This is a genomic window from Hydrogenophaga sp. GW456-12-10-14-TSB4 (assembly GCF_059424305.1).
Genome location: NZ_JBWKZH010000008.1, coordinates 54,602 through 108,233 on the forward strand (window position 1 = coordinate 54,602; position 53,632 = coordinate 108,233).

At 69.4% G+C, this 53,632-nt stretch carries 54 protein-coding genes (2 of these 54 cut by a window edge); 19 read left to right on the forward strand and 35 right to left on the reverse strand.

Features of this window, described 5'->3' with window-relative positions:
- Positions 1 to 846, forward strand: partial view of an SPOR domain-containing protein gene (locus AC07ZS_RS06425; RefSeq protein ID WP_494797750.1) — the 3' portion only. 216 nt of this gene lie to the left of the window's left edge; 846 of the gene's 1,062 nt are visible here — the last part of the coding sequence; its start codon lies beyond the left edge, outside the window; the stop codon is at positions 844 to 846.
- Between the two features lie 14 nt (positions 847 to 860).
- On the opposite strand, the gene AC07ZS_RS06430 is transcribed toward AC07ZS_RS06425, so the two are convergent.
- Together AC07ZS_RS06430 and AC07ZS_RS06435 are read right to left on the reverse strand one after the other, a co-directional pair.
- Positions 861 to 2,045 (reverse strand): DSD1 family PLP-dependent enzyme, encoded by a 1,185-nt coding sequence (locus AC07ZS_RS06430; RefSeq protein WP_494797751.1) that lies wholly within the window; start codon positions 2,043 to 2,045, stop codon positions 861 to 863.
- Positions 2,029 to 2,670 (reverse strand): histidine phosphatase family protein, encoded by a 642-nt coding sequence (locus tag AC07ZS_RS06435; protein ID WP_494797752.1) that lies wholly within the window; start codon positions 2,668 to 2,670, stop codon positions 2,029 to 2,031. Before AC07ZS_RS06435 ends, AC07ZS_RS06430 begins: the two co-directional genes overlap by 17 nt.
- Positions 2,671 to 2,776: 106 nt before the next feature.
- Between AC07ZS_RS06435 and AC07ZS_RS06440 the strand changes: the two genes are divergently transcribed.
- Complete coding sequence (locus AC07ZS_RS06440) at positions 2,777 to 5,149, forward strand: hybrid sensor histidine kinase/response regulator (protein ID WP_494797753.1); 2,373 nt, start codon at positions 2,777 to 2,779, stop codon at positions 5,147 to 5,149.
- Positions 5,150 to 5,156: 7 nt separating this feature from the next.
- On the opposite strand, the gene AC07ZS_RS06445 is transcribed toward AC07ZS_RS06440, so the two are convergent.
- Genes AC07ZS_RS06445 through AC07ZS_RS06455 form a run of 3 tightly spaced genes read right to left on the reverse strand, consistent with a single transcriptional unit; the run spans position 5,157 to position 7,702 of the window.
- Complete coding sequence (locus AC07ZS_RS06445; protein WP_494797754.1) at positions 5,157 to 5,861, reverse strand: hypothetical protein; 705 nt, start codon at positions 5,859 to 5,861, stop codon at positions 5,157 to 5,159.
- Positions 5,862 to 5,903: 42 nt separating this feature from the next.
- Positions 5,904 to 6,833 carry a tRNA 2-thiocytidine(32) synthetase TtcA gene (gene ttcA / locus AC07ZS_RS06450; RefSeq protein ID WP_494797755.1) on the reverse strand — a complete coding sequence of 310 codons (930 nt, stop codon included), beginning with the start codon at positions 6,831 to 6,833 and terminating at the stop codon, positions 5,904 to 5,906.
- Complete coding sequence (locus tag AC07ZS_RS06455; protein ID WP_494797756.1) at positions 6,830 to 7,702, reverse strand: IclR family transcriptional regulator; 873 nt, start codon at positions 7,700 to 7,702, stop codon at positions 6,830 to 6,832. The genes ttcA and AC07ZS_RS06455 overlap by 4 nt, the downstream gene beginning before the upstream one ends.
- A 141-nt stretch (positions 7,703 to 7,843) precedes the next feature.
- Here AC07ZS_RS06455 and AC07ZS_RS06460 point away from each other — a divergent pair, with 141 nt between their 5' ends.
- Positions 7,844 to 8,875, forward strand: coding sequence for a TRAP transporter substrate-binding protein (locus AC07ZS_RS06460; RefSeq protein WP_494797757.1), 1,032 nt, complete (start codon positions 7,844 to 7,846; stop codon positions 8,873 to 8,875).
- 3 nt (positions 8,876 to 8,878) lie between these two features.
- Complete coding sequence (locus AC07ZS_RS06465; RefSeq protein ID WP_494797758.1) at positions 8,879 to 9,556, forward strand: hypothetical protein; 678 nt, start codon at positions 8,879 to 8,881, stop codon at positions 9,554 to 9,556.
- Here AC07ZS_RS06465 and AC07ZS_RS06470 read toward each other — a convergent pair.
- A complete protein-coding gene (locus AC07ZS_RS06470; RefSeq protein WP_494797759.1) occupies positions 9,553 to 10,455 on the reverse strand; it encodes a LysR family transcriptional regulator in 903 nt (300 codons plus the stop codon). The two genes, AC07ZS_RS06465 and AC07ZS_RS06470, sit on opposite strands and share 4 nt — an antisense overlap.
- An 85-nt stretch (positions 10,456 to 10,540) precedes the next feature.
- On the opposite strand from AC07ZS_RS06470, the gene AC07ZS_RS06475 reads away from it, so the two are divergent.
- Together AC07ZS_RS06475 and AC07ZS_RS06480 are read left to right on the forward strand one after the other, a co-directional pair.
- The gene (locus AC07ZS_RS06475) at positions 10,541 to 10,891 is read left to right on the forward strand and encodes a protocatechuate 4,5-dioxygenase subunit alpha (RefSeq protein WP_494797760.1); all 351 of its coding nucleotides are present in this window, start codon (positions 10,541 to 10,543) and stop codon (positions 10,889 to 10,891) included.
- Between the two features lie 20 nt (positions 10,892 to 10,911).
- Entirely contained in the window at positions 10,912 to 11,757 is an 846-nt protein-coding gene (locus AC07ZS_RS06480; RefSeq protein WP_494797761.1) for a class III extradiol dioxygenase family protein, read from the forward strand.
- 7 nt (positions 11,758 to 11,764) lie between these two features.
- On the opposite strand, the gene AC07ZS_RS06485 is transcribed toward AC07ZS_RS06480, so the two are convergent.
- The 7 genes from AC07ZS_RS06485 to AC07ZS_RS06515 are packed head-to-tail and all read right to left on the reverse strand — an operon-like array spanning position 11,765 to position 17,020.
- Positions 11,765 to 12,265 carry an ureidoglycolate lyase gene (locus AC07ZS_RS06485; protein WP_494797762.1) on the reverse strand — a complete coding sequence of 167 codons (501 nt, stop codon included), beginning with the start codon at positions 12,263 to 12,265 and terminating at the stop codon, positions 11,765 to 11,767.
- Positions 12,262 to 12,567 (reverse strand): hypothetical protein, encoded by a 306-nt coding sequence (locus AC07ZS_RS06490; protein ID WP_494797763.1) that lies wholly within the window; start codon positions 12,565 to 12,567, stop codon positions 12,262 to 12,264. The genes AC07ZS_RS06485 and AC07ZS_RS06490 overlap by 4 nt, the downstream gene beginning before the upstream one ends.
- Positions 12,564 to 13,010, reverse strand: coding sequence for a MaoC family dehydratase (locus AC07ZS_RS06495; RefSeq protein WP_494797764.1), 447 nt, complete (start codon positions 13,008 to 13,010; stop codon positions 12,564 to 12,566). The genes AC07ZS_RS06490 and AC07ZS_RS06495 overlap by 4 nt, the downstream gene beginning before the upstream one ends.
- A gap of 2 nt (positions 13,011 to 13,012) precedes the next feature.
- Complete coding sequence (locus AC07ZS_RS06500) at positions 13,013 to 13,414, reverse strand: MaoC/PaaZ C-terminal domain-containing protein (RefSeq protein WP_494797765.1); 402 nt, start codon at positions 13,412 to 13,414, stop codon at positions 13,013 to 13,015.
- A gap of 19 nt (positions 13,415 to 13,433) precedes the next feature.
- Complete coding sequence (locus tag AC07ZS_RS06505; protein WP_494797766.1) at positions 13,434 to 14,597, reverse strand: acyl-CoA dehydrogenase family protein; 1,164 nt, start codon at positions 14,595 to 14,597, stop codon at positions 13,434 to 13,436.
- A gap of 24 nt (positions 14,598 to 14,621) precedes the next feature.
- Positions 14,622 to 15,821, reverse strand: a complete 1,200-nt coding sequence (locus AC07ZS_RS06510; protein ID WP_494797767.1) for a CaiB/BaiF CoA transferase family protein — start codon at positions 15,819 to 15,821, stop codon at positions 14,622 to 14,624.
- 11 nt (positions 15,822 to 15,832) lie between these two features.
- Entirely contained in the window at positions 15,833 to 17,020 is a 1,188-nt protein-coding gene (locus AC07ZS_RS06515; RefSeq protein ID WP_494797768.1) for a CaiB/BaiF CoA transferase family protein, read from the reverse strand.
- Positions 17,021 to 17,292: 272 nt separating this feature from the next.
- On the opposite strand from AC07ZS_RS06515, the gene AC07ZS_RS06520 reads away from it, so the two are divergent.
- Genes AC07ZS_RS06520 through AC07ZS_RS06530 form a run of 3 tightly spaced genes read left to right on the forward strand, consistent with a single transcriptional unit; the run spans position 17,293 to position 20,435 of the window.
- Positions 17,293 to 18,234 (forward strand): dihydrodipicolinate synthase family protein, encoded by a 942-nt coding sequence (locus tag AC07ZS_RS06520; protein ID WP_494797769.1) that lies wholly within the window; start codon positions 17,293 to 17,295, stop codon positions 18,232 to 18,234.
- Between the two features lie 7 nt (positions 18,235 to 18,241).
- Positions 18,242 to 19,657: a dihydropyrimidinase gene (gene hydA / locus AC07ZS_RS06525; RefSeq protein ID WP_494797770.1), complete on the forward strand. Its 1,416-nt coding sequence runs from the start codon at positions 18,242 to 18,244 to the stop codon at positions 19,655 to 19,657.
- A 1-nt stretch (position 19,658) separates the two neighbouring features.
- Positions 19,659 to 20,435: an HpcH/HpaI aldolase family protein gene (locus tag AC07ZS_RS06530; RefSeq protein WP_494797771.1), complete on the forward strand. Its 777-nt coding sequence runs from the start codon at positions 19,659 to 19,661 to the stop codon at positions 20,433 to 20,435.
- 6 nt (positions 20,436 to 20,441) lie between these two features.
- Here AC07ZS_RS06530 and AC07ZS_RS06535 read toward each other — a convergent pair whose 3' ends face one another.
- Genes AC07ZS_RS06535 through AC07ZS_RS06555 form a run of 5 tightly spaced genes read right to left on the reverse strand, consistent with a single transcriptional unit; the run spans position 20,442 to position 24,570 of the window.
- Entirely contained in the window at positions 20,442 to 21,260 is an 819-nt protein-coding gene (locus AC07ZS_RS06535; protein WP_494797772.1) for a phytanoyl-CoA dioxygenase family protein, read from the reverse strand.
- A gap of 25 nt (positions 21,261 to 21,285) precedes the next feature.
- The gene (locus AC07ZS_RS06540; protein ID WP_494797773.1) at positions 21,286 to 22,035 is read right to left on the reverse strand and encodes an amino acid ABC transporter ATP-binding protein; all 750 of its coding nucleotides are present in this window, start codon (positions 22,033 to 22,035) and stop codon (positions 21,286 to 21,288) included.
- The gene (locus AC07ZS_RS06545; RefSeq protein WP_494797774.1) at positions 22,032 to 22,970 is read right to left on the reverse strand and encodes a dihydrodipicolinate synthase family protein; all 939 of its coding nucleotides are present in this window, start codon (positions 22,968 to 22,970) and stop codon (positions 22,032 to 22,034) included. The genes AC07ZS_RS06540 and AC07ZS_RS06545 overlap by 4 nt, the downstream gene beginning before the upstream one ends.
- A 29-nt stretch (positions 22,971 to 22,999) precedes the next feature.
- Entirely contained in the window at positions 23,000 to 23,677 is a 678-nt protein-coding gene (locus tag AC07ZS_RS06550; protein ID WP_494797775.1) for an amino acid ABC transporter permease, read from the reverse strand.
- Between the two features lie 35 nt (positions 23,678 to 23,712).
- Positions 23,713 to 24,570 carry an ABC transporter substrate-binding protein gene (locus tag AC07ZS_RS06555; protein WP_494797776.1) on the reverse strand — a complete coding sequence of 286 codons (858 nt, stop codon included), beginning with the start codon at positions 24,568 to 24,570 and terminating at the stop codon, positions 23,713 to 23,715.
- A gap of 249 nt (positions 24,571 to 24,819) precedes the next feature.
- Between AC07ZS_RS06555 and AC07ZS_RS06560 the strand changes: the two genes are divergently transcribed.
- The gene (locus AC07ZS_RS06560) at positions 24,820 to 25,797 is read left to right on the forward strand and encodes a LysR family transcriptional regulator (RefSeq protein ID WP_494797777.1); all 978 of its coding nucleotides are present in this window, start codon (positions 24,820 to 24,822) and stop codon (positions 25,795 to 25,797) included.
- A 12-nt stretch (positions 25,798 to 25,809) separates the two neighbouring features.
- Here AC07ZS_RS06560 and AC07ZS_RS06565 read toward each other — a convergent pair whose 3' ends face one another.
- Positions 25,810 to 26,520, reverse strand: a complete 711-nt coding sequence (locus AC07ZS_RS06565) for a response regulator transcription factor (RefSeq protein ID WP_494797778.1) — start codon at positions 26,518 to 26,520, stop codon at positions 25,810 to 25,812.
- 84 nt (positions 26,521 to 26,604) lie between these two features.
- Here AC07ZS_RS06565 and AC07ZS_RS06570 point away from each other — a divergent pair, with 84 nt between their 5' ends.
- The 3 genes from AC07ZS_RS06570 (at position 26,605) to AC07ZS_RS06580 (ending at position 32,047) form a co-directional block, all read left to right on the forward strand.
- Positions 26,605 to 28,533 (forward strand): sensor histidine kinase, encoded by a 1,929-nt coding sequence (locus AC07ZS_RS06570; protein WP_494797779.1) that lies wholly within the window; start codon positions 26,605 to 26,607, stop codon positions 28,531 to 28,533.
- Positions 28,534 to 28,652: 119 nt separating this feature from the next.
- Entirely contained in the window at positions 28,653 to 31,208 is a 2,556-nt protein-coding gene (locus AC07ZS_RS06575) for an autotransporter outer membrane beta-barrel domain-containing protein (protein WP_494797780.1), read from the forward strand.
- Positions 31,196 to 32,047, forward strand: a complete 852-nt coding sequence (locus tag AC07ZS_RS06580; RefSeq protein ID WP_494797781.1) for an alpha/beta hydrolase family protein — start codon at positions 31,196 to 31,198, stop codon at positions 32,045 to 32,047. Before AC07ZS_RS06575 ends, AC07ZS_RS06580 begins: the two co-directional genes overlap by 13 nt.
- A 31-nt stretch (positions 32,048 to 32,078) precedes the next feature.
- Here AC07ZS_RS06580 and AC07ZS_RS06585 read toward each other — a convergent pair whose 3' ends face one another.
- Both AC07ZS_RS06585 and AC07ZS_RS06590 read right to left on the reverse strand, forming a co-directional pair.
- Positions 32,079 to 32,453 (reverse strand): dihydroneopterin aldolase, encoded by a 375-nt coding sequence (locus tag AC07ZS_RS06585; RefSeq protein ID WP_494797782.1) that lies wholly within the window; start codon positions 32,451 to 32,453, stop codon positions 32,079 to 32,081.
- A 17-nt stretch (positions 32,454 to 32,470) separates the two neighbouring features.
- Positions 32,471 to 33,259, reverse strand: a complete 789-nt coding sequence (locus tag AC07ZS_RS06590; RefSeq protein WP_494797783.1) for an SDR family oxidoreductase — start codon at positions 33,257 to 33,259, stop codon at positions 32,471 to 32,473.
- Between the two features lie 28 nt (positions 33,260 to 33,287).
- Here AC07ZS_RS06590 and AC07ZS_RS06595 point away from each other — a divergent pair, with 28 nt between their 5' ends.
- The 4 genes from AC07ZS_RS06595 to AC07ZS_RS06610 are packed head-to-tail and all read left to right on the forward strand — an operon-like array spanning position 33,288 to position 36,099.
- Positions 33,288 to 34,403: a class I SAM-dependent methyltransferase gene (locus AC07ZS_RS06595; protein WP_494797784.1), complete on the forward strand. Its 1,116-nt coding sequence runs from the start codon at positions 33,288 to 33,290 to the stop codon at positions 34,401 to 34,403.
- A 2-nt stretch (positions 34,404 to 34,405) separates the two neighbouring features.
- Positions 34,406 to 34,600: a DUF2905 domain-containing protein gene (locus AC07ZS_RS06600; protein ID WP_494797785.1), complete on the forward strand. Its 195-nt coding sequence runs from the start codon at positions 34,406 to 34,408 to the stop codon at positions 34,598 to 34,600.
- 11 nt (positions 34,601 to 34,611) lie between these two features.
- Positions 34,612 to 35,058: a thioredoxin TrxC gene (trxC, locus tag AC07ZS_RS06605; RefSeq protein WP_494797786.1), complete on the forward strand. Its 447-nt coding sequence runs from the start codon at positions 34,612 to 34,614 to the stop codon at positions 35,056 to 35,058.
- A gap of 51 nt (positions 35,059 to 35,109) precedes the next feature.
- The gene (locus AC07ZS_RS06610) at positions 35,110 to 36,099 is read left to right on the forward strand and encodes a glucokinase (protein ID WP_494797787.1); all 990 of its coding nucleotides are present in this window, start codon (positions 35,110 to 35,112) and stop codon (positions 36,097 to 36,099) included.
- Here the strand turns inward: AC07ZS_RS06610 and AC07ZS_RS06615 are convergent.
- The 11 genes from AC07ZS_RS06615 to AC07ZS_RS06665 form a co-directional block, all read right to left on the reverse strand.
- Positions 36,090 to 36,995, reverse strand: coding sequence for a mechanosensitive ion channel family protein (locus AC07ZS_RS06615; protein WP_494797788.1), 906 nt, complete (start codon positions 36,993 to 36,995; stop codon positions 36,090 to 36,092). The genes AC07ZS_RS06610 and AC07ZS_RS06615 overlap by 10 nt on opposite strands.
- A 105-nt stretch (positions 36,996 to 37,100) precedes the next feature.
- Complete coding sequence (gene otsA, locus AC07ZS_RS06620) at positions 37,101 to 38,483, reverse strand: alpha,alpha-trehalose-phosphate synthase (UDP-forming) (protein ID WP_494797789.1); 1,383 nt, start codon at positions 38,481 to 38,483, stop codon at positions 37,101 to 37,103.
- Positions 38,483 to 40,297 carry a glycoside hydrolase family 15 protein gene (locus tag AC07ZS_RS06625; protein ID WP_494797790.1) on the reverse strand — a complete coding sequence of 605 codons (1,815 nt, stop codon included), beginning with the start codon at positions 40,295 to 40,297 and terminating at the stop codon, positions 38,483 to 38,485. The genes otsA and AC07ZS_RS06625 overlap by 1 nt, the downstream gene beginning before the upstream one ends.
- Positions 40,294 to 41,037, reverse strand: a complete 744-nt coding sequence (gene otsB / locus AC07ZS_RS06630) for a trehalose-phosphatase (RefSeq protein WP_494797791.1) — start codon at positions 41,035 to 41,037, stop codon at positions 40,294 to 40,296. The genes AC07ZS_RS06625 and otsB overlap by 4 nt, the downstream gene beginning before the upstream one ends.
- A gap of 104 nt (positions 41,038 to 41,141) precedes the next feature.
- Positions 41,142 to 42,419, reverse strand: a complete 1,278-nt coding sequence (locus tag AC07ZS_RS06635) for a multifunctional CCA addition/repair protein (RefSeq protein WP_494797792.1) — start codon at positions 42,417 to 42,419, stop codon at positions 41,142 to 41,144.
- Between the two features lie 41 nt (positions 42,420 to 42,460).
- Complete coding sequence (locus AC07ZS_RS06640) at positions 42,461 to 42,967, reverse strand: DinB family protein (RefSeq protein ID WP_494797793.1); 507 nt, start codon at positions 42,965 to 42,967, stop codon at positions 42,461 to 42,463.
- Between the two features lie 7 nt (positions 42,968 to 42,974).
- On the reverse strand, positions 42,975 to 43,664 hold the full coding sequence (locus AC07ZS_RS06645; RefSeq protein ID WP_494797794.1) for a glutathione S-transferase family protein: 690 nt from the start codon (positions 43,662 to 43,664) through the stop codon (positions 42,975 to 42,977).
- A gap of 108 nt (positions 43,665 to 43,772) precedes the next feature.
- Entirely contained in the window at positions 43,773 to 46,337 is a 2,565-nt protein-coding gene (locus AC07ZS_RS06650) for an ATP-binding response regulator (RefSeq protein WP_494797795.1), read from the reverse strand.
- Between the two features lie 272 nt (positions 46,338 to 46,609).
- A complete protein-coding gene (locus AC07ZS_RS06655; protein ID WP_494797796.1) occupies positions 46,610 to 46,936 on the reverse strand; it encodes a metal-sensitive transcriptional regulator in 327 nt (108 codons plus the stop codon).
- A 94-nt stretch (positions 46,937 to 47,030) separates the two neighbouring features.
- The gene (locus AC07ZS_RS06660; protein ID WP_494797797.1) at positions 47,031 to 47,984 is read right to left on the reverse strand and encodes a complex I NDUFA9 subunit family protein; all 954 of its coding nucleotides are present in this window, start codon (positions 47,982 to 47,984) and stop codon (positions 47,031 to 47,033) included.
- Between the two features lie 7 nt (positions 47,985 to 47,991).
- A complete protein-coding gene (locus AC07ZS_RS06665; RefSeq protein ID WP_494797798.1) occupies positions 47,992 to 49,923 on the reverse strand; it encodes a lytic transglycosylase domain-containing protein in 1,932 nt (643 codons plus the stop codon).
- Between the two features lie 117 nt (positions 49,924 to 50,040).
- On the opposite strand from AC07ZS_RS06665, the gene AC07ZS_RS06670 reads away from it, so the two are divergent.
- Complete coding sequence (locus AC07ZS_RS06670; protein WP_494797799.1) at positions 50,041 to 50,691, forward strand: 5-formyltetrahydrofolate cyclo-ligase; 651 nt, start codon at positions 50,041 to 50,043, stop codon at positions 50,689 to 50,691.
- Between the two features lie 4 nt (positions 50,692 to 50,695).
- Here AC07ZS_RS06670 and AC07ZS_RS06675 read toward each other — a convergent pair whose 3' ends face one another.
- A complete protein-coding gene (locus tag AC07ZS_RS06675) occupies positions 50,696 to 51,613 on the reverse strand; it encodes a DMT family transporter (RefSeq protein WP_494797800.1) in 918 nt (305 codons plus the stop codon).
- Between the two features lie 5 nt (positions 51,614 to 51,618).
- Positions 51,619 to 52,647 (reverse strand): LysR substrate-binding domain-containing protein, encoded by a 1,029-nt coding sequence (locus tag AC07ZS_RS06680; RefSeq protein ID WP_494797801.1) that lies wholly within the window; start codon positions 52,645 to 52,647, stop codon positions 51,619 to 51,621.
- Positions 52,648 to 52,773: 126 nt separating this feature from the next.
- Here AC07ZS_RS06680 and AC07ZS_RS06685 point away from each other — a divergent pair, with 126 nt between their 5' ends.
- Positions 52,774 to 53,280, forward strand: coding sequence for a DUF2917 domain-containing protein (locus AC07ZS_RS06685; protein ID WP_494797802.1), 507 nt, complete (start codon positions 52,774 to 52,776; stop codon positions 53,278 to 53,280).
- 26 nt (positions 53,281 to 53,306) lie between these two features.
- Here AC07ZS_RS06685 and AC07ZS_RS06690 read toward each other — a convergent pair whose 3' ends face one another.
- Positions 53,307 to 53,632: the 3' portion of a TfoX/Sxy family protein gene (locus AC07ZS_RS06690; protein ID WP_494797803.1), read on the reverse strand. Its footprint extends 31 nt past the window's final position; only the last 326 of its 357 coding nucleotides appear in the window; the start codon falls outside the window, past its right edge; the stop codon is at positions 53,307 to 53,309.

Here is a 53,632-nt window from a genome sequence, read left to right on the forward strand (position 1 = left end):
TACCTGGCTTGCGCCCAGGGGCTGGCGCTGCTGGTGCTGGTGGTGGCCCGGCGCTTTCTGCAGTGGCCCACGTCGGTCGAGTGGGGCGTGCTGCTGACGCTGCTGTTGCTGAGCATCGCGATTCCCGGCGCCTACGGCAACGCCCTGCTGCACGCCGACACCCGCCGCCGCATGACGCGCGCGGTGCGCGAGGCCCGCACCGTGCGCGAGGCCTGTGCCGCGCTGGAGAAGCGGGCGAGCTCGAAGCGGCGGCTCTGGGGGCTGGTGGTCGTCAACCTGCTGTTGGCCGGCGCGCTGGCGGCGGTCTGGCTGGGCGGGTCGAAGGCGGGCCTGCCGGCGGCGCCCGAGGCCCGGGTCATCGAGCCGCCGGCGCTGGCGGCCGTGGTGCCGGCCGCAGCCGAATCGCCGCCCCCTGCGCCGGAGCCGGTGCCCGAGCCCGCACCGGTGATCGTGACGCCGCCGGTGCTGCCGGCACCCCCAGTCGCGGAGGCTCCACCGGTCGCACCCGCCGTGGTGACCGAGCCCGAGCCGCCTGCACCTGCACCGCCCCCCGCCAAGGCGGTGGCCGTCTCCAAGGTGGTGGCCCCCAAGGCGCCGGTGGCGCCGCCCACGCCGCCACAGGCCCATGGCATCAACGTCGGGCTGTTCGCCGACCCCGGCAACGCGGACAAGGCCCACGCGCGCCTGGTCGAGGCGGGTTTCCCGGCCATCCAGCAGAAGGTCGAATCGCCCAAGGGCGAGCTCACCCGGGTGCGCGTGGGGCCGTTTGCCAGCCGCGCGCAGGCCGACGAAGCCGCGGCGCGCATCCGCGCCCTGGGGCTGGACGCGATGGTGTTCGCGCCCTGAGCCGGCGCGGGCGCTCAGCCCAGCGCGCCGCGCGTGTCCACCGGGATCAAGCGCTCCACCTTGCCGCCGGAGAGGCCGCCGCGCACGCCGAACATGAGGTCGTGCAGGTTGACCGTGGGGTCGCAGTGGCCGGGCACCAGCCAGACGGTATCGCCCAGGTTGGGCAGCGCCTGGCCCGCGTGGGCGGGGCGCAGGATGCCGTGCTCGTCCCCGCCGTTGGCGAACACCAGGCCCGGCGGGCTCCACACCGCCGGCAGACCGCTGTCGATGGCGTGGCTCTTGTGGCCGGCGTCGCACACCGCGTGCTGGGCGCTGCGGCTCATCACCTGGGCCTTGAGGAACAGCGCATGCTCGAACACCGGGGCCTGCGGCGCGCTTTCGTTGCGCGCGTAGTCGGCGTCCATGAACAGGTAGGAGCCCACCTGCAGCTCGCCCCAGACGCGGCTGGCCGTTTCCAGCGCGAAGGTGCCGGTGCCCGCGCCGGTGATCAGCGGCACCGTGAAGCCGGCCGCCTGCAGCCGTTCGCGCGTGAGCGCGGCGGCCCAGGCCGCTTCGCCGATGGCCTTGGCGCGCTCGGCCGGGTCGCGCCGGTGCTGCGCACCCCCGTGGTAGGCCTGCAGCCCGGCGAAGCGCAGCACCGGGTGCTGGGCGATCAGCCGGGCCAGGTCCACGGCCGGTTCGCCGGGCGGCACGCCGCAGCGGCCCTGGCCGACATCGATTTCCACAAACACGTCGATGCGGTTCTCGCCGCCCACGCTGGCGGCCTCCAGCGCCTGTGCCAGCCGCAGCACGCCGGCCGCGCTGTCCACGGCGATCGCAAACCGCGTGTCGGGCAGCGTGCGCACCGCCTGTGCCAGCCGCTGCAGCTTGGGCAGGGCGATCACTTCGTTGCTGATGTAGATGTCGGTCACGCCGCCGCGGGCCAGCGCCAGGGCCTCGTCCGTCTTCTGCACGCAGACGCCCACCGCGCCGTGGGCCATCTGCAGCCGGGCGAGGTCGGCGCTCTTGTGCATCTTGGCGTGCGGCCGCAGCCGCAGGCTGTGGGCCCTGGCGTAGGCGGCCATGTGCGCGAGGTTGCGCTCCATGGCGTCGAGGTCGACCACCAGGGCCGGCGTGTCGAGTTGCGACACGTCCTGGCCGATCAGCTCTCTGGCGTTCTGCCAGCGCGAAGGGCGCGCAAGTTCAGGCAGCGCGTTCATCGAGTGGGGCTCCGGACTGCAGGTGGTGGGTGTCGGCCCAGCCGACCAGGCTCAGCCCCTCGGGCGACCACAGCAGGCGGTTGATCGCGGTGTTGGGCAGCTCCCAGCTGCGCGGGGCGGTGAGCTCCAGGCGCGTGGCGGCGCGGTACAGGATGTCGAGCACGCCGCCGTGCGCCACCATCAGCACCTGCTCCCCGGGGTGGCGCGAGGCCAGGTCGAGCACGGTCGGGATCACGCGGCGCTGCAGCTGCTCCAGCGACTCGCCGCCGGCCGGCGCGAAATCGGGCATGCGCTTGCGCCAGGCCAGTGCCTCGGTCGGCCAGCGCTGTTCGAGCTCGGCCCAGGTCTGGCCCTCGAAGCGCCCGAAGTGGCGCTCGCGCAGGCCCTTGTGGGGCGTCACGCTGAGGTTCTTGACGCGGGCCACCGCCTGCGCGGTTTCAAAGGCGCGGCCGAGGTCGCTGGCGTAGACGGCGGCAATCGGTTCGTCGCGCAGCGCTTCGGCCAGCTGGGCGGCCTGCCAGCGGCCGCGCTCGTTGAGGGCGATGTCGGTGTGGCCCTGGATGCGGGTGTCGCGGTTCCAGGCGGTTTCTCCATGGCGCACGGCCAGGATGCGGGTGACTTGCAAAGCGGGTCCTTGAACGCGGGGCGAAAGACTGCAACTGTACCGGGAGCGCCACTGTCCGGGGGGCTGCGGCGGTGTGAAAACCGGGGTTTGCGACACAATCCGAAACATGACGACGTCGCCGTCTCCGTCCGACGGGGATTTTTCCTCGCTCTTCAATTTCCTGCCGATCGGGGCCTACCGCAGCTCGCCCGAGGGCCGGATGCTGCGCGCCAACCAGGCGCTGGTGGCGCTCAACGGCTATGCCTCGGAAGGGGAGCTGCTGGCGGCGGTGAACGACATCGCGCTCGAGTGGTACGTCGACCCCGTGCGCCGGGCCGAGTTCAAGTGCCAGCTGGAGCGCGACGGCTTCGTGCGCGGCTTCGTCTCCGAAATCCACCGCCACCGCACGCGCGAGCGCGTCTGGATCAGCGAGAACGCGCACGCGGTGCGCGACGCGGCCGGGGTGCTGCGGTACTACGAAGGCACGGTGGAGGACGTCTCCGACCGCATGCGCGACCAGAAAACCCTGCGCGAGAACGAAGAGCAGCTGCGCCTGATCACCTCCCAGGTGCCCGGCGCCGTGTTCGCCGTGCACGTGCGCAACGACGGCGGGCGCGAGTACCGCTTCCTGAGCGCCGGCATCCGCGACATCTACGGCTTCGAGGCCGACGATCTCATGCGCAACCCCGCCTTGCTCGGGCGTTACTTCCACCCGGAAGATCAGGCCATGCTGGAGCGCGACCGGCAGGCCATCCTGGCCGGGCAATCCCATCTGGAGACCGAGTTCCGGGTCGTGCTGCCCGACGGCACCGTCAAATGGATCTGCAATCGCTCGTGCGCCGTGTCGGCCGACGCCACCGGCTTCCTCCGCGTGGGGGTGCTGTTCGACATCACCGACCGCAAGGAGGCCGAGGCCGCGCTGCACGCCAGCGAGGCGCTCTGGAAGCTGGCGCTGGAGAGCGCGGGCGACGGTGTCTGGGACTGGAACCTGACCACCGGCGAAGAGTTCTTCTCGCCCGGCATCAAGGCGATGTTCGGCTACGACAACGAGGACATCGCCAACTTTTCGGCCGAGCTCGATGCGCGCACCCACCCCGACGATGTGCCGCAGATGCTGGCCGACCGGCGGGCCCACTTCGAGGGCCACGCCCCGGTGTACCGCAACGAGCACCGCATCCGCTGCAAGGACGGCCGCTGGAAATGGGTGCTGTCGCGCGGCATGGTGCTCTCGCGCGACGACACCGGACGGCCCGTGCGCATGGTCGGCACGCACACCGACATCACCGAACACAAGCAGGCCGAAGCGCAGCACCGCGCGCTCGAAGTGCAACTGCGCGAATCCCAGAAGATGGAGGCCATCGGCACCCTGGCCGGCGGCGTGGCGCACGACTTCAACAACCTGCTCGCCGCCATCCTCGGCAACCTCGTGCTGGCGCGCGAGGACCTCGGCGAGCAGCACCCGGCGCAGGAGAGCCTGACCGAGATCAACCGCGCGGCCATCCGCGCGCGCCAGCTGGTGCAGCAGATCCTCACCTTCAGCCGGCGCCAGACGCAGGAAATGGTGCGCCAGCCGCTCACCCCGCTGGTGGAGGAGGCCCTGGGCCTGATGCGCTCGCTGCTGCCCGCCGGCCTGAAGCTGGTGGCGCGCCTGCCCGCCGCCGGGTTGCCGGTGCTGGCCGATGCGACCCAGATGCAGCAGGTGCTGATGAACCTGTGCACCAACGCCTGGCAGGCCCTGGAGGGCGGCTCGGGCGACATCACCGTGGCGCTGCGCGAGGTCCGGCTGGACGCCTCGCAGGGCCTGCAGCTGGGCGGCCTGGCCGGCGGCGCCTACGCCTGCCTGAGCGTGGCCGACAACGGGCCGGGCATGGACGAGGCCACGCAGCAGCGCATCTTCGAGCCCTTCTTCACCACCAAGGCCCCGGGCGCGGGCACCGGCCTGGGGCTGGCGGTGGTGCACGGCATCGTCAAGGCGCACCGGGGTGTGATCGCGCTGCACAGCCGCCCGGGCGAGGGCGCCCGTTTCGATGTCTACCTGCCCCTGGCTTCGGGCGCCGAAGGAGCGGAGGCCGAGGCGCCGGTCGCGGCCTCGCCCGCGACGGCCGCCGCGCCAGTGGCGCCGGGCAAGCACGTGCTCTACATCGACGACTACGAGGCCCTGGTGTTCCTGGTCGGGCGCCTGCTGCGCAAGCAGGGCTACCGCGCCAGCACCTTCGAGTCGGGCGAGGCGGCGCTGGCCTGGCTGCGCGAGCACCCCGACGACCCGGTGGACCTCGTCGTGACCGACCAGAACATGCCGGGCCTCTCGGGGGTGGAGGTGGCGCGTGAGCTGCGCGGGCTGCGCCCGGGTTTGCGCGTGGCCATCGTCTCGGGGCACGTCAACGACAAGCTGATCGCCGAAGCGACCGACGCCGGCGTGTGCGAGGTGATGGGCAAGCAGGACAGCATGGACGCCCTGGGCGAAGCCATCCGCGAGCTGCTCGAGCGCGCGACCGGCTGAGGGCCGCTCAGCGCGGCACTTCGATGTTGACCTGGCGCGGGCCTTCCGGGGGCGCAGGGAAGTCGCGCAGCGCCGCGTCCAGCATGGCCGCCCACAGGCCGTTCGTGCTGTTCCAGCGGCCGTCGTGCGCGGCACGGGTCTCGTAGACCACCTTGCCGCTGGCGGCGTGGCGGATCACCAGCGACACCTCGCGCTTGTAATACGGCGACTCCATGCGCGGGTACATCGGCATCCAGATGATCTGGCCGCGCCCGGTCACCACGTAGTCGCGCCCCGGCATCGCGTAGCCAAAGCCTGGGCCGAAACCGCCGCCCCAATAACCGCCCCAGTAGCCGTCGTACGGGCTCTCCCAGGGCGCGCGCGGCAGGCGCAGCGTGCTGGCCTCCACCTGCACCAGCCAGGGCGACGACGTGCCCTCGGCCGCGCGGGTCCAGCCCACTTTCACCAAGGCTTGCTGGGCCAGGCGCTCCAGCTCGTCCTGGCCGGTCGCGATCTTGCCCTCGCGCTGCGACGGCAGGCGCTCGAAGCGGTAGATCTGCGGCGCCTGCGGCACCGTCACCGGCGTGCCGGGCTTGGCCGCCTGGTCGGCCCAGCGCGAGAAACTCTGCACCTGGTTGTCCACCAGGTACACGCTGGCGCAGCCGCCGAGCACCGCCAGCGCGGTGCCGACGGCCAACACCTTGAAGGCGCGCAAGAAGGTGTGAATGGTCATGAAGCCTCCTGAATGGCCCTGGCGGTCGCCCGAGCAGAAGGCTCAGTGCGCCGCGGCAATCGGTATGACTGCGGCAGGCGCCGAACCGTTCCCTTGGGAGGCCAGCCAGTCCGCGTCCGGGGGCACCGCGCGTGCCGGCGCGGGCAGGGGCTCCTCGTCGAAGGCCTTGTCGCCGTCCTCGCTGGCCTCGCCGGTGGCGCGGATGGTTTCAAAAGGAAACAGCGCGCGGTCCATCAGGTGGCTGGGCACCACGTTCTGCAGGGCGGTGAACATGTTCTCGATCCGGCCGGGGAAGCGCTTCTCCCAGTCCTTGAGCATCAGGCCCACCTGCTTGCGCTGCAGGTTCTCCTGGCTGCCGCAGAGCGTGCAGGGAATGATGGGGAACTCGCGCAGCTCGGCCCAGCGGCTGAGGTCCTTCTCGGCCACGTAGGCCATGGGGCGGATCACCACGTGCTGGCCGTCGTCGCTCACCAGCTTCGGGGGCATGCCCTTGAGCTTGGCGCCGAAGAACATGTTGAGCAGCAGCGTCTGAAGGATGTCGTCGCGGTGGTGGCCGAGCGCGATCTTGGTCGCGCCGAGCTCGCCGGCCACGCGGTAGAGGATGCCCCGGCGCAGGCGGCTGCACAGGCTGCACATCGTCTTGCCTTCGGGGATCACGCGCTTGACGATGGAGTACGTGTCCTGGTTCTCGATGTGGAACTTCACGCCCAGCTTCGTGAGGTAGGCGGGCAGGATGTCGGCCGGGAAGCCCGGCTGCTTCTGGTCGAGGTTGACCACGATCAGCTCGAAGCGGATCGGCGCGCGCGCCTGCAGCTTCTGCAGGATGTCGAGCATGCCGTAGCTGTCCTTGCCGCCCGAGAGGCAGACCATCACGCGGTCGCCTTCCTCGATCATGTTGTAGTCCACGATCGCGCGGCCGACCTCGCGGCACAGACGTTTCTCGAGTTTGTGGTTTTCCAGTTCGGTGTTCATCGGCGGTTCTCTGGCGGGAGGCGTGATTGTGCGCCATCGCTCGCGCGGCTGCGCGCGGGCGCCTCGCTCACATTGCCCCAGGTGCCCACGTTGGCGGCCTTCAGCAGGGGCGAGGCGGGGCCGGCGGCCGCCAGCTCGTCGGCGGCGGCCTGCAGCAGCGGGCCGAACCCCAGCATGCGCTGGCGCGTGAGGCGCGAAGACGGGCCGGCGATCACGATCACGCCCGTGGCCGGTTCCTTCGGCCGCGCCACCGGCGCCGCCATCGAGCTCATGCCCGGCGCGTAGACGTCCTGGATCAGGCTGAAGCCGCGCGCGCGGTGCTCGTCGAGCATGGCGAGCAGGGCCTTGATGCTGGTCGGCGCGTTGGGCCCATGGTGCAGCGGCTCGCCCATGCCCTGGCGCGTGACGCAGGCGATGGCGGCGTCCTCCGTCAGCGTCATCAGCCAGGCATGCCCGGCCGCGCTGCAGGACAGCCGCAGGTCGATGCCCATGTCGGGGTCGTACTTGAGGCCGCTGCGCGCGCCCTGCGCCTTGGCCACCAGCGTGAGCCGTTCCCCGTCCACGATGGCCAGGCGCACCAGTTCCTCGGTGGCCTCGGCCAGGCGGTTGATCACCGGCTGCGCGATGTCGACCACGCCCGAGCGGCTCAGGAAACTCAGGCCCATGGAGGCCAGCTTGGTGGTCAGCGCGTAGTCGCCCCGCTGCGGCAGCTGGCGCACGTAGCCGAAGCGGATCAGCTCGTGCAGCGTGCGGTGGCAGCCGCTGCGCAGCTGGTTCAGGTCGGTGGCGATCTGCACCAGCGGCGCGCCGTCGGGGCAGTGCGCCAGGTACTCCAGGATGGCCAGGGATTTTTCGAGGGAACCGCTCATCCGTGCGCTCCGGGTCGGTGGGTGGGAAAGATCGAATGATGACATCTTTCAATTTTTGAAAGAAATAAAAAAGTTGAAAGCCTTTCAATAAATGTGCATGATGCGCGCTCCACCACACACCCAAACAGGAGACAAGGGCCCATGAAGCACACCACGATCAACCCTTGGCGGCGCGCCTTCGTGAGCCTGGCCGCCGGCGCCGCGCTGTTCGGCGCGGTGGCCGCGCAGGCGCAAGACGTGAAGGAGCGCACCCTGCGCTTCGCCTTCAGCCTGGCCCAGGACCATCCCCTGGGCACCGGCGCCAAAAAATTCGCCGACGCCGTGGCGCAGAAGAGCGGCGGCAAGATGAAGGTGGCGCTGTTCCCGGGCGCGGTGCTCGGCAGCGACCCGCAGAACCTCTCGGCCATCCGGGGCGGCACGCTGGACTTCACTTCCATGGCCACCGGCCTGGTGGCCTCCATCGACAAGCAGCAGATGGTGTTCGACCTGCCCTTCCTGTTCAACAACGCGCAGGAGGCCTATGCCATCGCCGACGGCCCCGTCGGCCGCCGGCTGATGGACGACCTCGCGCCGCACGGCGTGATCGGCCTGGGCGTGTGGGACCTGGGCTTTCGCCACCTCACGAACAGCCGCCGCCCGATCGCGCGCCAGGAAGACATCCAGGGCCTGAAGATCCGGGTGATCGCCTCGCCCATCTTCATCGACCTGTTCACCACCCTGGGAGCCAACCCGGTGCCCATGACCTTCGGCGAGCTCTACGGCGCGCTGGAGTCGCGCACCGTGGACGGCCAGGACAACCCGCTGGGCGTGATCGAGTCGGCCAAGTTCGCCGAGGTGCAGAAATTCCTCTCGCTCTCGCGCCACGTCTACACCGGCATGCCGCTGCTCATGAGCAAGAAGACCTGGGACGGCATGTCGGAGACCGAGCGCCGCATCATCCGCGAGTCGGCCGAGGAAGCGAAGAAGCTGCAGCGCGAGGCCACGCAGGCCAAGGAGGCGCAGGCCATCGACGGGTTGAAGAAAACCATGCAGGTCAACGAGGTCGCGGCGCCCGAGCTCGCGCGCCTGCGCCAGAAGGTGCAGCCGGTGGTGGACAAGTTTTCGCGCGAAGTCGGCGAGGCCACCTACAAACAGGTGGCCGAGGAACTGGCCCGGATGCGCGCGGGGAAGTGAGGCATGGCCTTGCTGGGCGGTGCCGCGCTGGCCATGTGGTGGGAGATCGGCGCGGCCGAGTTCGACGAGTTCGCGCACTGGCATGCCCACGAGCACTTCCCGGAGCGCCTGGGCATCCCCGGCTTCCGGCGCGCTTCGCGCTGGCGGCAGGCCGGCGGGGGCGACGGCGTGTTCGTGATGTACGAGCTGGAGGACCGCGAGGTCCTGGCCTCGGCGGCCTACCTGCAGCGGCTCAACGCCCCGTCGCCCTGGTCGGTGCAGATGATGCCGCACCACCGCCACATGGTGCGCAGCCAGTGCGAGGTGCTGGCCTCGTGCGGCGGTGTCACCGCCACCCATGCGCTGACGGTGCGCCTGTCGCCCCGGGGGCCTGAAGCTGCCGAAGGCCTGCGCGCGGCGCTCGCCGCGCGCATCGCTGCCTGGCCTGGTTGCGCCGGCCTTACCGGTGCGCACCTGCTGCGCCACCGCGCGCCTGCGATCGCACCCACCACCGAGCAGAAGATCCGCGGCGGTGACGCCGTGGCCGACTGGGTGCTGCTGCTGACAGCCTACGACGCCACCGCACTGGCCGCGCTCGCGCAGGGCGAGCTGTCGCCCGAGGCGCTGGCGGCGATGGGCGCGAGCGAGATCACGCAGGGCCGGTACGAACTGGCCTACGCGGCCGTGCCGGGCGACATCTAACGCAGCGGCCGGGCCACGGCCTCGATCTGCGCGCGCAGCCACCGGTGGGCCGGGTCCTGCTGGTGGCGCAGGTGCCAGATCAGGTACATCGGCATGCCGGGGCAGGGCACGGGCACCTTGACGCTGGCCAGGCCCTGCATCAGCGGCGAGCGCTGCAACAGCCCTGGCGCGGTGGCCAGCAGCCGGCTGCCCCGCAGGAAGGGCGGCAGGCCGGCGAAGCCCGGGACCATCACGGCGAAGCGGCGCTGCACGCCCTTGGCGGCCAGGTGCTGGTCCAGGTCCAGCGCCCGCCGCGGTTCGTAGACCACGGTGGCGTGGTCGGCTGCCAGGTACTCCGCCCTGGTGGTCGGCGCCTCGCGCGCCGCCGGGTCGTAGAACACCCGGTAGCGGTCCTCGAACAGGCGCTTCTGCACGATGTCGCTGCCCTCGGGCGGGCGCGGGCTGATGGCGACCTGGCAATGCCCGTCGCGCAGCATCGCCAGCGAAGGGATGTCCGACGGGATGACGCGCAGCGCCACGCCCGGCGCCTGCTCGCGCAGTCGGGCCGCCAGCGCGGGCAGCAGCACGTCGCGCTGGAAGTCGTTGGCCGCGAGGGTCAGGGTGGTGTGCCAGTCGGCCGGCGAGAAACTGCCCGAGCGCGCGAAACGCTCCAGTTCATCCAGCAGCCGTCGGGCCTCCACCGCGAGGGCTTCGGCGCGCGCGGTGGCCGCGATGCCGCGCCCGCGCTTGACGAACAGCGCATCGCCAGTGATGCCGCGCAGCTTGTCCAGCAGGTGGCTCACCGCCGACTGCGTGACCCCCAGGCGCTGCGCGGCCCCGGTGATGGAGCCGGTCTCCACCACCGTCACCAGCAGGCGCAGCAGTCGGGCATCCAGATCCGACCAATCGAATTTGCTCATGATTCCTATGATCATCCATCGGTTTATCTTTGGCAATGGACGGGGAACACTGCAGGCATTCCAACGCCTTCCCCAGGAGATCCCCATGAGCGCACCGCTGCCCGAGATTCCCGGCACCACGCCTTTCGACGGCCGGCAGGCCCGCAAGGGCTACGCCCTGAACAAGATGTGCTTCTCGTTCAACGAGGAGCGCAACCGCACGGCCTTCCTGGCCGATGAAGAGGCCTACATGCGCCGCTTCGGGCTGACCGAACCGCAGGCCGCGGCCATCCGCGCCCGCAACGTGCTGCAGCTGATCGAGGCCGGCGGCAACGCCTACTACCTGGCCAAGTTCGCCGGCATCTTCAAGCTCGACATGCAGGACATCGGCGCTCAGCAGACCGGCCTGAGCAAAGCCGAATTCCAGGCCCGCCTGCTGGCGGCCAACCATTCCTGAACCCTCCCGGAGCACACACCATGGCACGCATCATCGGCGGTCTCGGCACCTCGCACATCCCCGCCATCGGCGGGGCGATCCACAAGGGCCTGCAGCAGGAGCCGTACTGGAAACCCTTCTTCGACGGCTTTCCGCCCATCCGGGCCTGGCTCGGCGAGCAGCGGTCCGACGTGGTCGTCATGTTCTACAACGACCACGGGCTCAACTTCTTCCTCGACAAGATGCCGACCTTCGCCATCGGCGCGGCGGCCGAATACCACAACGCCGATGAAGGCTGGGGCATTCCCACCCTGCCACCGTTGCGGGGCGAGCCCGGGCTGTCCTGGCACCTCATCGAGGCCCTGGTCGAGAAGGAATTCGACGTCGTGAGCTGCCAGGAGATGCTGGTCGATCACGCCTGCACGCTGCCGCTCAAGCTGTTCTGGCCGGAAGGCGAGTGCCCCGTGACGGTGGTGCCGGTCTGCATCAACACCGTGCAGTTCCCGCTGCCCAAGGCCAGCCGCGTCTACGCCCTGGGCCGGGCCGTGGGCGAGGCGATCCGTTCGTGGGACAGCGACAAGAAGGTCGCGGTGATCGCCTCGGGCGGCCTGTCGCACCAGCTCGACGGCGAGCGCGCCGGCTTCATCAACAAGGCCTTCGACCTGCAGTTCCTCGACAGCCTGCAGAGCAACCCGCAGTGGGCGACGCAGTTCAGCATCCACGAGATCGTGGAGAAGGCGGGCACGCAGGGCGTGGAGCTGCTGCAGTGGCTGGCCATGCGCGCCGCGCTCACGGCCGCCGGCGCGGGCGTGCGGCCCTTGCACCGCAATTACCACATCCCGATCTCCAACACGGCGACCGCTGTGCTGGCGCTGGAGGCGGTCTGAGGGGGCCTCAGACCGGGCCGGGCCAGCGCACCTCGATCGCCTCGTCCAGCGGCGACTCTTCCAGGTTGTGGCCTTCGCCTCCGCGATCGACCACCAGGAAGTCGCTGATCATGTCCAGCGCCAGCAACGGGTGGTGCCAGACGTTGCGGTCATAGTTCACCCCCTGCCAGCCCTTGCTGATGAAGGCCTGCAGCGGCCCGGGCGTCCCGCCCGCGTCGGGCGCGACCACCACGATGTAGCGCTGCGCCGCCAGGGGAATGAAGGCCTGGGAGCCGAGCGGGTGGCGCTCCATCAGCTGCAGCCGAACGGGTTGCGCGCGGGGCTGGGCGCGGAACAGGTTGACGATGGGCCGGCCGCCTTCGGCCAGGGTGTCGATCTGTGCCAGGTCGTGAAAGCGCCGCGTGGTACCGCCGTTGATGTCGAACTGGCGCGCGCCCTCCAGCTCGATCACCTGGCCGAACGGCGCGAAGGCCTTCTTCGTGAGGGCGCGCGCCCGCAGGATCTTCATGCCGCCACCGGTGTCAGCGGTGCGAGCCGCTGGCGCATGAAGTTGCTGACGTGGGGCGTGAACTCCATGAAGCCCTTGACGGCGTGGAACTCGGGCGTGTCGTACACCCAGTCGCCGGCCACCTCGTAGATGGCGGCGTACTTCGGGCCGTCTTCGAGCGAGACGAAGCGGCGCGCGGAGAACCAGCCCGGGCAGGCCAGCAGCGCGGGAATGTGCACCGCCTCGTACCAGCGGTTGAAGGCATCCTCGTGCTCGGGCGCGATGTCCACGCGCACGATGTGCAGCACCGGGCCGGCGCTCATGGCGCCGCCTCCACGCGCGGCTTCACGCGCGGGAACTTCAGCGTCGCCTCGGCCTTGAGCACTTCCTTGCCTTCTTCGTTGGCTGCGCTGGCCTGCCAGGTGACGGTGCGCGTCTCGGCGTTCATCTCGTGGATCCAGACGCGGAACGCGATCGTGTCGCCGTAGAACACCGGGCCGGTGAACCAGAAACGGTCCTCGATCGACACGCCCAGCGTGCCCGCGAGTTCGGCCGTGAGCACGTTGGTGCAGATGCCCGCCACCATGATGCCGGGCGCGAGGCGGCGGCCGAAGCGCGTGGTTTCGGCGTAGGCATCGTCCACGTGCACCGGGCCGAAGTCGCCGGTGGCGGCGATGTAGAGCGCCCCGTCGGCTTCGGTGATGGTCTTGCTGACCGACACCTCGTCGCCGACGTGCAGGCTGTCGAAGGGTTTGAGGTCGTACATGCTCAGCCTGCCTTGACGGGGACCAGCGTCGCGCTGCCCTGGGCCACGGTGTCGCCGCCGGCGACGGCGCAGCGCACGCTGCAGGTGATGCGGCCGGTGTCGGCGGCCGTCACCTCGACGCGCGACTCCACCGTCTGACCCACCTGCACCGGTGCGCTGAAGTCGATGGCCAGGCCCGCCAGGCGCCAGCCCGGGCCGGTCAGGCGGTTGAGCGCGGTGGTGGCCAGGGCCACGCCGTTGAGTTCAAAAGCGAGCATGTGCTCGAAGCCGGCCGCGCGCGCGGCGCGCTGGTCGACGTACAACGGCGCGAGGTTGCCGCTGATGCCGGTGTACATGGCCTGCTCGGCCACGGTGAGGGTCTTGCGAAACGACATCGTGTCGCCGGTCTTGAGGGAAGTGGTCATGGTGTTTTGAAGGAGAGGTTTACAGCTGCAGTCCGCGTTTCATGACGCTGCGCGCGATCAACATGCGGTGGATTTCCGACGTGCCGTCGTAGATGCGGGTCACGCGGCAGTCGCGGTAGATGCGCTCCATCGGCAGCTCCTTGGTGAAGCCCATGCCGCCGAACACCTGGATGCCCCGATCGGCCACGCGGCCGATCATCTCGGAGGCGTAGAGCTTGACCATGGAGACCTTGTCACGGCAGTCGATGCCCTGGTCGAGCTCCCATGCGGTGTTGAGCACCATCATGCGGGCGGCGAAGATCTCGGTGGCCGAGTCGGCGATCATCTGCTGCACCATCTGGAAGTCACCGATGGGCTGGCCGAACTGCTTGCGGTCGTTGGCGTGGTGGCGCATCAGTTCCAGCACGCGCTGGCCCATGCCGACGGCGCGCGCGCCGATGTGCGCCAGGCGGATGCCCGAGACGCTGTTCATGATCAGCTTGAAGCCTTCGCCCACCTCGCCCATCACCGCGTCGGCCGGGATGCGGCAGTTCTCGAACACCAGCTCGGCGTGGCCGTAGCCGCGGTGGCCCATCATGGGTTGCACGCTGGTCACCTCGAAGCCGGGCGTGCCCTTGTCCACCAGGAACAGCGAGATGCCGCCGCGCGCGCGCTTGTCCTTGTCGTGCACGGCCATCACGATCACGTAGTCGGCGATGTCGCCGTCGCTGATGAAGTGCTTGCGGCCGTTGAGCACCCAGTGGTCGCCGTCGAGCGTGGCGGTGGTGCTGATGGCGGCCGCGTCGGAGCCGGCGCCGGGCTCGGTGATGGCCATGGCGCAGATCTTCTCGCCGCTCACCGTGGGCAGCAGGTACTTCTCGCGCTGCGCGCCTTTGCAGGCCAGCAGCATGGGATAGACCTGGCCGAAGATGCGGCGGATCAAGGCGTCCGAGGTCTTGCCCAGCTCTTCTTCCACCAGGCACATGGCGACGTGGCTCAGGCCGCCGCCGCCCGTGTCTTCGGGCATGTTCATCGCGAACAGACCGAGCTCCTGCGCCTGCTGGCGCACGCGCTGCAAGGCCTCGGGCGGCACGTGGCCCAGCTTCTCGGTGTCGGCTTCGAGCGGCTGCACTTCCTGGGTCACGAAGCGGCGCACGGTGTCCAGCAGCAGCTGGATGTCGGAGGGAACGTTGTAGTCAAACATGAAGGTTCGCGGTGGTGAGGGGTTTCAGGATTGGGGGGTGGGCATGCCGATGACCCGCGCGTCGGCGAGCGCCCGGCACTCGGCCTCGCTCAGGCCCAGGCGCCGCAGGATGGCGGCGCTGTCCTGGCCGGCGTGAAAGGGCATGCGGCGGTAGTCGGGGAGCTGGCCGTCGTAGCGCAGAGGGTGGTTCACCAGCAGCGCCGTGCCGCCGCCGGGCACCTCGATCTCACGGAAGGCTTCGTTGTGCCGGGCCTGCGGGTCCTGCAGCAGGTCGTCGTAGTTGCGCACGCGCTCGTGCCAGATGGCGTGGGCGTCGAACACGGGCGAGAGGTCCTCGAAGCGCCGCGTGCGCAGCTCGGCGGCCACCGCCTGGGCGTAGCGGTCGCGCTCGGCGTAGCGGTCGATGCCGTGCAGGGCGCGCAGCGCGTCGCTGTCAAGCGCGGCGGCCAGTTTCACCGGGTCGTTCATCGACAGCACCACATGGCCTTCGGCCAGCGGGTACAGGCCGTAGGGTGCGTCGTGGTACCAGCTGCCCACGTGGCGGTCGCGCGTGAACACATCGGGCCGGTTCTTCACGGCGTAGTACTTGGTCAGCGCCTCGGTCTGCAGGTCGATGCCGGCGGTGAACAGGCTGCTCTCGACCAGCGTGCCTTCGCCGGTCTGCAGGCGCCGCACATAGGCGCCGAGGATGCCCATGGCGAGCAGTGCGCCGCCATGCTGGTCCACCACGGCGGCGCCCACGGCCGACGGGCCCTGGCTGCCGCCCCCGGTGGCCGCGATCAGGCCCGAGCGCGCCTGCATCAGCAGGTCCTGCCCCGGGCGCGAGGCGGCCGGCCCGGTGCGGCCCAGGCCGCTGGCCGAGGCCAGCACCAGCGAGGGCTTGCGCTCGCGCAGCAGGTCGAACCCCAGGCCCAGGCGGTCGAGCACGCCGGGGCGGAAGTTCTCGATCACCACGTCGGCCTCGTCGATCAGGCGCAGCACCAGGTCGCGGCCTTCGGGCTGCTTGAGGTCCACCGCCAGGCTTTCGGTGTTGCGGTTGGCGGACATCAGGAACGCGCTCACGCCGTTGACCCAGGAGTTGCCGCCGGACCAGTGGCGCTCGAACGCGCCGTCCAGCGGCTCGATCTTCACCACGTCCGCGCCCATGTCGGCCAGGTATTGCGTGCAGGCTGGGCCCTGCAGGTAGTGGCAGAAGCTCACCACCTTCATCTTCAGTTGCAGCATGGCGACGCTCCTCAGGCGGCGGTCGCGCCGACCACGCGGGACTGCACGAGCTGTTCGATCTGCTGCGGGTCGTAGCCCACTTCGGCGAGGATGTCGCGCGTCTGCGCGCCCAGCCGCTGCGGCACCAGCCGCACCGGCGGCGCCTGGCCGTCGAAGCGCAGCGGGTGACCGAGCAGCGTCACCGGTGCGCCTTCGGCGCCGGGCGTGTCGATGAAGGCGCCCAGGTGGGCCAGCTGCGCGTCCTCGCGCAGCGCGTCGTAGTCCTTTACCGGCATGTGCCAGATCGCCTGCTTCTGCAGGGCCGGCAGCCATTCGGCGGTGGTCTTCTGCGCGAGGCGATCGGCCACGGTGCGCGTGAGGTCGTCGCGCTGGTCGAAGCTGGCGGACGCGGGCAGGCCGGCGAGCGCGGGCAGGTCGAGTGCCACGGCGAGGTCGGCCGGGGATGCCATGGAAATGGCGAGGTGCCCGTCGGCCGTGGCGTGGATGCCCGAGGGGCCGGCGCTGCACCAGCTCGCCAGGCCGTGGCGGCCACGCGGCGTGTCGCTGCGCGCGCCGTTGAGCCAGGCGGTGAGCGACTCGGCCTGCAGGTCGATGGCGGACTGCAGCAGGCTGCCTTCGACCAGCCGGCCCTGGCCGGTCTTCGCGCGGCCGAGCAGGGCCGCGAGGATGCCCATGGCCAGCAGCGTGGCCGCGTGCTGGTCGACGATCACCGGGCCGGTCGGGGTGGGTGCGCCGTCGGCGCGGCCGGTGCGCGCGGCCAGGCCGCTGCGCGCCTGCAGCAGCAGGTCCTGGCCAGGCAGGTCGCGGTCCGGGCCGCTGGCGCCGTAGCCACTGACGCTGGCGTAGACGATGCCGGGGTTGAAGGCCTTGATGTCTTCGTAGCCGAAGCCCATGCGCGCCATCGCGCCGGGGCGGAAGTTCTCCATCACCACGTCCGCGCCCTCCAGCAGGCGGCGCGCGATGGCCTTGCCTTCGGCGGACTTCATGTCCAGCGCCAGGCTGCGCTTGTTGCGGCCGGTGGTCAGCAGGTTCACGCTCTGGCCGGCCACGAAATGGTTGGCCACACCCCAGTTGCGGTGGAACGCACCGTCCACGGGTTCGACGGCGATCACGTCCGCGCCCAGGTCCGCGAGAAACTGCGCGGCCATGGGGCCCGCATGAAAATGGTTGAAGCTGATGACGCGGATTCCGGACAGCATGACGACTCCAAAAATGCAGCAAGGCGACCGCCTTGCGCGGGCCGCAGACGGGGGTCCGGGGCGTTTTCAGAATAGCGTCGGGGCGCTGTTTTTTGACCGCTCGCGCCTATTAGAGTTGGCCGATCAACTATCAATGGATCGCATACGTGCACGCTGTTGGGGCGCGCGGTTTTCCCCTATAGCGGGCGCTTATAGTCCGCCCCCTTCTTCTGATAGGGCGTGGGTGGTGCTTCGGGCTATGGTCCATGACGACTTCCCGAACCACGCACGTCATGACCCTTCCCACTTCCCAACGCTTTGGCGGCATCTACGCCGCAACCATCTGCCCGTTGTTGCCCGACGGATCGATCGACGAGCCCGTGCTCGAACAGCACCTGAGCAGCGTGGCCCGTGCCGACGGCATGACCGGCCTGCTGATCAACGGCCACGCGGGCGAGAACTTCATGCTCGACCGCGGGCAGAAGCGCCGCGTGGTCGAGATCGCGCGCGCCGCGTGCCCCAGGGACACGGTGCTGATCGGCGGCATCAACGCCGAAGACAGCCACGAGGCGCAGCGGCACGTGGAAGACGCCGAAGCCGCGGGCGCGGACGCGGTGCTGATCTTCCCGCCCTTCTCCTGGGGTCTGTCGCAGGACGCCGAGGTGGCCGTGCAGCACCACCGCATCGCCACCGGGACCAGCGCGCTGCCGCTGTTCCTCTACCAGGCCGGCGTGCGGGCCGGCACCCTGGCCTACACCCCGCCGGTGCTGGAGCGCCTGGCCCAACTGCCCAATGTGATCGGCATCAAGGAAGGCAGCTGGGAGACCTCGGCCTACGAAGCGCACCAGCGCCTCGTGCAGCGCGTCGCGCCCCACGTGCTCATGATGGCCTCGGGCGACGAGCACCTGTTCAGCTGCTTTGCGCTGGGCACGGCCGGCAGCCAGGTGAGCCTGGCCTGTGTGGTGCCCGAGTTCATCGTCGGCCTGTACCGCGCGATGCAGGCCGGTGATCTGGCGGGCGCACGCGTCTGGAACCACCGCATCTACCCGTTGGCCAAGGCGGTCTACGGCACCGCACCGGGCGGCCACGCGACCGCCCGGCTCAAGACCTGCCTGAAGCTGCTGGGCCGCATTCCCGACGACCGCATGCGCGCGCCCATGGGGCCGCTGCCGGCGTCCGAAGTGGACATGCTGCGCACCGCGCTGAAGGCCGCTGGTCTGCAACCCACGGCGTGACAAACCCATGAGCACCACCACCCTGATCCGCCATGGCCGCATCGTGACGGCCGTGGACGACTACCACGCCGACCTGCTGATCGAGGACGGCAAGATCGCCGCCGTCGGCCGGCAACTGCACGTGGGCCCCGAGGTGCGCGTGATCGACGCCGCCGGCCTGATCGTCTTCCCCGGCGGCGTGGACTGCCACACCCACCTGGAAAACACCTTCGGCGATTCGACCACCTGCGACGACTTCGAGTCGGGCACGAAGTCCGCGGCCTTCGGCGGCACCACCACGGTGATCGACTTCGCGTTCCAGAACCGGGACACCAGCCCGCTGGACGCGATCGCGCGCGCACAATCGAAGGCGGCCATCGGCGCGAGCATTGACTACGGTTTCCACGTGATCGTCACGCACGTTGATGAAGCGGTGCTGGGCGACATGCGCCACGCGATCCGCCACGAAGGCGTGAGCAGCTTCAAGATGTTCATGGCCTACCCGGGCACGGTGATGGTGGACGACGCCGCCATCTTCCGCAGCATGCGCATGGTGGGCGAACACGGCGGCATGATCGCGCTGCACGCCGAGAACGGCACCGTGATCGACCTGCTGATCCGCGAGGCCCTGGCGCAAGGCCACACTTCGCCCAAGTACCACGCGCTCACGCGGCCCTCGATCCTGGAAGGCGAGGCCACGCACCGGGGCATCAAGCTGGCCGAACTCGCCCAGGCGCCGGTGTACTTCGTGCACCTCTCGGCCAAGGAGGCGCTGGCGCACGTGATCGAGGCGCGCGACGCCGGCATCCCGGTGTTCGCCGAAACTTGCCCGCACTACCTGTTCTTCGACGAATCGGTGTACGACAGCGACGACTTCTCGCTCGCCAAGTACGTCATGAGCCCGCCGCTGCGCTCGCGCGAAGCGCAGGACGCGCTGTGGACCGCGCTCAAGACCGACGACCTGCAGCTCGTTTCCACCGACCATTGCCCGTTCTGCATGAAGGAGGGCCACATGGGCAAGGTGCGCCAGAAGATGCACGGCAAGGACGACTTCTCCAAGATTCCCAACGGCGCGCCCGGGCTGGAGACGCGCATGACGGTGATCTACGACGGCGGCGTGCGCACCGGCCGCATCTCGATCAACCGCTTCGTCGAACTGACCGCAACCGCGCCGGCCAAGCTGTTCGGCCTGTTTCCGCAGAAGGGCACGATCGCGGTGGGCAGCGACGCCGACCTGGTGCTGTTCGACCCCGATGCCGAGCAGGTGCTTTCGGCCCACACGCACCACAGCCACTGCGACTACAGCCTGTTCGAGGGCCACCATGTGCACGGCAAGGTGCGCAAGGTGTTCTCGCGCGGCGACCTGATCGTGGACGAGGCGCAATGGCTGGGCACGCCCGGGCGCGGGCGCTTCCTGCGCCGGGGCGAAGCCGGGGGCTGGTGAGGTGCGGCACAACCCGGTGGCGCAGCGCTTCGCGGCGGGCGAGGCCGCGCTCGGTCTGGGCATCCAGCAGCTGCGCTCGGTGGCCGCGGTCGGCCTGGCGCGGCGCTGCGGCTTCCATTTCCTGTTTATCGACCTCGAGCACGGCCCGCTGAGTTGCGCGATGGCGGTGGACATCGCCGCGGCGGGCCTGCACGCCGGCCTGCCGGCGCTGGTGCGCGTGGCGGGCAAGGGCTCGCCCGACATCGCGCGGCTGCTGGACGGCGGCGCGCAAGGCATCGTGGTGCCGCACGTCGACACGCCCGACGAGGCGCGGGCGGTGGCCGATGCCTGCAAGTACCCGCCGCTGGGCCGGCGTTCCTTCTTCGGCCTGCAGCCGCAGTTCGGCTACCGGCGCGTGCCGGTGCACGAGGCCATGGCGCAGGCGAACCCCCAGGTGCTGTCTGTCGTCATGATCGAATCGCCCGAGGCCTTGCGCCAGCTGGACGGCATCGCCGCCGTGCCCGGCATCGACGTGCTGATGATGGGCTGCAACGACCTCTCGATGGAGCTCGGCCTGCCGGGCCAGCTCGACCACCCGGTGATGGCGGCCGCGCGGCGCGACCTGGTGGCCGCGTGCCGCCGGCACGGCAAGACGCCGGGCCTGGGCGGCATCGCGGACGCCGCGCTGCTGCGCCGCTGCATCCGCGACGAAGGCATGCGCTTCGTGCTGGCCTCCAACGACACCGACCTGCTGCTCGACGCGGGGTTGGCCCGCGTGGAGGCCCTGCAGCAGGACTGACCGCGGTCAGGCGGCCTTCTGCTTGTCGGTCCGGCTGCTGTACATCGCCTTCATGCGCAGGTCCACTGCGCGTGCGTGGGCTTCTTGCGCGGCGGCGTCGCGTTCGGCCACCGGCCGCGGCTCGTGGTCGAAGTGCTGGAAGCGGTCGGTGCCGCGCACCAGCAGCGCCGATTCGCGCGTCGCCGTGCAGCGCACGTGCGTGGGCACGAAGCGCGCGGCGATGCCGATGCGCGCGTCCGCGCCGGTGTTCTTGCCCGAGGCGTGCAGGGTGCGCCCGTCGTGCAGCGCGACCTCGCCTGCGCGCAGCAGCACGTTCACCGCGCGCGCCTCGTCCACGCCTTGCGCCGTCTGGCCGCTGATGAGCATGTTGCCCGCGCTCTGGTCGGTGGCCACGGGAAGGCGTTCCTCGCGGTGGCTGCCCGGGATGTAGCGCAGCGGGCCGTTCTCGGGGCCGATGTCGGACAGGGCGATCCACACCGTCACCTGCTCGACCGGGTCGATGTTCCAGTAGGTGTCGTCCACGTGCCAGGACACGAAGCGCTCGTCCCCGGGCTGCTTGATGAAGAACTCGGTGGACCAGAGCAGCATGTCCTCGCCGATCACCCGGGCGGCCAGGTCCAGCACCATGGGCTCGGTGGCCAGCTCGGTCAGCCAGGGAAACAGCAGGTGCGGCTTGAGGGTGAAGCGGCCCTCGAAGCGCCCGCCCAGGGCCTGCTGCGAGGCTTCGAGCCGGCGGCGGTAGAACAGCGCGCGCTCGGCATCGATGGCGCGGATGGGAAAGGCGTAGCCGTCGCGGGCGTAGTGGGACAGGTCAGCGGTCTGCATGGGTCGTGGTCTCCGGGGCTGGGGCTCAGTGCGTCATCACCTGTTTCAGGAACAGCTGGGTGCGCTCGCTCCCGGGGCGGGTGAAGAACGCCGAGGGCGGTGCCACTTCGATCACTTGCCCCTTGTCCATGAACACCACCGTGTCCGCCACCTTGCGGGCGAAGCCCATCTCGTGGGTCACGCAGATCATGGTCATGCCCTCCGAGGCCAGCTCGGTCATCACGTCGAGCACCTCGTTGATCATTTCCGGATCGAGCGCCGAGGTGGGCTCGTCGAACAGCATGACCTGGGGCTGCATGCACAGCGAGCGCGCGATCGCCACGCGCTGCTGCTGCCCGCCCGACAGCTGGCCCGGGTACTTGTGGGCCTGGTCGGGGATGCGCACGCGCGAGAGGAAGTGCATGGCGCGGGCCTCGGCTTCCTTGCGGTTGATCTTGCGCACCCACATCGGCGCGAGCATCAGGTTGTCCAGCACCGTCAGGTGCGGAAAGAGGTTGAACTGCTGGAACACCATGCCCACTTCGCGGCGCACCGCGACCACGTTCTTCGACTCGTTGTTGAGCTCGATGCCGTTGACGTGAATCTGGCCGCGCTGGTGGTCTTCCAGCCGGTTGATGCAGCGGATCAGGGTGGACTTGCCCGAGCCCGAGGGGCCGCAGATCACCATGCGCTCGCCGCGCTTGACCGTGAGCTCGACACCGTCGAGCGCGTGGTAGTCGCCGTACCACTTGTGCACGTTGTTCAGGCGGATCATGGGGGTGGAATCGGTGCTCATGAGACGGCCTTTTCGGACGAGAGGGAAGGAATGCCCGCGCGCGCCAGGGCGGCGGCGATGCGGATGGCGTCGTCGGCGGGCAGCTCGCGCACGGTGCGCGAGAGCGGGCAGGCGATGACACCGAGCTGCCACAGCGCGAGCTTGATGCGGGCGTACATGTGGGGGCGCGGCAGGGCGTAGATGGCCCGCACCAGCGGATAGAGCCGGTCGCTCACGGCGCGCATGGCGACCAGGTCGTTGCGCTCGGACGCCGTCCACAGCTCGTGCAGCTGCTGCGGCACCAGGCTGGCCAGTCCCGAGAGCAGGCCGTGGCCGCCCACGGCCAGTTGCGGAAGGAACCAGTCGAAGTTTGACGGCAGCACCGCCACCGCCGCGCTGGCCCGGCGGATCGCGTGCCAGTTGTCTTCGTACAGGGCCATGGTGTCGCTGCCTTCCTTCACGGCCACCACCGATGGCAGCGCGGCCAGCCGGGCCAGCAAGGGCGTGCTGTACGACGCGCCGGAGCCGACGGGGTACTGGAAGAGCGCCAGGGGAAGCCCGCTCGCGGCGGCGATGGTTTCGACGTGGGCGAGCACCTCGTCGTCGCTGCGGTCGGGCGAGGCCGGTGGCGGGAACACCGTGAGCACGTCGGCGCCGGCCGCGCGCGCTTCGCGGGCCTGCTGCGCGGCGGCGGCGGTGTCGTTGGTCACCAGGCCGGCCACCAGCTTCTGCCCCGGGCGCAGGCGGCTGCGGGTGAATCGGATCACCTCGCCGCGCTCCTGTGCCGTGAGGGCCGAGCTTTCCCCCGCGTGGCCGTTCACGAACACGGCGGTGGTGGAGGTCGGTGCGGCGCAATAGCCGATCAGATGGTCGTAGCCGGCCCAGTCGATGGCGCCGTCGGGATGGAAAGGCAATACCGTGGCGACGGTGACACCGCCCAGAAGAAGAGAAGTCATGGTGGTCGGGGAAAGGGCAGAGAAACCGCTCAGCGGGCGTGTGCGGTGGATTGCCCGAAGCGGCGTTCCAGGCGCTCCTGCACGAAGCCCCAGGCGGTGGTCATGATCAGGTAGTAGATGGCGGCCACGCCGAAGACCTCGAGCACGTGGAAGTGCTCCTGCATCACCATCTGGCTGCGCCGCATCAGCTCTTCCATCGAGATCACCGAGGTGATGGAGGTCGCCTTGAGCAGGCCGTTGATGGAGTTGCCCAGCGGTGGGATCATCAGGCGGAAGGCCTGCGGCAGCGTGACCTTCCAGACCACCAGCCAGCCGGGCAGGCCCAGCGAGTCGGCGGCTTCGCGCTGGCCCTGGGCCACGCCCATGAAGCCGCTGCGCACGATCTCCGACATGTAGGCCGCCTCGTTCAGGATCAGCGCGATCAGCGCCGATTCGAGCACCCCCAGGCGCAGCCCCAGCTGGGGCATGCCCGAGTAGATGATCACCAGCTGGATCAGCAGCGGCGTGCCGCGGAAGATCCAGAGGTAGAAGCGCGCGATCTGCACGAGCGCGACGTTGCTCGACATGCGCATGCCCGCCAGCACGAGGGCCAGCAGCAGGCCCCCGGTGGCGGCCGCCACGGTCATGGCCAGCGTGACGCCGGCGCCCCAGAGCAGGAACTGGTTGGTGAGATAGTCCGCGAAAGCGGGGAAGTTGAAGAGTTCCATGCGCGTGTCGATGGGCTACAGGGCGGGCCGGTGAATCAGTTGGGGCCGGGGCCGCGGATGGCGAACGGGCGGTCAGGCAGCTTGGTCACGCCGTACTTGTCGAACAGCTTGTCGTAGGTGCCGTCCTTGGCCATGCCGTTGAGCACCGCGCTGATGGCGTCGGCCAGCGGGCGCGAGCGGAAGGCCATGGCGGTGGGCGTGCCACCCTGGCTGGCGAGCACCATGCTGGCCTGGCCGCGGCGCACGTAGTCCTTGCCGGTGTAGTCGGGCGGGGCGATCAGATCCACCTGGCCCGCGCGCAGCGCGGCCATGGCATCGGCCGTGGTCGGGAAGGCCTGGATGCGCAGCGGCTTGGCGCCCTTGGCCTCGTTGGCCTTCTGGCGGTCGCGCAGCCAGCGCTCCATGTACGAGTCGGCTTCCACGCCCACCGCGAGGCCGCTGAGCTCCTCGGCCGAGGCCACCACCACCTTCTTGTTCGGTGCGGCCACCAGGTCCAGGCCGGTCAGGCCGTAGGGCACGAGGTACATGGCCTTGGAGCGTTCCTCGGTCCAGAACATGCCGGTGTGGATGCCGTCGGAGCGGCCGCCGCGCAGGGCCGGTGCCTGGGCCTGGAAGTCCATGCGCACGAAGTTCATCTTCAGGCACAGGCGCTTGGCGATCTCTTCGCCCAGGTCGATGTTCATGCCCAGCAGCTTGCCGGTGCTGTCGACGTACTGCATGGGGGGCAGCGTGGGGTTGGTGGTGAACGTGAGCTTGCCCGGCTCCACGAGTTCGGTGGGGGCCACGGCGACCACGGGCTTGCATTCCTGGGCCGCTGCGGTCAGGGGGACGATGCCGGCGCTGGCGGCCAGAACGGCCAGTGCGACGGCAGAGCGAAAACGAAGGAAAGACACGGTGAGGACCCTTTCATTGATCAACCTGCACCGGAGTGAGCAGGATGTGGGCCCAAGAATAAGTCCGCTGTCGCGACGCCTTCAATTCAGTTAAGGGGCGCAACTATAAGGGCACGGTATATGCGTTATCTGGTGCAGGGTTTTCCCCAAATAGGCGCATTGCCCCACGCTGGACTCCAATACCCCCAAACCGGTGCGCCCGTTTCCAGCGCGTTGCACCACGCTGGGGCGACGCCCCCCGACAAGACCATGACCAATCCAGCCACCCGAACCCTGATCAATTTGCGCCAGCTCGAGGTGCTGCGCGCCGTGATGCGCTACCGCACGACCACCGGCGCCGCCGAAGAACTGGGCATGTCGCAGCCCGCCGTGAGCAACGCCATCAAGCTTGCCGAAACCAAGGTCGGCGTGGCCCTGTTCGACCGCGTCAGCAACCGCCTGCTGCCCACCGCCGACGCGCAATTGCTGCTGGCCGATGCCGAGCCGATCTTCCGCCTGCACGAGGCGATCCAGCGCAAGGCCTGGGACCTGCGCACCGGTCGCGCGGGCGTGTTGCGCATCGCGTCCACCGCCGAGTTGTCGCAGATGCTGGTGCCGCGCGTGCTGCGCCTGCTGCAGGACGAGCATCCCGATGTGCGCATCGCGCTGGAGACTGTGCGCATGGACGAACTGGTCGAGAGCGTGGAGAGCGGCAGCGCCGACATCGGCGTGGCCATGCGACCGCCCGCGCGCCCGAGCCTGGTGAGCGAGGTGCTGATCGAGTCGGAGCTGATGTGCATCTGCCCGCCCGACGATCCGTTGGCGAACATGCCGGTGCTGACCCCGTTCGACGTGCACGGCCGCGACATCATCGGGCCCGCATCGGGCGCGCCGCTGGGCGTGTTGCTGGACGCCGCCTTCGAGCGCTTTGGCGAGCGCTACAGCCCGCGCATCGAAGCGCGTTTCTCCAACGTGGCCGCGCCGCTGGTGGAGCAGGGACTGGGCATCGGTTTCGTGGACGAACTCACCGCGCGCCACCGGCCGCACGCCGGTTACTCGGTGCACCGCTTCAGCCCGCGCGTGCCCATCAAGGTGTGCGCGCTGGTGCTGCGCGACAAGCCGGTGCAGCGCATGGCGCAGGCGTTTCTCGATCTGGCGCGCGGGTTTCTTCAGGCCCAGCTGGACCCGCGCTCGGCGACGCCGCCGGCCACGGAAGAAGGCGACGAAGTGCGCAAGCCGATGGCTTGAGGGGCGTCAAGCTCAGCCGGCACCGGTGTCCAGCAAGTACCCCTGGTTGCGCACCGCGCGCAGCGGCAGGTGCAGGCCGCATTCGCGCACCACCTTGCTGCGCAGGCGGCTGATGATGACCTCGAGGCGGTGGCGGTCCATTTCATCGGGATGCAGCCCCATGGCCAGCGCCAGGTCGATCGGGCGGCACACGGCGCCGGCCTTGTCCATGAGCTGCCGGAGAACCTGGCCTTCGTTGACCGAAAGGCGCAGGCGAGCGCCGTTGGGCGCGATCAGATGGCCGCTGAGTTCGTCGGTGGACCAGCCGCCGGTGGCCGCCGCGGGCACCGCCGGTGCGGCCTTGAGCGCGGCGAAGCGCGCGCCCAGGCGTCGCAACACGAGCGCGAGTTCGTCCATGTCCACCGGTTTGACGAGGTAGGCATCGGCCCCGTCGGCCAGGCCCTGCAGCCGGTCGTCGCGCAGGCCGCGCGCGGTGAGCAGCACGATGCCGAGCTGTGCGTCGTGGGCGCGCAGGTACCTGCAGACCGACAGGCCGTCCTCGCCGGGCAGGCCGATGTCCAGCACCACGATCGCGCGCGGGCGTGTGGCGAGGTGGCGGTACAGCGCGGGCGCGGCCTCAAACGTCTCGACGGCGAATCCCATGTGACCGAGCTGGAAGGCCATCTCCTGGCGCAGGACGGCCTCGTCCTCGACCAGCGCCACGGTGTACGAATCTTTTTGCATGCAGGCAGTCGACGAAAATTGGCCGCGATGCTAACAAGAACTTGCTGCCTTCTCCTGTTTGTGTGTCTGTGGTGGGCCACCCCCTTGGCGTCGGCCGCCGCGCCGGCCGCGGTGGCGCTGGCGCCGGGGCAGCAGACGCTCTCGCTGGCGGGCCAGCTCCAGGCGAGCGCCCCCGGTGCGGCCTACGCCACCCCCGAGGCGGCGCTGGCGGGCTACCGGGCCGGCGATTTCCAGCCCGTGCCGGGCCACCTGGGGCGCGGTTACCGCCAAGCGCCGGTGTGGCTGGCGTTGACCGTGGACCTGAATGCCCTGGGCATCGAACCCGCCGTGCTGGAGGTCGGCCCGGCCTTCCTCGACCGTGTCACGGCCTGGCTGGCCGTCGACGGCGGGCGCTTGCAGCCCCTGGGCAACGCGGGCGATCAGGTGCCACCGGACCAGACGCCCCTGCGCGGGCTCAAACCCGCTTTCTTCCTGCACCCGCCGCACGGGCCGGCCACGGTGCTGCTGCGGCTGGACACCACCAGCACGCAAGTCGCCATGGTCACGCTCCACCGGCTGGAGGGCTATCTCGCGCGCACAGCCATCGAACATCTGGTGCTGGGTGGCGCGCTGGCGATCGGCCTGACGCTGGTGCTGGTCGCGCTGGGTCAGTTCGCCACGCAGCGCAAGCCGGTCTACCTGCTCTGGCTCGCCTACGTCGGCGCCACCACCGGCGTCTGGTTCTGCGTCGACGGTCTGGCCTACCGCCACCTGCCTTGGCGCGACCTGTCGCAGGTCAACACGCTCACCAGCGCGCTGGCGATCCTGTCGCTGGCGTTTCCGTTGCTGCTGATCACGCGCCTGTTCGACCTGCGGCGGTGGGTGCACCGTGTCCTGGCTGCCTGGGGCTGGCTGCTGATCGTTGCCACGGTGCTGGGCGTGCTGTTCGGTTCGCTGCAGGTGCCGGGGCTGATGCATTTGTTGAGTTCACCGCTGCTGCTGGTGGCGGCTGGCGTGATCGTGCAGCAGATGCTGCGCGGTGAGCGGCTGGTGCGCCGCTACGGTCTGCCGTTGCTGATCCTCGCGCTGTTGTCGTTGCACAACCTGGGTGCCAATCTCGGCTGGTTCTCCTATGGCTACGTTGCCCTCTACGGCTGGCAGGTGGCCGGCCTGTGCAACCTGATCCTGCTGCAGTGGGGTTTCATCGATCAGGTGCGGCGTCGCAACCGGCAACTCGAGGCCGAGCGGCATGCGCTCAACGACCAGCTGTCGCACCAGAACCAGGTGCTGGAGGCTCGCGTGGCCGACCGCACGCAGGAACTGCAGGCCGCGCTGACGCAGGTGCAGCAGGCCGAGACCCGCCAGCGCCAGCTTTTGAGCATGGCCTCGCATGAGTTCCGCACGCCGTCGGCGGTGATCAAGGCTTCGCTCGACTCGCTGCGTTACCTGCGGGACCAGATCCCGGCCGACGTGGCGCAGCGCCTGGCCAACATGCGCCAGGCCAGTCAGCGGTTGATCGAGCTGGCCAACGACCTGATCCGGCAGGACCGGTTGCAGGACCGGCTGGTCGACCCGGCCCTGCGCGAACGGCTGGAGCTGGGTGGGTTGCTGCGCGAACTGGTGGCGCAGTACCCGCACGCCGGCTGGCTGCGGCTCGCGCCCACGTCGCCCTGCTGGGTAGACGCGGATCCCGCGTTGCTCAGGATCGCGTTGAACAACCTCGTGCACAACGCCGAGCGGCATGGCCAGGGCGCGGCGCACGGCGTGGAGGTGCGCCTGAGCGTCACGCCCGACCAGGCCCACGTGGCGGTGGCCGATCAGGGCCCCGGTGTGCCGGAGGCCGACCGGGATCGCATCTTCGAGCGCTACGTCAGCGCCGCCGCCGACCCGGGCTCCGGCCTGGGCCTGCCCATCGTCCGTGACATTGCGCACACACATGGCGGCGGCGTTGCGGTGCACGGTGCGCACCCCTCGGGCTGTGTTTTCGTGTTCAGTCTGCCCAGCCGCACGAGGGAGAACGCCGCCGCAGGTTGACAAGGGCACGGCCACGGGGGGACGGAGGCTCTCGGAAACGAGAGTTTCGGGTGAGCTTGCGGGCAAGGCGGCTGCGCAGAATTCGCGTCGTTTTCCCTTCAGACCACAACGCACCTGCCATGCCCCGCACCACCCACGCACGCCGCCGCGCCGGCTTTCCGCGCACCGCCTTGTCTCTCGCCGCCTGCAGCCTGCTGGGCGGCTTCTCTCCGGCCGCCCTGGCCAGTTGCCCGGCCAACCAGGTTTCTTCGGCCTACTCGGTCGCCTCAGGGAGCACCGTGGCCTGCGTCGAAATCGTGGACAGCCTCATCACCGGCGTTGCCCACGCCGATGCGGCCATCAGCAACCAGGGCACCGTCACCGGCGGCCTGTACGTCACGGGCAATGTGTTGTGGAACTCGACGTTCGGCAACACCTTCGGCATTCGCGGTCTGCCCGGCAGCGCCTTCGGCGCCATCGTGATTGCCGACGGCGCCCGGTTGCAGTACGGCGCCAGCGCGGGTGCAGCAGCCACCCATCAACAGTACGCACTCGCGTTCTACGGAAGCCAGGCGACCCTGATCGACAACGCCGGCACGCTCGGTGGCAGCACCGGTTCGGGCGGGGTCGTTCCGGGCTCCATCATCGGGCTTCGGCTCGACAGCGCGACCTCGGTCGGCACCGTCCTCAACCGCGCCACGGGCACCATCCTCGGAGAGGGCGGCCCGGCGGTCCAGGTGATCTCCGGATCGACCATCTCGACGTTCAACAACGACGGCCACATCGAAGCCAGTTACGACGCCGCCGTGCTCGTCAACGGCAGCGGCAGCCGAATCACCACCTTCAACAACACCGGCACCCTGAGTGGCGCGATCAAGTCCGAATCGGGCGGGCTGTTGTCCACGCTGAACAACAGCGGCACGATCCAGCCGGGTGTGCTGGGCGATGCGATTCTGATCGAGGCCACGGCGGCGGCGGGCACCGTCATCAACAACAGCGGCGCCTTGTTGGGCAAAGTCAAGCTCAATGCCGCCAGCACCCTCAACCTCGACGGCAACACCGCGCGCGTCTCCGGTGCCGTGAGCGGCGGTGCGCTGTCGGTCGTCAATGTCAACGGCCGCTTCACGAGCGAAAACACCTTCTCGGTGGGCCGCCTCAACGTCGCGTCGGGCGGCGCGTTCGCCCTGGGTCACGCTGTTACCACTCAAAATGGTTTCACCAACGAAGGCACGGTTTCGGTCGCGCCCGCGTTGACCGCGACCATCAACGGCGATTACACGCAGCTCGCCAACGGCATCCTGAGAACCACGGTCACCGACGACACCACCTACGGCAAACTGGTGGTCAACGGCACCGCCAACCTGCCGAGCAACGCGCGCATCGACGTCAACGTCACCAACCCGAACTTCAACTTCACCGCGGCTGGCTTGTCGGGCGTGCTCAGCGCCACCACGCTCAACAGCGACGGCAGCTTCTCGGTGACCGACAACTCGTTGCTGTTCGACTTCCGGGCCGTCAAGGCCGGCAATTCGGTGGACCTCGTCTTGCGGGCTGCGCCGCCCAGTGACGGTGGTGGTGGCGCCACCCATGTCGTCAACGCCGTGGTGTCCACCCGCAACGATCCCGGTCTGGGCGCCGCGCGGGTGATCGATGCCGTCATCGCCGCCAACCCCGGCAGCGAGCTGGCCAGCGCCTTCGTTCCACTCACCACGCAGCAAGAAGTCTCCGATGCCGTGAGCCAGACACTGCCGTTGCTCACCGGCGGCTCGATGGTGGCGGCCAACGCTGCTTTCTCCGGCATCAACCGCGTGGTGCAGGCGCGCATCGAAACCAACCGCGGCCTGTCCTCGGGCGACACCTTCCTGGGCGACGGCAAGGTCTGGATGAAACCCTTCGGCTCCTGGGCCGGCCAGGACGACACCGCAGGCGTCTCGGGCTACAAGGCCAGCACCTCCGGCTTCGCACTGGGTGCAGACGGCACGGTGTCAGCCCACACCCGCATGGGTGCGGCTTTCGCCTACGCCAACAGCAGCACCGACAGCCGCTCGCTGGTGGCCCCGCAGCGCAACAGCGTCGATGTGTTCCAGCTCATCGCCTACGGCAGCCACAGCCTGGACGAGCGCACCGACGTGAGCCTGCAGGCCACGCTGGGCCAGAACCGCAACAAGGGCCAGCGCCACATCGCGCTGACCAACGCCACGGCCAGCGCCCGCTACGACAGCCTCAGCGCCCATGTGGGCGCCGGCATCGGCCGCAGCTACACGGTGGGCACCCGCTCCACGCTGACACCGAGCCTGCGCGCGGACTACACCTGGGTCCGTGATGCCGCCTACCGCGAGTCCGGGGCCGGCGCGCTCAGCCTCAACGTTGACCGCCGCAGCACCGACATGTTGGTGTTGGGCGGTGACCTGAAGTTCAGCCATGGGTTCGGCGAGCGCACCACGCTCGTGGCCAACACCGGCCTGGGCTACGACGCCTTCAACCGCCAGGCCGCCATCACCGCCGCCTTTGCGGGTGCGCCGGGCGCCGCGTTTGTGACCTACGGCCTGAAGCAGGACCCTTGGATCGGTCGCGCCGGGCTGGGCGTGGTGCACACGACCGCACAAGGCCTGGAGATCACCGCGCGCTACGACGCCGAGTTCCGCCAGCGCTTTCTCAACCAGACCGCCTCCGTCAAACTGCGTTGGGCCTTCTGAGTTCGCGCGGGGCCGCCGCAGGGTGGGCACTGGCGGCCCTGTTGCTCGGCGGGTGCGCGGGCATCCCCTCGCCGATTGAACGCCTGGAAGCGGCCGACCGCCTCGCGGCCTCACAGGGCTGGCAACGCACCTGGCTGGAGGGCGGCGCGTTCCGCTTGGCCGCTTACCACCCGGCCATCGCCGCACCGACCGGGCCACTCACGGTCTACCTCGAGGGCGACGGCCTGGCCTGGATCAGCGCCGACCAGGCTTCGGTTGACCCCACCCCCTCCGATCCTCTGGCGCTGCGCCTGACGATGGCGCAGGGCGGTGATGCGGTGGCCTACCTGGGACGGCCATGCCAGTACGTGGGTGCCGCCGTGACGGGCTGCCCGCAACGCTACTGGACGCAGCAGCGCTTCGCCCTTGACGTGGTGGACGCCACGTCGCAGGCCCTCGACCAGCTCAAGCGCCGCTTCAGCGCCCATCGCCTGCGGCTGGTCGGCTATTCGGGCGGGGGCACGGTGGCCGCCCTGGTGGCGGCACGCCGCAACGATGTGGACCTGCTGGTCACGGTGGCCGGCAATCTGGATACCGCCGCCTGGACGGCCTGGCACCGTGTGACTCCGCTGAGCGGCTCGCTCAACCCGGCCGACGAGACCGACGCGCTGTCGCGGGTGCGCCAACATCACTTTGCGGGCGGCCAAGACCGCACCGTGCCGCCTGGGCTGTTGACGGGCTTTGTGTCGCGCCTGCGTGCCTCGGCGCCGGTGCGCTGGCACCTGGAGCCGACGTTCGATCACCGATGCTGTTGGGAGCAGGCCTGGGCACAGCGGCTGCAAGCCGCCGCCGCTGAATGAAAAAAGCGCACCATCGGACCTTGTCGGCGGTTCACCACTGACCGCTTTCCATGCGGATGGCGACCTCGCAGTCGTCGAAGATCTCCAGCTTGGCGATCTTCACGCGCACGCCGATCACCCCGGGCAGCTGCATCAGGCGGCGCGTGAGCTTGCCGATCAGGCTCTCCAGCAGGTTCACGTGTTCGGCGGTGCACTCGTCGATGATGATCTGCCGCACCTTGCGGTAGTCCAGCACGTGGCCGATGTCGTCGTCGTGCGGCAGCAGGGGCTGCGTGCCCTGGTTGAGCTCGGCATCGACCTGGATCGGTTGCGGGCTGGATTTCTCGTGGTCCAGGATGCCCAGGTTGGCGTCGAAGCGCAGCCCCGTGAGCGTGAGGATCTGGTTGCCGGCGGCGGAGGCGTTCATGGTGGGCTGGCGCTGACTCACATCAGCGAGAAATCGCGCTCGAAGCGCATCAGGTGCTGGCCGCCGTCCACCAGCAGGGTGGTGCCGGTGATGGAGCGGTTGTCCAGCGCGAAAGCCACGGTGGCGGCCACGTCCTGCGGGCTGGACGAGCGGCCCAGCGGCGACTGCTGGTGCAGCTCGGCGAACTTCTCGTCGCTCAGCAGGTGGCTGGTCAGCGTGAGGCCGGGCGCCACGCCCACCACGCGCACGCGCGGCGCCAGGGCCAGCGCGAGCATGGTGTTGGCGGCTTCGAGCGCGGCCTTGGAAAGGGTGTAGCTGAAGAAGTCCGGGTTCATGTTCCAGAGCTTCTGGTCGAGCAGGTTGACCACCGCGCCTTCGGCCTGCCGCGCGTCCAGGTGCGCGTGCAGGGCCTGTGCCAGCAGCACGGGCGCGCCGGTGTTGGCGCGCAGGTGCTGCTCCAGTGCGGCGAAGCCGAAGCTGGAGGCGCTGTCGTGCTCGAAGATCGAGGCGTTGTTGACCACCGCGTCCACCCGGCCGAAATGCGCGACCACGGCCGGCAGCAGGGCGCGCACGCTGGCCTCGTCGCCGAGGTCGGCGAAGAAGGTGCGGGCGCTGCCGTCGCGGCCGCTGCGCAGGGCGCAGTCGTCGGCGGTGCGGCGCGCCTCGTCGGCGGAGTGGCGGTGGTGCACCGCCACGTTCCAGCCCGACTGCGCCAGCGCCAGCGCGATCTCGCGGCCCAGGCGCTTGCCCGCGCCGGTGACGAGCACGGTGCGGGTGGCAACAGCGGGTGTGGTGGCACTGGGCATGAAGGACAATCCGGGGGTGCAGAACCCCATGGCAACAGAATCCGAGAGTTTAACGAGCCCCCTGCTGGCGCGGGTGCGTTCGGCCGTCGCTGCGAGCGGCGGCTGGCTGCCGTTCGACCGTTTCATGGCGATCGCCCTCTACGAGCCCGGCCTGGGCTACTACGCGAATGCGCTGGCGAAGTTCGGCCACCTGCCGCAGGGCGGGAGCGATTTCGTGACCGCGCCCGAGCTCACCCCCTTGTTCGGCCAGGCCCTCGCGCGGCAGGTGGCCCAGGCGCTGGCCGCCAGCGGCACCGACGAGGTGTGGGAGTTCGGCGCCGGCACCGGCGCGCTGGCCCTGCAGGTGATCGAGGCCCTCGCCGAGCTGGGGCAGCCGCTGCGGCGCTACACCATCGTCGATCTCTCGGGCAGCCTGCGCGAACGCCAGCGCGCCACCCTGGCCGCGCACGCAGCGCAGGTGCACTGGGCCGATGCCTTGCCCGAGCAGCTGCACGGCGTGGTGCTGGGCAACGAGGTGCTCGACGCCATGCCGGTGCAACTGCTCGCGCGCGTGGACGGCGTGTGGCACGAGCGCGGCGTGGCGCTGGGCGCCGCGGGCGCCCTGGCCTGGGCCGACCGCGCCACCGATCTGCGCCCGCCGCTGGAGGTGGACGGCGAGCACGACTACGTGACCGAAATCCACCCGCAGGCCGAGGCCTTCGTGCGCACCCTGGCCGACCGCCTGGCGCGCGGCGCGGCCTTTCTGCTCGACTACGGTTTCCCCGAGGCCGAGTACTACCACCCGCAGCGCGCGATGGGCACCCTGATCTGCCACCGCGCGCACCGCAGCGACAGCGACCCGCTGAGCGACCCGGGCGAGAAGGACATCACCGCGCACGTCAATTTCACCGGCATCGCCCTGGCTGCGCAGGACGCCGGCCTGGACGTGCTGGGCTACACCAGCCAGGGCCGCTTCCTGCTGAACTGCGGCCTGCTCGACCTCGCGCAGCGCGCCGACGCGCGGCAGAACGCGATGATGCAGAAGCTCGTCAACGAGCACGAGATGGGCGAGCTGTTCAAGGTCATCGCGCTGGCGCCGGCGGGCAATGCGGCCGGCTGGGTGCCCCTGGGTTTCGCGGCCGGCGACCGCACGCACCGGCTCTGAGCATGATCCGCTGGATGATCGTCATCTTCCTGGCCCTGCTGCTCATCAGCTGGTTCACGCCGCTGCTGCACAAGCTGGGCTTCGGCCGGCTGCCGGGCGACTTCCGCTTCAAGGCCTTCGGGCGCGAGTGGTTCCTGCCCTTCGCCACCACCGTCGTGCTGAGCATGGTGGCCAGCCTGATCGGCTACCTGATCTGAGGGAGCGTCCCATGACCGCCGAGCTTCTGCACATCGTCTGCCCCCACTGCCACACCACCAACCGCCTCGCGCGCGAGGCCCTGGGCCAGTCGCCGGACTGCGGCAAATGCCACCGCGCGCTGTTCGACGGCCACCCGGCGGCGCTGGACGAAGCGGCCTTCGAGAAACACGTGAGCCGCTCCCAGGTGCCGGTGCTGGTGGACTTCTGGGCCCCCTGGTGCGGTCCCTGCCGCGCCATGGCGCCCCAGTTTGAGGCCGCCGCGCGCGAGCTGGAACCCCACGTCCGGCTGGCCAAGGTCAACACGAAAGAAGCCCAGGCCCTGGGCGCGCGGCTGCAGATCCGCAGCATTCCCACGCTGGCGCTGTTCGTGAACGGGCGCGAGGTGGCGCGCCAGCCCGGCGCCATGGGCGCGGCCGACATCGTGCGCTGGGTGCGCGCGAACCTGCCGCGCGCCTGAGCCCGCCCGACGCGGTATGGTCGGGGCTTGTCCGACCTTTTCTCGCGCACCATGCCTTCAACATCCCGACAAGGCCGACTGCTGGCCGACGTGGGCGGCACCAACGCCCGCCTGGCCTGGCAGGACGGCCAGGGCGCACCGATCGAGCACATCCGCGTGCTGCCGGTCGCCGATCACGCCAGCCTGCAGGCCGCCATCCGCGTCTACCTTGGTGGCCTGGGCCGCCAGCCGGCGGCGGCGGCGATCGCCATGGCCAACCCCGTCACGGGCGACCTCGTGAGCATGACCAACCACGACTGGTCGTTCTCGCAGGCGGCCCTGCGCGACGAGCTGGGCCTGACCACGCTGCGCGTGCTCAATGACTTCACGGCCCTGGCCCTGGCCCTGCCGCACCTGCCCGCGCACGAGCTGCGGCAGGTCGGCGGCACTGAGGCCGTGCCCGGCGCGGCCATCGCCCTGCTCGGCGCGGGCACCGGCCTGGGCGTGTCGGGCCTGCTGCCCGACGGCGCAGGCGGCTGGGTGCCGATCGCGGGCGAGGGCGGCCACGTGACGCTGCCCGCTGCCACCGCGCGCGAGCGCGTGCTGATGGACGCGCTGGTGCGCCGCCACGGCCATGCCTCGGCTGAGCGCGTGGCCAGCGGCACCGGCCTGCTGGAGACCTGCCAGATCCTGTGCGAAGCCGATGGCGTCGAGGCTGGCACGTTCACCAGTGCCGCCGCCGTGACCGAGGCCGCGCTGCAAGGGGCACACCCGCAGGCGCTGGAGGCCCTGCAGATCTTCTGCGCGGTGCTCGGCGCCGTGGCTGGCAACCTCGCGCTCACGCTGGGCGCGCGCGGCGGCGTCTACATCGGGGGCGGTGTGGTGCCGCGCCTGGGCGCCTGGTTCGACACCTCGCCGTTCCGCGAACGCTTCGAGGCCAAGGGCCGGTTCGCCGCGTACCTGGGCCGGGTCCCGGTTTGGGTGATCACCGCGCCGCAATCGCCCGCGCTATTGGGGGCCGCGTGCGCGCTCGACCGCCCCCTGCTGATGCGTCAGGACTGAGGGACGTTCGAGATCTGGAACGCGGCGGCTCTGCCTTGCCGGTCCTGCCCGGCGTACACGGTCATGTGGGGGTACGGAATCTCGATGCCATTTTCATCGAAAGCGGCCTTGAGGCGGCGCAAGTATTCGCGCTTGATGCCCCATTGTTCCAGCGGGCGGGTGCGGAAACGACAGCGAATGATCACGGCCGAGTCTGCCCAGTTCTCCACGCCAGCGATTTCCAGGTCGGCCAGCAAACGTGACTCGAATGCCGCGTCGGTGCGCAATTGATGTCCCACTTCGCGCATCACCGTCATGACCTCATCCACGTTCTCCCGATAGGCCACGCCGATGTCCATGACTGCGTTGCTGAAGCCGCGCGACATGTTGATCACCGTCGTGATGGTGCTGTTAGGAACGTAGTGCACATTGCCGCTGTAGTCTCGCAGTTGCACGTAGCGCAATGTCACTTCCTCCACGGAGCCGGAATGATCTCCCACCTGAACCACGTCGCCCTGGCGTATCTGGTCCTCCAGCAGGAGGAAGAAGCCGGTGAAGTAGTCTTTCACCAGACTCTGTGCACCAAAGCCCACGGCCAAGCCCACCACACCCGCTGCGCCCAGGATCGGTGCGACAGACACACCCAGCTCCGCCAGCACTAACATGGCGGTGACCAGGCTGATGACCACGGCAATCAGATAGCGAATCACCCGGCCCAGGGTCTCCGCCCGCTTGGCCGATTCACGGTCATCCATTCGACTGGCGATGCGCTCCCGCAACTTTCGCACGGTGCGCTGCAGCAGCCCGGTCGTCACCCAGGCGGCGATCACGATCAGCGTGATGCGAATGGCGATCGTGGTGAAGCCGCCAAACGTATCCCACCAGCGGGCGGCGATCTCAATGTACTGGTCGTTCATCAGGTCCTCCTAAGAAGAAAAGAAACACGGGCGCCGGCCTCGCGGCCGGCGCCCCCGCCCCCCCCCCCCCCCCCCCCCCCCCCCCCCCCCCCGCCGTGAAGGGTTCTATGTGTTGGGAATGGCCGCCAGCGCGGCCAGGAAGCGCTCGCGCCACCAGTGCACGTCCTGCTCGCGGATGCCCTGCAGCAACGCCTGATGGCGGCGCTGGCGCTCTTCCCGCGGCATCTGCAGCGCGCGCTGCATGGTCTCGGCCGTGCGCGTGGTGTCGTACGGGTTGACCAGCAAGGCCTCGCGCATCTGCTCGGCCGCGCCGGCAAACCGCGAGAGTACCAGCACACCCGGGTCGTCCGGGTCCTGCGCGGCGATGAATTCCTTGGCCACCAGATTCATGCCATCGCGCAGCGGCGTCACCAGCGCCACGCTGGCGGCGCGGTACAGGCCGGGCAGGCGCTTGCGCGCCACGTTGCGGTGGATGTAGCGCACCGGCATCCAGTCCAGCTCGCCGAAATTGCCGTTGATCGCGCCGCACAGGCTTTCCAGTTCCTGCAGCAGCGCGGCGTAGGCATCCACCGTTTCGCGGCTGGGCGAGGCGATCTGGATCAGCGTGGCGCTGCCCAGGTTTTCCGGGTAGGCCTGCAGCAACTGGCGAAACGCCTTGAGCCGCTGCGGCAGGCCCTTGGAGTAGTCCATGCGCTCCACGCCCAGCAACAGGCGGCGGCGCGAGTACTCGCTGCGCATCTGCTCGAACATCTCCTGCGACTCGCGGCCCTTGCCCAGTTCGGTGAACTCGTCCACGTCGATGCCGATCGGGAAGGCCTGCGCGCGCAGCGTCTTGCCGAAGGCGCGGAACTCGTGCTCGCCCAGGATGTCGGCCGGGGTCTCGGTGCCCACGTAGCGCGCGAAGTGCGACACGTCGGCCTCGCTCTGGAAGCCGACCAGGTCGTAGGCGAACAGCGAGCGCATCAGCCAGTCGTGCTCGGGCACGGCGGCCAGCATCAGCGGCGGCGGCAGCGGAATGTGCAGGAAGAAGCCCATGCGCTGCTCGCAGCCCATGGCGCGCAGCTCGGCCGCCAGCGGGATCAGGTGGTAGTCGTGCACCCAGATGACGTCGTCGGGCCGCAGCAGGGCCTTGAGCTTGTGCGCGAACATCTGGTTCACGCGCCGGTAGCCGCCGATGTAGCCGGCGTCGAAGTCGGCCAGGTCGAGGCGGTAGTGGAACACCGGCCAGAGCACGCCGTTGCTGTAGCCCAGGTAGTAGCTGTCGTGGTCCTCGCGGCTCAGGTCCACCGTGGCCAGCTGCACCTTGCCCGCGTTCTGCAGGTGCAGCTCACCCTCGCCGGGCGTGCCGTCCTCCACCACCTTGCCGCTCCAGCCGAACCACAGGCCGCCCGAGGCTTCGAGCGCCTGGCCCAGCGCCACGGCCAGCCCGCCCGAGGCGGTCTTGCGCGGGTCGGCGATGCGGTTGGAGATGACGACGAGACGGCTCATCAGATCACCGAATCCCAGCGGGCCGAAAGGCGCACCGCGGCGTTGATGATGCCCACCATCGAGTAGGTCTGCGGGAAGTTGCCCCACATCTCGCCGGTGGTGGCGTGGGTGTCTTCCGAGAGCATGCCCAGCGGGTTGCGCGCGGCCAGCATGGTCTCGAAGATGGCGCGCGCCTCGTCGGCGCGGCCGGTGCGCGCGAGCGCGTCGATGCGCCAGAAGGTGCAGATGTTGAACGCCGTCTCGGGCTTGCCGAAATCGTCGGGGGCCTCGTAGCGGCGCATGAACGGGCCGTCGCACAGGTGCTTCTCCAGCGCGTCCAGCGTGGAGAGAAAGCGTGGGTCCATCGGGTCGATCATGCCCACTTCCACCATCAGCAGCACGCTGGCGTCGAGGTCGCGCCCGCCGAAGCTCTCGGCGAAGGCCTGGCGCTCCTCGTTCCAGGACTCGCGCAGGATGCGCTCGCGCATGGTTTCGGCGTGGCTTGCCCAGTAGGCCGCGCGCCCGGGCATCTCCAGCGAGTGCGCGATCTTGCCCAGCCGGTCGCAGGCGGCCCAGCACATCAGGGCCGAGCTGGTGTGCACGCGGGCCCGTGTGCGCAGCTCCCACATGCCGGCGTCGGGCTGGTCGTAGATGCGCAGCGCGCGTTCGCCCACCGCCTCCAGCTGCTCGAACTCGGCCAGCCCGGCGCGGTGCAGCAGGCGCTCGTCGTGGAAGGCCTGCGCCGCCGCCAGCACGATGTTGCCGTACACGTCGTGCTGGAAATGTTCCTGTGCCTGGTTGCCCACCCGCACCGGCCCCATGCCCCGGTAGCCGGGCAGGGTGTCGCAGATGCTCTCCGGCAGCTCGCGCTCCAGCCCGATGCCGTGCAGCGGCTGGATGTGGCCGCCGCCCGCGCCCACCACCACGTTGGCGAGCCAGCGCAGGTAGTCCTCCATGGTGCCGACCTCGGACAGGCTGTTGAGCGCGCGCACCACGAAGAAGGCGTCGCGCAGCCAGCAGTAGCGGTAGTCCCAGTTGCGTTGCGTGCCGGGCGCTTCCGGGATGCTGGTGGTCATGGCGGCGACGATGGCGCCGGTGTCTTCGTACAGCGAGAGCTTGAGCGTGATGGCCGCGCGGATCACCGCCTCCTGCCACTCCAGCGGCACCGCCAGGCGCCGGCTCCAGTTGCGCCAGTAGGAAAGGGTCTCCTGCTCGAAATGGCGCGCCGTGTCGCCGATGCCGGTCTCCAGCGTCTCGTCCGGGCCGAGCATGAAGTTGCATTCGCGTGTGAGCAGGAAGGGCGCGCGCGCGAGCACGTGGCTGATGGAGGCGTCGGTGTGCAGGCGCAGCGTCTGCCCCTCGCCGACATAGCGGATGTGGTTGCTGCCCGAGGTGATGGTGGGCGCGCTGCGGCCCCAGTCGAAACGCGGCTGCACGCTCACGCGGATGCGCGGCGCGCCCTTGAGCGGGCGCACGCGGCGCACCAGCTGCGTGGGGCGGAAGTAGCGCCCGCGCGACGGAAAGCGCGGGGCGAAATCGGTGATCGACAGGCCGTTGCCCTGGTGGTCCCAGAGCTCGGTCACCAGCACGGCGGTGTTGTGCTCGTAGCGCTGGGTGGCCTCGGCCAGGCCCTCGATCTCGATCGCGAAGGTGCCCTGTCCGCCGTCGTCCGCGCCCAGCAGGGCGTGGAACACCGGGTCGCCGTCGAAGCGCGGCAGGCAGCACCAGACCACGCGGCCGTGGGGATCGATCAGCGCGCTGAACGCGCAGTTGCCGACCATGCCCAAGGAGAGCGAGGCGGCGGCGGGTGGGACAAAACCGGGCGTGGGGCTCATGGGCGGGCGCTGGAGAGTGGGAAGGCATCGGCCAGCCAGGCGCGCAAGGCCTCCGGACTGGGGCAACGGTGGCGGGCCAGGCTCGGGCCGTCGCCCACCTTGATGCCTTCGCCGCCCAGGCGCTGCACCACGTCGAAGCCGGCCTCGTCGGTCACGTCATCGCCCGCGAACACCGGCACGCGGCCGGTGAAGGGCGCTTCCTGCATGAAGGCCTCGATCGCAGTGCCCTTGCTCACACGGGCGGATTTCACTTCCAGCACGGCCTTGCCGTGCAACAGCTGCAGGCCGGGCTCGTCGGTCAGGGCTTGTTGCAAGGTGCTCATGCACAGCGCTTCCAGCCGGGGCGCCTGCCGGTAGTGCAGGGCCATCGAGGTCTGCTTGCGCTCCAGCAACAGGCCGGCGTGGTGCGTCACCAACTGTTCGGCCGCTGCGATCGCGCGCGCCAGCCCGCTCGGGCGCGTGGTGGCGGCACCGCCGTGGGGCGACAGGCGCACCGCCCCGTGTTCAAACGCCGCCGGCCAGGGCCAGGGCGAAGCCAGCATGGGCTCCAGGTCTTCGCGCGCCCGCCCGGTCACCAGCGCCAGCGCACCGTCCAGGTGCTGGTGCAGGCCATTCAGCAAGGCCACCAGCGCCGGCGGAATCTCCACCGCATCGGGCCTTCCAGCCAGGTCGGCGAGCGTGCCGTCGAAGTCCAGAAACAGCGCGGACCGGTCGGTCAGCAGTTTTGGCAGTGTGCTCATTGGTCCCTACCGTAACAGGGTGAGCGCTTCCATGGCGTGAAAAATCGTTTAACCCACCTCGCGGGTGAGAGACTCCGGCGCCGGTTGACGGCGCGCGCCAGGCCTCAATCGCCTGGGGTGCCCAGGGCCTGCGCCACGGCGGTGACGCGGGCGCGGTGGATGCGTTCGCCCACGCGCGGGCCGCTCAGGCCGTCGGCCTGGGCCTGCGAGGCGACCACGGCCGTGTCCACCGAGCGCGCGGCCGCCAGCGCCCGCGCCAGCCGCTCGCGCTGCGGGTAGGGCTCGTCTTCCAGCCCGAGGCGGCCGCGCGCGTCGCATTCGCAGGCCAGCAGCACCTCGTGAAAACGCGCGGGCTTGCGCAGCGCGTCGCAGCGCTCCAGCAGGCGCTCCACCGCGCCGGCGCTGAAATCGCCGCTGCGGTGGATGTTGCCGTGCTCGCGCGCCACCACGTCGGCGATCTCGCGGCAGTCGGTCGGCACGCGCAGGCGCTCGCACACGCCCTTGAGCAGGCGCGCGCTGCGCTCCTCGTGGCCGATGTGGCGCGGCAGCACGTCGGCCGGCGTCGTGCCCTTGCCCAGGTCGTGGCACAGGCAAGCGAAGCGCACCGTCAGCGGTGCGGCCAGGCGCGCGCTCATGTCCAGCACCATCATCAGGTGCACACCGGTGTCCACCTCGGGGTGGTACTCGGCGCGCTGCGGCACGCCCCAGAGCCGGTCCACCTCGGGCAGCAGCCGCTGAAGCGCGCCGCACTCGCGCAGCACCTCCAGCATGCGGCTGGGGCGCTGCTCCATCAGGCCGCGCGCCAGCTCCTGCCACACGCGCTCGGCCACCAGGTGGTCGACCTCGCCGTTGGCCACCATCTCGCGCATGAGCGCCCCGGTTTCGGGTGCCACCGAAAAGTCGGGGAAGCGCGCGGCGAAACGGGCCAGGCGCAGGATGCGCACCGGGTCTTCCGCGAACGCGCCGGTCACGTGGCGCAGCACGCGCTCGCGCAGGTCGCGCTGGCCGTGGTGCGGGTCGATCAGCGGCGCGCGGGCCGGGTCGTCCGCGTGCTCGGCGGCCACCGCCATGGCGTTGATGGTGAGGTCGCGCCGCGCGAGGTCGTCCTCCAGCGTGACGCCGGCCTCGGTGTGGAACGCGAAGCCGTGGTAGCCCGGTGCCGTCTTGCGCTCGGTGCGCGCCAGCGCGTATTCCTCTTTGGTCTTCGGGTGCAGAAAGACGGGAAAGTCGCGCCCCACCGGCAGGAAGCCCTCGGCCGCCATCGCCTCGGGCGTGGCACCGACCACCACCCAGTCGCGGTCCGCGTGCGAAACGGCGGGGGTCTCCGAGGCGCGCGCCATCAGCGCGTCGCGCACCGCGCCACCCACGAGATAGGTTTTCATGGGGGCGAGTGTAGGCGGTGCGGCCATCGGCCGCGACGGGATCAGCCGCGCGCAGTCGCCCGGGACGCGTCGATCTTTCCGAGCAGCCATTGCAGACCGGCCAGGTGCTGCTGGTCGTGGCTGCAGAGGTAGTGCACCAGCCCGCGCAGGGTCACGGCCCCATAGCCCTCGAACACCGCGGTGCGGTCGAACTGTTCGGGTGCCAGTCCGGCCAGCAGGGTCACCGTCCGGGCCCGCGCGGCCCGGAAGTCGAGCAGGGCCTGCGCAGCGTCGGCCTTGCCGTAGGCGCGTTCGATGACCAGGGCGTCGGTGTCGATGGAGGCCAGGGTCGGATGGCTTTCATCCCGCGTGCGCTGGAACCGCACGTGGTAGCCGTCGATCTCGATGTCGCGGACATGGCAGACCTGTTCGAGCGCGGTCAGCGGCTCGCTGGGAACACCTGCCCAGGACGCTGGAGCCCACTGTGTGAACCCGCTGGGGATGGCCGCATAGTGCGCCTCCAGCTGGCTCGGGAAGGCCTCCAGGGCGGCGAGGGTGACGGTGTTCATCACCTGCTCAACGCCCCAGCCGGTACGGCTCATCGAAGTCGATGAAATCGTGCTCGGCCAGCGCCTCGTCCACCCAGGCCTTCACGCCGGGCAGTGCGCGGACGCGGGCCACATAGGCCGCCAGGTCGGCGGGCAGGGGCAGCTCGTAGGTGGCGATGCGCATGCAGACCGGCGCGAAGTACGCGTCCGCGATGCTGAAGTCCCCGAACAGCAGGCCCCCCGCAGGCTGGGCCGCGAGCAGCTCGCTCCACAGCCCGCACAGGCGCGCCACATCGGCGCGCACGTCGGGCTTGTCGCGCCAGATCAGGCGGCCGATCTCGGGCAGCGATGCCTCGATGTTCATGGGGCAGTGGTTGCGCAGCGCGCCAAAGCCGCTGTGCATCTCGGCGCAGACGCTGCGCGCCCGTGCCCGGGCCTTCACGTCCCGGGGCCACAGGTGCTTCTCGGGAAAACGCTCGGCAAGGTACTCGGCGATCGCCAGCGTGTCCCAGATGGCGAAGCCGTCGTCCACCAGCACCGGCACCTTGGCAATGGGGCTGACGGTGCGCAACTCCTTCTTGAACTCCGAGTGGGTGTCGAACGAGTCGAAGCGGACCATCTTCTCTTCAAACGGGATGCCGGCCTGCTTCATGAGCACCCAGGGGCGCATGGACCAGGACGAGTAGTTCTTGTTGCCGACGTAGAGCTGCAGTGCCATGGAAGGGTCTCCTGTTAGAACCGCCCATGTTAGAGGGTCGCCGGCGCCGCATTGATGCCAAAACGCCGCTCGATTGATTCGCGGCTCCGTCTGGTGGGCCGGCCGGCCTCAGGCGTCCTTCAGATAGGTCCGTCGCACCACGCGCTCGGTCTGGGCGTACAGGGCTCTCGCGGTGGCGAGCCAGGTCTCGGGCTCGGGCCATTGCTGCGCATCGGCGACGGTGGGATAGACCTCGTTTCTCAGGAACTGGTGGAGCGCGTGGAAACCCGCCGCGCCGGCATCGCCCAGCAACATGTGCAACTGAGTGCGGAACGCCGGGAAGTTCCGGCTCGCCATCTGCGCTTCCAGCTGAACGAAATGCGCCTGCATCTGCTCGATGTGGCCCGTCAGGCAGTCCCTCAGCAGCGTGCTGTCGAGCTGGCGCATCTGATCCAGCCGTTGCGTGTGGATCAAGGGCACGCCGTTGGCGTGGGCCGCCACCGCGGCCGCGCTGAAGTGCCTGCCAGGTTCGCCGGGCGTCAACACCTTGATCAAGACCGCGCGCAGCTGATCGGGAGAGAACGGCTTGGAAATGAACTCGTCCATCCCCGCCGCCATGGCTTGAGCCACGTGCTGGTCGCTGCCGTTGGCGGTCAGCGCGATGATGGGCACGCGCCGCGCCAGCGCCGCGTGGCCTTTGCGAATTTCGCGTGCGGTCTGCAGACCGTCCATCACCGGCATCTCCATGTCCAGCAGGACGGCGTCAATCGTGGGATGCCGGCGCAGCAGCTCCAGCGCCGTGAGCCCGTTGTCTGCCTCCAGTGCCTCGATCCCCATGCTGCGCAGAGAGGTCGTGGCGATTTTTCGGTTGAATGCGCCATCGTCGGCGACCAGCACCGTTTTGCCGACCAGAACGGCGGCCGTGGCGTCGTCCAGCAGAGCCTTGTAGGTGGCTGCCTGCAAGCCCGCCTGCAGGCCTTTGATCAGCTCCAGGCGGGTGCAGGGCTTGCTGATAAAGCCGATCATGCCGACCTTCTCGGTTTTGACGTGCGCCATGTAGGCCGACTCCGAGGTGTAGGCCATGATCGCCACGTTTTTCTGCTCAGGCACCGCGCCCTGGCGAATCTGCTCCGCGGTCGCATAGCCATCGAGCGCGGGCATGTTCAGGTCCATGACGACCAGGTCGTAAGTGCGCTCCCTGAGCTTGGCGATGGCCTGTGCACCGTCTTCGGCCTCGTCGTGCTCGCAGTCCAGGCCGTCGAGCAAGGCGCGGGTGGCTTTGCGCAACAACGCCTGATCGTCCACCACCAGAATGCGCTTGCCCTCGAAGAAGGGCGCCGCCAGGGCCAGCACCTCGCGTTCGTGCTGGTCGATTTCCGCCTGGGTGGTCGTCGGGAAGCGCAGGGTGAACTCGGTGTACTGCCCCTGCACCGAATCGCACGCGATCTCGCCGCCAAAAGCCTGCATGGTGCGCTGGCAATAGGCCAGCCCCAGGCCCGTGCCACCGTCCTTGCCCGAGGTGGCGAAGGAGCCGAAGAGCGTGCCCAGCACCTCGGGCGAAATGCCAGGCCCTGTGTCGCGCACCCGGATGTGAGGCGCGTCCACCGTGATCGTGAGCGTGGCCTGCGGGTGCTGCTTGAAATAGAAAAGGGCGTTCCTGATGAGGTTGAACAGAATGAAGAGGTAGGCGGTCTCGTTGGCCTTGAGCGTGAAGTCGTTGCGGACGTGCACCTTGACCTTGTTGCGCTCCCCCGGGGAGTCGAAGCTGTACTCCTCGACGGCTTTGTGGGTGGTGGCGCTCGCGGGGAGGTACTCGAAGCTGGCGTGGTCGATCGGCTTGCCGCTGACTTCGTCCAGGGTCATCGAGATGATCTGCAGGCCGCGGTCGATGGCGGTTTCGCCCTGGGCCATGTGGTTGTAGATCTTGTTCAGGTCGGCCGGGCACAAGGTGGGGTGCGCATCTTCCGGTTCCTCGTGCGCGATGGGGCGGGGCAGCAGGTTGCGCACACCGTGCAGGCTGAAGCGGATCTGGCCCAGGGGGTTGCGCATTTCGTGGGCGATGGAGCCGGCCAGGGCCTTCAGGCTTTTCTCTTGCTCCTGGGCCGCCATGCGCATTTGGCGGATTTGCAGGTTTTCCTTGAAGGATCCGCTAAAAATGCTTCCTGCAAAAAGCGCGAAGATCAAAAGAGGCGAAAACTCTATCAACGTTCCAATGTTCTGCAGTGCGTGATCGGCTGGTGTGGCATACAAATATGAAAGATATCCAATCAAAGTTCCTGTGAGAAGGGATACCGTCACGGAGACTATTCCGGGTAAAAAAGTGACCAGCAAAAAGATGAGCATGATTTCGCAGGCCACGTATATCCGGCTGAAATCATTCATCAGTAGAAGAAAGGCGAATATGGAGGGCAAGGTCAGGGTGACTGCGAAATACCAGTACACCGGCTTCCATTTGCTCAATGAAGATGGAATGCGCTCATGAAAAATAAGAGGAACACAAACCAACGCAGAGATGGATCGGAAAAGGAGACTTTCATACGGCTGAGGGAAGATGTAAGTCCAGATGTACCAGTACAGCGGATGCCCCAAGGTGCCAATCCATCCAAGTGAAAAAAGATTTTCTTGAAAAATCGAAAAACCAACTTTGTGGTCATCTGCGAACTTTTGAAGAAATCCTTGGAAGGCGTTGGTCATATGCTTCTTTTCCGGCTTTCAATGGAGTCGTTAAAGTTCAAATCACCTGAGGTGTCACGCTCAAGCCAGTCCAGCTGGGGTGTGGGTTGGTGGAGCGGGGTGTGCATCTGGGGCGCCAAAGCGGGCGCTTGATGTCTTCCCTGTGGCGAGCAGTGGGGCCAAAGGCACTTTGAGTTCAGGGAACGGCGGGGAAGCCGATGCCGCTCGCGCGCAGGGAGAGGGTGGCCAAGCGGGGCGATGCGCGTTCGCCGCCGGTCGATCGGGTGAATGCTTTAGGCGTATTTTTCGAGAATCCGCGTCGAGCGCTCGACTTGCAGGAAAGCGGCGACTTCGGAGTCCGACGCCGACACCGCTTCCATGACCGAGCAGGCCATCATGCGGTAGAAGGCTTTGTCCATGGCCTTGCGCACGGCGGCCATCTGCTGGGCCACTTCTTCGCAGCCCCGGCCCTTCTCGACCATTTCGATCAGGCCACGCACCTGGCCTTCGATCCGCTTGAGCCGGTTGACCACGTCGCGCTGGTTGTCGGGGCGGGAGGCGGCGGCCTCCGCGGGATCGGGCGGGCGGCGGTTCGGGCTTTTGGACTCGGGTGCGGCCATGGGATCTCCTGTCGGTTAAAGGTATTCATTTTTGGCGCCACGCGAAGTGTGCCAAAAAAATACCCCCAACCCCGAAACCGCCCGAAGTTTCGGCTCAACGGACGGCGTCGTGCCGGTAATCCAACAGCTGGCTGCGCGCGCCGCGCTGGCCGAGGTAGGTGGGCGCCACGCTGTGCACGGTGGCGGGCCGGATGCCCAGCGCGGTGAGGTCGGGCCACTGGCCGGAGGCGATGTTGTCCACGGACATGGCGTCGAGGTTGTCGCGGCTCATCACGGGCTCCCCGGGAAGGGCCTCCATCACCCGGGCCTGCAGCCGGGCCAGCGCGGCGGGCAAGGGCAGCACGGGGCGCTGGCGGCTGCCGTGGCGCCCGGCGATGCGCACCAGTTCGGCGAGCGTGAACACGTCGGGTCCGACGCACTCGAACGTCTGTTCCGCGCTGCCCAGGGGCTGGGTGTGGTCGCGCAGGCAGGTCACCACGGCCTGGGCCACGTCTTCGACCCACACGGGTTGAAAGCGTGCGCTCGCACCCGCCAGAGGCACAACGGGCAGCACGGCCTGCAGGCGCGCGAACAGGTTGAGGAAGCGGTCGCCTTCGCCGAAGACGACGCTGGGCCGCAGGATGGTGAGGTCCAGGCCCGAGCCGCGCAGCACTTCTTCGCCGCGCGCCTTGCTGCGCTGGTAGCGCGAGGGGCCGTCCAGGCTCACGCCGAGGGCGCTGATGTGGACCACGCGGCGGATGCCATCGGCCGCGCTCGCCTCGGCCAGGGAGAGCGGCAGCTCCACGTGCACGCGCTCGAAGTCGTCTTCACTGCCGTGCAGGATGGCCACGAGGTTGACGACCGCGTCGTGCCCGTCGAGCAGGCTGAGCAGTTGCCCAGGGTCGTGCACGTCGGCTTCGAGCACCGTCACCCGGGGCAGGTGCTGCACCGGCGCGGCATTCAGGGCGCGGCGGGTGGGCACGGTGACGCGCCAGCCCTGGCGGTGGAGTTTTTCGCAGACGTGGCGGCCGATGAATCCCGTGCCGCCGAGGACAAGGACGTTCTTCATGTGAGGCTCAGGGCAGGTCGGGGTTGACGGTGGGCGCGCTGACCGGGCGCGGCCCCACGGTGCCCAGGCGGGCGCGCAGCGACTGGGGCTGGCCGGTGATGAGCGCGGCGTAGTTGGTGGTGTTGGCGAGCACGCGCTTGACGTAGTCGCGCGTTTCCTCGAACGGGATGTTCTCGGTCCAGACTTCGCCGGGCAGCACGGGCCCGTTGCGCCACTGGCGCGAGCGGCCGGGGCCGGCGTTGTAGGCCGCGGCGGCCAGTGGCAGCGAGCCCTGGAAGTCGTCGAGCGCGAACTTGAGGTAGGCCGTGCCGATCTGGATGTTGGTGTCGCGCTCGGTGATCTGGGCGGGCTTGAAGTTGGTCAGGCCGATCTTGTTGGCGGTCCAGCGCGCGGTGGCGGGCATGACCTGCATCAGGCCGGAGGCGCCCACACCGGAGCGGGCGTCGGTGATGAAGCGGCTTTCCTGGCGGATCAGGCCGTACACGTAGGCCGGGTCCAGGCCGATTTCGGTGGCGCGGCTGACCACCTGGGCGCGGTGCGGCGTGGGGAAGCGCTGCCCGTGATCCATCGATTCGGGCGTGCGCAGGCTGGTGTTGATGCAGCGGTCCCACAGTTCGTGCTGGCAGGCCAGGGCCGAGGCGGCGAGCAGCTCGCGCTCGCCCATGCCGCCGGGGGTGTGCAGGCCGACGGTGTAGTTCCACTCGCGCACGCCTTCGCTGCGCAGGCCCAGGCGGATGGCGATCAGCGCGCGGCGTAGGCCGGGGTTGTTCTGCGCGGCGGCGACTTCTTCGGCGGTGAGCGGCGCGGGGGCGGTGGGCACGGTGATGGGCCGGCCGAGTTCCTCCATCGCCAGCTGTTCGTAGAAGTCGCGGGTGGAGGCGATGCTCTCGAACAGCTCGCGCGCCTTGGCCGAGGCCGCGGCCGGGTCGGGCAGCTTCAGGGCCTGCACCGCGCGCGCTTCCCAGTAGACCCAGGCCGGGTCGCTTTGCTGGGCTTCACTCATGGCGGCCACGGCGTCGTGCACCGCGCTCCACGAGCCGGCGCGCATGCCGGCGCGGGCTTTCCAGGCCAGGTGTTCGTCGTGCATGTAGCGGTCTTCGCCGTTGGCGAAGTAGCCCAGGGCTTCGTTTTGCAGTTTCTGCGCCGAGCGCTTGCCGATCACGCCCCAGGTCCAGCTGCGCTCTTCCTTGGTGAGCTGGGCCTTCCAGCGCGTGCGGTCCATCTCCAGCGCGGCGGCGGTGGGGTCGTTGGCGGCGAGGCGGACGATGGCCAGCGTCACGAGTTCCTTGGTGCGCGGGCGGATGGCGGTGAGTTTTTCGTCCAGGTATTTGGCGGGGTCGCTGGCGATGCTGTCCACGGTGGCGCTGAGCTCGGGGTCGAGCATGGCCACGGCCTGGGTGGCCACGCGCGGGCGGTTGGCGTCCATGGCCAGCCGGGCGCGCTGCCACACCACGTGCGGCTTGAGGTGCCCGGCGTCGAGCAGGAACTTGGCGGCGGTGGCGCAGCCGTCGTCGGCCTCGCGCTGGGCGTGCCAGTTGGCCTGCACCACGGGGGCCACGGCCTCGCCGGTGGCGCGGCCGGCGGCGACGTCGCGCATCAGCGCGTAGCAGCGCACCTGGCGGTCGTCGTTCATGCGATAGCGCGGCAGCTCGGCGTCGAAGTTGGCCCAGTCGCGCGCCTTGCCCAGCTGCAGCAGCCAGTCGTTGCGCAGGCGGTCTTCCCAGTAGGTGCCGGCCATGCGGTCCATGGCGGCGCGGATTTCGGTGGGGGTGGCGACGTCCAGCCGCGACTTGATGTTCCAGTACTGCGCCAGCGGTTCGAGCGCGTGGCCGCGCAGATTGGGCAGCAGGTTGTTGAGCTGGAAACTGTTGCCGCGCGAGAAGGCCGAGCGCATCTCCAGCAGCGAGGCGTCTGCGCCGCTGCCGGTGGCTTGCGCCATCGCAAGGCCCGGTGTCACAAGCGCCGCCATAATGAGCCGCAGACCCAGCCCATGCAGGCGTCGACCGATTCGCCGCGCGCTGCCCTGTTTCTCATCAACCAGATTCATGTGTCGATTATGGACAACAAAGACGGTCAAAGCCCCCACAAACCGCACACTGTGCAGGCCGATGGATCAGCGGCTGCGCTGAAGGTCGAATGGCGCAAGTCGCTGATTGAAAAACGACAGTCCCTGGCCGATCGCGCCTGGCGCAACGACCTGCTGCAGCGGGTCATGCGCGTCTGGCTGATCCACCGACCCGACGCCGTCATCGGCGCCTACTGGCCGATCAAGGGCGAGTTCGATCCGCTGCCCGCGCTGTTCCGCTGGCAGGAGGCCGGCCTGGAAGAGGACGCGCAAGGGCAGCAGCAGCACCGGCGCATCGGCCTGCCGGTGGTGAACAAGGTGGACAAGACGCTGACCTTCTACACCTGGTACCCGGGCTGCCCGATGGAGGAAGATGCCTTCGGCATCCCGAAACCGAAGGACACCGAGATCGTCCAGCCCACGCTGATCTTCGTGCCCTGCGTGGGCTACGGGCCCGGCGGTTTCCGGCTGGGTTATGGCGGCGGCTTCTACGACCGCACGCTGGCCAGCCTGAAGCCCAAGCCCTTCACCGTGGGGTTGGGCTACGACTTCGGCTGGCTGCCGTACCTCAAGCCCGAGATCCACGACGTGCCGCTGGACGCGATCCTGAGCGACACGGGTGTGATGTGGCCGGAGCGCTAGCCGGCTAGGGGTGGTCGGCGTTGGCGTGCACGTCGGTGATGCGCTTCTCGCGCCGCACGAGGTAGAGCCCGCTGCCCACGATGATGGCCGCGCCCACCCAGGTGTGGGCGCTGGGCAGCGTGTGCCAGATCAGCCAGTCCAGCCCCAGGCCCCAGGCCAGCGCGCTGTACTCGAAGGGCGCCACGGCCGAGGCCTGGCCGTGGCGGAAGGCCTCGGTGATGGCGAGCTGGCCGCAGAAGCCGGTGATGGCCAGGGCCACGAGCAGCAGGGCGTCGCTGCGGCGAATGGGCACCCAGTCGGCCCATGAGAGCGCGCCCGCGCCGATGGCCATGAACACCATCATCCATAGCACCATGCTCTCGCTGCTGTCGGTGCGGGTGGCCAGCCGCCCGGTCACGGCCGCGATGGCGTAGCACAGGGCCGCGCCCAGCGTGGCGAGACCGCCGACGGTGACGAAGCCGGCCTGCAGGTCGTCGCCGCTGGGCCGCAGCGCGATGAGCACGCCGACGAAGCCGATGGCGATGGCCCACCAGTGGGCCTTGGGTACGTGCTCCTTGAGCACGGGCACCGAGAGCGCGGTGATGAGCAGGGGTGAGATGAAGAACAGCGTGTACGCGGCCGACAGCGGCAGCTCGCGCACGCCGATGGTGAAGAGCGCCAGCATGGTGATGCCGAGCACGCCGCGCAGCAGGTGCAGCGGCCAGCGGACCTTGAGCACGGTGTGCCAGGCGCCGCGCCAGGTGATGTAGAGGAACACCAGCGGCAGCGCCGTGAGGCCGCGCAGCGCGGCGATCTGCAGCACCGGGTAGGTGGCTGAGAGGGTCTTGAGCACCGCGTCCATGAACGCGAAGAAGCCCACGGCCACGAGCATGAAAGTGATGCTGCGCAGGTTGCCGGCGGCGAGGTGCTGGGAAGCGGTCATTGGGGTCAGTCCATCTGGTCGACGGTGTCGGGGTCGGGCACGTCACCGATGGCTTCGCGCGTTTCGGCGGCCTGCTGCAGCAGCCATTCGCAGAAGGCCTTGACTTCGGGCCGCTGCGCGCTGCGCGGGGCGACCATCAGCCAGTACACGAGCGGCGAATCCAGCCGCGTGTGGGGCAAGGGCTCGACCAGCGCGCCGCTGGCCAGGCTCTCGGCCACCAGCGGCAGGCGCGCGAGCGCCACGCCCTGGCCGGTGAGCGCGGCCTGCACGATCTGGTTGGCGTAGTTGAAGTACATCCAGCGCTGCGGCGTGAGTTTGGCCGGCGTGTTGCGGCCGGGGCGCTTGCCCGGTGTGGCGGCGGGCTTGTGGCCGAAGGTGTCGAGCCAGCGCTGCCAGGTGAGCCATTCGAGGTGGCGCGTGCGGTGGGCGTCGCCGGCTTCGATGAGGGCGCAGCGCGAGAGGTCGTCGATGCTGTGGATGGGGTGCGTCTTGAGCAGCCAGGGGCTGGCCACCGGGGTGAGCTGTTCGCCAAAGAGGCGTTGCGCGTCGGCGGGCATGGCCTGGGGCACGGCGTAGCGCAGGGCGATGTCCACGTCGGAGGTGGCGAGGTCGACGGCGGCGTCGGTGGCGTCGATGCGGATGTCGATGTCGGGGTGGTCGCGCTGGAAGGCTTCGAGCCTGGGGATCAGCCACATGGAGGCGAATGAGGCCCAGGTGGTGATGGCCACGCCCTTGCGGCCCGCGCTCTGGCGGATCTGGCGCACGGCGGCGTCGATGCGCTCCAGCGCCATGCTGGAGGCGCGCAGCAGTTGCGAGCCCGCGCTGGTGAGCTCGACGGCGCGTGTGTGGCGCAGGAAGAGGGCGGTGCCGACCTCGTCTTCGAGCGACTGGATCTGCCGGCTGACCGCGCTTTGCGTGAGCGAGAGCTCTTCGGCGGCGGCGCGGAAGTTGAGGTGGCGGGCCACGGCCTCGAAGGCGCGCAGGTGCCCGGCGGCGATCGGGCGGGTGCGGGGGTGGCTGCTGGTGAGCTGCATGGGGGCTCCGGGCATTGATGCGGTTAGCGAATCAATAGCTTACTGCGTATTCATTGGACGCAGAGGGCTCCAGGCCCGAACATTCATTCCCAGGATGAGCCATCGTCCCTACCCCAGGAGCCTCTCATGAACACCGTCTTCGCCCCCATTGCTGTTGTGTCCGAACGGATTGCCTGCCCCGCTGCCATGCGCGGCTGGCGCCTCGACGCGCGCCGTGCGATGACCCTGCGCCCGCAGGTGCCGAGCCGCCTGCAGATCACGCAGGGCCGGGCGTGGGTGACGCTGGGTCTGCCTCACCTGGGTGCGGGCAACGAGTCGGGTGACGTGATGCTGGCCGCAGGCGAGAGCCTGATCGTGCCGGCGGGCGCCCGGCTGGTGATGGAGCCCTGGCAGCCGGCCAGTGCCGGCCCGGTGCGCTTCGACTGGTGCGCCGAGCCCCAGGCCCTGGCGGTGGCCGCGCCCGACCCCTTCGGCCGTGAGGTGGTGGCGCCGTCGCGCGAACTCGCGCGGGCCATGAGCCAGGCCGGTTGGGCGCTGGCCCGGCTGGTGCGCGGCCTGTTCGGCTACGGCGGGTACCTGGTGACGGGTCGCAGCCGCGCCGTGCCGGCGACCTGCGAGTCTCACCGCTCCTGAGTTCGGGGGGCCTCCAGGCGCCGCGGCTACTTGCGCGGCCGCCTGGGGGGCTTGCGCGCCGCCACGGCCGCTTCCAGCGCGAGCCTGGCCCAGGGCAGCATGAGCGCAGGGGATTCCAGCGCCTCGTCCGGGGGGGTGTGGTAGTGCAGCCGTCCCGACTTGCCCTTGAATTCGTACACGAAAGGGCGGCCGCCGGCGGCCAGCCAGCGCGGTTCGGTTTCGGCGTTGGTCTTGAGGAACAGCGTGTCCCACGCAATGATCGCGATGTTCATGCCGTCGGTGGAGATGCCCCAGCCGCCGAACATGCGCTTGGGCACGCAGGGCCCCACGCCCGAGAGCAGTTCGCAGGCGT

Bases quoted from the DNA above. Each gene is read 5' to 3' on its own strand.
- AC07ZS_RS06430 (WP_494797751.1), bottom strand. From the start codon at position 2,045: ATGAACGCGCTGCCTGAACTTGCGCGCCCTTCGCGCTGGCAGAACGCC.
- AC07ZS_RS06440 (WP_494797753.1), top strand. From the start codon at position 2,777: ATGACGACGTCGCCGTCTCCGTCCGACGGGGATTTTTCCTCGCTCTTC.
- AC07ZS_RS06445 (WP_494797754.1), bottom strand. From the start codon at position 5,861: ATGACCATTCACACCTTCTTGCGCGCCTTCAAGGTGTTGGCCGTCGGC.
- ttcA (WP_494797755.1), bottom strand. From the start codon at position 6,833: ATGAACACCGAACTGGAAAACCACAAACTCGAGAAACGTCTGTGCCGC.
- AC07ZS_RS06455 (WP_494797756.1), bottom strand. From the start codon at position 7,702: ATGAGCGGTTCCCTCGAAAAATCCCTGGCCATCCTGGAGTACCTGGCG.
- AC07ZS_RS06460 (WP_494797757.1), top strand. From the start codon at position 7,844: ATGAAGCACACCACGATCAACCCTTGGCGGCGCGCCTTCGTGAGCCTG.
- AC07ZS_RS06465 (WP_494797758.1), top strand. From the start codon at position 8,879: ATGGCCTTGCTGGGCGGTGCCGCGCTGGCCATGTGGTGGGAGATCGGC.
- AC07ZS_RS06470 (WP_494797759.1), bottom strand. From the start codon at position 10,455: ATGAGCAAATTCGATTGGTCGGATCTGGATGCCCGACTGCTGCGCCTG.
- AC07ZS_RS06475 (WP_494797760.1), top strand. From the start codon at position 10,541: ATGAGCGCACCGCTGCCCGAGATTCCCGGCACCACGCCTTTCGACGGC.
- AC07ZS_RS06480 (WP_494797761.1), top strand. From the start codon at position 10,912: ATGGCACGCATCATCGGCGGTCTCGGCACCTCGCACATCCCCGCCATC.
- AC07ZS_RS06485 (WP_494797762.1), bottom strand. From the start codon at position 12,265: ATGAAGATCCTGCGGGCGCGCGCCCTCACGAAGAAGGCCTTCGCGCCG.
- AC07ZS_RS06490 (WP_494797763.1), bottom strand. From the start codon at position 12,567: ATGAGCGCCGGCCCGGTGCTGCACATCGTGCGCGTGGACATCGCGCCC.
- AC07ZS_RS06495 (WP_494797764.1), bottom strand. From the start codon at position 13,010: ATGTACGACCTCAAACCCTTCGACAGCCTGCACGTCGGCGACGAGGTG.
- AC07ZS_RS06500 (WP_494797765.1), bottom strand. From the start codon at position 13,414: ATGACCACTTCCCTCAAGACCGGCGACACGATGTCGTTTCGCAAGACC.
- AC07ZS_RS06505 (WP_494797766.1), bottom strand. From the start codon at position 14,597: ATGTTTGACTACAACGTTCCCTCCGACATCCAGCTGCTGCTGGACACC.
- AC07ZS_RS06510 (WP_494797767.1), bottom strand. From the start codon at position 15,821: ATGCTGCAACTGAAGATGAAGGTGGTGAGCTTCTGCCACTACCTGCAG.
- AC07ZS_RS06515 (WP_494797768.1), bottom strand. From the start codon at position 17,020: ATGCTGTCCGGAATCCGCGTCATCAGCTTCAACCATTTTCATGCGGGC.
- AC07ZS_RS06520 (WP_494797769.1), top strand. From the start codon at position 17,293: ATGACCCTTCCCACTTCCCAACGCTTTGGCGGCATCTACGCCGCAACC.
- hydA (WP_494797770.1), top strand. From the start codon at position 18,242: ATGAGCACCACCACCCTGATCCGCCATGGCCGCATCGTGACGGCCGTG.
- AC07ZS_RS06535 (WP_494797772.1), bottom strand. From the start codon at position 21,260: ATGCAGACCGCTGACCTGTCCCACTACGCCCGCGACGGCTACGCCTTT.
- AC07ZS_RS06540 (WP_494797773.1), bottom strand. From the start codon at position 22,035: ATGAGCACCGATTCCACCCCCATGATCCGCCTGAACAACGTGCACAAG.
- AC07ZS_RS06545 (WP_494797774.1), bottom strand. From the start codon at position 22,970: ATGACTTCTCTTCTTCTGGGCGGTGTCACCGTCGCCACGGTATTGCCT.
- AC07ZS_RS06550 (WP_494797775.1), bottom strand. From the start codon at position 23,677: ATGGAACTCTTCAACTTCCCCGCTTTCGCGGACTATCTCACCAACCAG.
- AC07ZS_RS06560 (WP_494797777.1), top strand. From the start codon at position 24,820: ATGACCAATCCAGCCACCCGAACCCTGATCAATTTGCGCCAGCTCGAG.
- AC07ZS_RS06565 (WP_494797778.1), bottom strand. From the start codon at position 26,520: ATGCAAAAAGATTCGTACACCGTGGCGCTGGTCGAGGACGAGGCCGTC.
- AC07ZS_RS06575 (WP_494797780.1), top strand. From the start codon at position 28,653: ATGCCCCGCACCACCCACGCACGCCGCCGCGCCGGCTTTCCGCGCACC.
- AC07ZS_RS06585 (WP_494797782.1), bottom strand. From the start codon at position 32,453: ATGAACGCCTCCGCCGCCGGCAACCAGATCCTCACGCTCACGGGGCTG.
- AC07ZS_RS06590 (WP_494797783.1), bottom strand. From the start codon at position 33,259: ATGCCCAGTGCCACCACACCCGCTGTTGCCACCCGCACCGTGCTCGTC.
- AC07ZS_RS06595 (WP_494797784.1), top strand. From the start codon at position 33,288: ATGGCAACAGAATCCGAGAGTTTAACGAGCCCCCTGCTGGCGCGGGTG.
- AC07ZS_RS06600 (WP_494797785.1), top strand. From the start codon at position 34,406: ATGATCCGCTGGATGATCGTCATCTTCCTGGCCCTGCTGCTCATCAGC.
- trxC (WP_494797786.1), top strand. From the start codon at position 34,612: ATGACCGCCGAGCTTCTGCACATCGTCTGCCCCCACTGCCACACCACC.
- AC07ZS_RS06610 (WP_494797787.1), top strand. From the start codon at position 35,110: ATGCCTTCAACATCCCGACAAGGCCGACTGCTGGCCGACGTGGGCGGC.
- AC07ZS_RS06615 (WP_494797788.1), bottom strand. From the start codon at position 36,995: ATGAACGACCAGTACATTGAGATCGCCGCCCGCTGGTGGGATACGTTT.
- otsA (WP_494797789.1), bottom strand. From the start codon at position 38,483: ATGAGCCGTCTCGTCGTCATCTCCAACCGCATCGCCGACCCGCGCAAG.
- AC07ZS_RS06625 (WP_494797790.1), bottom strand. From the start codon at position 40,297: ATGAGCCCCACGCCCGGTTTTGTCCCACCCGCCGCCGCCTCGCTCTCC.
- otsB (WP_494797791.1), bottom strand. From the start codon at position 41,037: ATGAGCACACTGCCAAAACTGCTGACCGACCGGTCCGCGCTGTTTCTG.
- AC07ZS_RS06635 (WP_494797792.1), bottom strand. From the start codon at position 42,419: ATGAAAACCTATCTCGTGGGTGGCGCGGTGCGCGACGCGCTGATGGCG.
- AC07ZS_RS06640 (WP_494797793.1), bottom strand. From the start codon at position 42,967: ATGAACACCGTCACCCTCGCCGCCCTGGAGGCCTTCCCGAGCCAGCTG.
- AC07ZS_RS06645 (WP_494797794.1), bottom strand. From the start codon at position 43,664: ATGGCACTGCAGCTCTACGTCGGCAACAAGAACTACTCGTCCTGGTCC.
- AC07ZS_RS06650 (WP_494797795.1), bottom strand. From the start codon at position 46,337: ATGACCAACGCCTTCCAAGGATTTCTTCAAAAGTTCGCAGATGACCAC.
- AC07ZS_RS06655 (WP_494797796.1), bottom strand. From the start codon at position 46,936: ATGGCCGCACCCGAGTCCAAAAGCCCGAACCGCCGCCCGCCCGATCCC.
- AC07ZS_RS06660 (WP_494797797.1), bottom strand. From the start codon at position 47,984: ATGAAGAACGTCCTTGTCCTCGGCGGCACGGGATTCATCGGCCGCCAC.
- AC07ZS_RS06665 (WP_494797798.1), bottom strand. From the start codon at position 49,923: ATGGCGCAAGCCACCGGCAGCGGCGCAGACGCCTCGCTGCTGGAGATG.
- AC07ZS_RS06670 (WP_494797799.1), top strand. From the start codon at position 50,041: ATGGACAACAAAGACGGTCAAAGCCCCCACAAACCGCACACTGTGCAG.
- AC07ZS_RS06675 (WP_494797800.1), bottom strand. From the start codon at position 51,613: ATGACCGCTTCCCAGCACCTCGCCGCCGGCAACCTGCGCAGCATCACT.
- AC07ZS_RS06680 (WP_494797801.1), bottom strand. From the start codon at position 52,647: ATGCAGCTCACCAGCAGCCACCCCCGCACCCGCCCGATCGCCGCCGGG.
- AC07ZS_RS06685 (WP_494797802.1), top strand. From the start codon at position 52,774: ATGAACACCGTCTTCGCCCCCATTGCTGTTGTGTCCGAACGGATTGCC.